We start from the raw sequence: 56,648 nt of genomic DNA, 5'->3' as shown, positions 1-56,648 counted from the left end.
TGCCGCCGCCGCCTGCTCCACCAGGGCCGCATTTTGCTGGGTGACGTCATCCATTTGCGTGACGGCCTGATTCACTTCCGTGATGCCCGACGCCTGCTCGGCGCTGGCCTGTTTCACGCGCTGGATGATCTCGTTGACTTGCTGCACCGAGGCGACGATGGCGCCCATGCTGTCGCCCGCCTGCTGCACGGCCACGCTGCCGCCATCGATGGTGGTCACGGAGGTGGCGATCAGGGTCTTGATTTCCTTGGCGGCCTGCGCCGAGCGCTGCGCCAGGGTGCGCACTTCGGACGCCACCACGGCAAAGCCGCGGCCCTGTTCTCCCGCGCGCGCCGCTTCCACCGCCGCGTTCAGCGCGAGGATGTTGGTCTGGAAGGAAATACCGTCGATCACGCCGATAATATCCACGATCTGGCGCGAATTGGCGCGTATGGTCGCCATCGTCGTCACCGCCTGCTGCATCGACACGCCCCCTTGCACGGCCAGGGTCGAGGCTTGCCCCGCCAGTTCGCAGGCCAGCTGGGCGTTGTCGGCGTTGTCATTGACGGCTTGCGTCAGCGCTTCCATGGCGCTCGACGTTTCTTCCAGCGAACTGGCTTGCATTTCCGTGCGCGCCGATAAATCCAGATTGCCGGTGGCTATTTCGTGCGAGGCCGTGTCGATCGATTGCACGGCGCCCATGATGGTGCGCAAGGTCTGGTTCAGATGGGCAATGGTCTGGTCCAGCACGCGCGACGTGGCGGCGATCTCGTCGTTGCCCTGCTTGGGCGCGCCGGCCATCAGCTTGCCCGCTGCCAAGTCTTGCACGGCGTCGGCGATGCCGCGGATTTCCACCAGCATGGCGCGCCGCACCAGCATGGTCACCACGATGGAAACGAGGATCGATAGCAGCACCGTCAGCAACAGGCTCCAGCCCAGGCGGCGAAATTCGGCGCTGGCCGTCGCATGGGCCTGGCTGCTGAGCGTCGTCTCCAGCGCGGACAGTTGCGCCAGTTGCGTATTGAACTGGCCGAATTGCGTTTCCGCCTTGAGCATGGAATTGGTGGCGATCGACTGGTCCATCTGCGCCATTTCCATGGTTTCCAGCACCGCCTTGCGATAGCCGGCCAGTGCCGTGATGGCTGCATCGACCAGGCTGCGCTCGGCGCCCGTGGCCGTGGAACGCAAGGTGGCCAGCTGGCTGCCGATGGCCGCGTGGCGTGCCTTGATCTGTTGTTCCAGTGCGTCGAGGCGGGCCTTGGCGAAGCTGCCATTCGTCCACGACAGCAACTGGTACATATTGCCATGCACTTGCCTGGCCTCGCCCAGTACGTCGGCGGCTGCCTTCAGATGCGTGATGCGCACCCGCACCATGTTTTCCAGCGAGGCATTTTGCCGCACCATGCCATACCAGGCACCGCTCGAGCTGAGTATCAGCAGCAGCAAGACCAGGGTGGGCGCCAGCAATAATTTTGGTCCGATGCGTAATTGATTGAGCATGCTTGACTCCCGGCGATGGCTGTTCCAAGCGCAGGCGGCGCGTCGCGTGCGCGCGCCGCCCCTGGCTTATTTTTTGTAGATCCCCGCTTCCAGCACCACATCGTTGACGCGCAGGATGTAGGTGGTCTTCGGCTCGATCTTGCCGCTGGTGGGGTTCTTGTACTGATAGTCGACCCAACCCTTGCCCTGCTTTTGCGCCAATTCAATGATTTCACGGCGATATTTCTTGCCATTCGCATCGGGCACATCCGTCAAATCCTTGCCCACGATGGAAGGATTGATGGGGTGGGCCAGCACGATGCCCGTCTTGATGTCGCGCATGTCCACATACAGCGAGCCCTGCACGAAGTCCGGGTCTTTCGCCGTAATCCTCTTCATCATTTCTTCTTTGCCATGCGCCTTCATGAAGGCGGCGCCCCGTTCGGCCATGGCAATGGCGTCTTTTTCCGTTGGTTCGACCGCGGCATTGACGCTGCCGCCGACAAATGCCAGGCACAGCAGGCTACCCGTGAATAAGCGTTTCATGAAAGCTCCTTGTGATATCGAGGGATATGTTGCCAAGTCGTAATTTACGTCGCCGGCGCTTTCCTCAAATTGCGATGGCACAAACTAAGGTGTTGCTTGTAGGCAGCGTGCAACGTATCGACGGCTTGTTGATATGTAGCAATTTGGTTCTGAATGGCAAGAACTATGATGACTTTCACAGCATGCCGAGGCGATGTGGCATGGGGGAGGAAGAGGCTGGAATTGGCTGGTATAGGGCTTATTTCATGAAAGTTATCGCTATTTACAGGCAAGGAGCCGATCGTGTCCGCACTCATTACCGAGCCGTCTTCACCCAAGTTCAAGCCGTACACGCGGCAAACGATTCAACAGGCGCGGCAGTGGGAATGGTTGCCGGAAGAGCAGCGCGAAGCCGTGCAAGTGGTCTCGCATGTCTTGCCGTTTCGTACCAATGCCTATGTGCTCGATCAGTTGATCGACTGGAGCAACATCCCCGACGATCCCATCTATCGCCTCGTCTTTCCCCACCGCGACATGCTGCCGCCCGAGCAGTACGCGCACCTGCGCGAGCTGGTGCTGGTGCAGCGCGATAAGGCCGCCATCGACGCCTATGTGCATGGCTTGCGGCTGGGCATGAATCCCCATCCGGCCGGCCAGATGACGCACAACGTGCCCCGGGTCAACGACGCGCCCGTGCGCGGCCTGCAGCATAAATATGCGCAGACGGTGCTGTTTTTTCCCAGCGCGGGCCAGACGTGCCACGCGTATTGCACCTTCTGTTTCCGCTGGCCCCAGTTCGTCGGCATGGATGACATGAAGTTCGATGCGCACGAGTCGCATGAGCTGGTCGCCTACCTGAAACTGCATCCGGAAGTGACGGACGTACTGATCACGGGCGGCGACCCGATGATCATGAATACGCGGCAACTGGCCGGCTACCTGGAGCCGCTGCTGGCGCCGGGCCTGGAGCACATCCAGAACATTCGCATCGGCACCAAGGCGGTGGCATATTGGCCGCAGCGCTTCGTGTCGGACCGCGGTGCGGATGACTTGATGCGGCTGTTCGAGCGCATCGTCAAGGCGGGCAAGAACCTGGCCGTGATGGGACATTACAGCCATGCCGTCGAGTTGCGCCAGGACATCGCCCAGCAAGCCGTGAAACGCATCGTCTCCACGGGCGCCACCTTGCGCATACAGGGGCCGCTGATTCGCCACATCAACGAAGATCCGGCAAGCTGGGCGGAACTGTGGCAGACGGGCACGCGCCTGGGAGCGATTCCGTACTACATGTTTGTCGAACGGGACACAGGGCCGCGTGGCTATTTCCAGTTGTCCCTGGCGAAGGCGCACGAGATTTTTCAGGCTGCCTACCAGATGGTGTCAGGCCTGTCGCGGACGGTGCGCGGCCCCTCCATGAGCGCTTTTCCCGGCAAGATCGTCATCGACGGCATCGTCACCATCAATGGCGAAAAACTGTTTGCCCTGCAATTTTTGCAGGCGCGCAACCCGGACTGGGTGCGCCGGCCGTTTTATGCGAAATTCGATGCGGAAGCGACGTGGATGGACGATTTGAAGCCGGCCTTCGGCCACGACAAGTTTTTCTTTGAAATGGATGACCCTGTGCCGCAGGTGCCGCACAAAATCATCCGCCTGGCAAAGGCCGCCTGAGCATGCCCGCCGCCGGTGCGCCTGCCCGTTCCGGCGTGGCCGTGTTTTGCCTGGTGTTCCTGCCGTTCGCGCTCGGACATTACCTGTCGTGCCTGCTGCGTGGCGTGAATGCCGTGCTGACAGCCGAATTGCTGGGCGCCATCGCCCTGACACCGGCCCAGCTGGGCCTGCTGACCAGCGCCTTTTTTCTCGCCTTTGCGCTGGTGCAATTGCCGGTTGGCATGGCGCTCGACCGCTACGGCCCCCGCACGGTGCAACTGTGGCTGCTGGCGCTGGCAGCGCTGGGCGTGTGGCTGTTCAGCCGGGGCCACAGCTTTGCCGAGCTGATGTGGGCGCGCGCCTTGATGGGGGCGGGCCTGGGCGGCTGCTTCATGGCCGCCGTGAAAGCGATCTCGTGCGCCATCGCGCCATCGCGCCTGCCTTCCGTGCATGGCTACCTGATCGCCGTGGGTGGCCTGGGCGCGGCCACGGCCACCATGCCCGTCAAGCTGGCCCTGCACTACACGGACTGGCGCGGCGTCTTCCTGGGTCTGGCGCTGGCGGCGCTGGCCATCGGCTTGCTGATCCGCCTGCTGTCGCCGGCCATGCCGGCCCCTGCCGCCGGCATGCGCAAGGTGAGCAAGGTCAGCGTCTGGAGCGTGTACCGCGATCCCGGGTTTCGCCGCACCATCGCGCTGATCTTGCTGCCGCACGCGGTGTTCTTTGGCGTGCAGGGCTTGTGGGTGGGACGCTGGCTGGCCGACGTGGGCGGCTTGTCCGACGATAGTGTGGCGTATCTGTTGTACCTGGGCATGGCGGCCGTCATCTTCGGCGCCATCGGCATGGGCATGCTGACGGAGTGGGCCGGACGGCGTGGTATTGCACCCATGCAAGTGGCGGGCGCCGGCATCGTCCTGTTTGTTGCCGTGCAAGTGGCGATGGCGTGCAATGTGGTGCCCAGCCTGCCTTTGCTGTCCGTGCTGTTTACCTTGCTGGGCACGGTGACGGGCCTCGACTATGCGATCGTCGCGCAAAGCATGCCGGCCAGCTTGACGGGCAGGGCGGCCACCTGTTTGAATTTGCTCATCTTCACGGGCGCCTTCCTGGTGCAGGCGGGCTTTGGCCTGATCCTCGGCTGCTGGCCCCTGAACGGCCTGCAGCAGTATCCGCCGCAGGCGTACCAGGCGGCGTTTGGCGTGCTGGCGGCCTTGCAACTGCCGGGACTTGCGATGTTTTTCATCCGCCGCTGCAGGCGTGCCGGGCCATCCGGTAAAATGGCGGCCTGCACAGCGGCAATGATCAACTCCAAGGAAGACTATGAAACTCGTTCGTTATGGACGTCCAGGCAAGGAAAAACCGGGCCTGATCGATGAAGAAGGCAAACTGCGCGACCTGTCCGGCGTGCTTGCCGATATTGACGGCGCACAACTGTCCGACAAGGCCCTGCGCAAGCTGGCCAAGCTCGACGAAAAGACCTTGCCCCTGGTGCGCGGCAATCCACGCTTTGGCGTGCCGCTGGCGAAAGTCGGCAAGTTCATCGGCATCGGCCTGAACTATGCAGACCATGCGGCCGAGTCCGGCATGCCGATCCCGGCCGAACCCATCGTCTTCATGAAGGCCATCACTTGCCTGAATGGCCCGGACGACAATGTCGTGTTGCCCAAAGGTTCCAAGAAGACGGACTGGGAAGTGGAGCTGGGCGTGGTCATCGGCACGCGCGCGCAATACGTGAGCGAAGAGGACGCCCTGAAATACGTGGCCGGTTACTGCGTCGTCAACGACATTTCCGAGCGCGCGTTCCAGCTGGAGCGGGGCGGCCAGTGGGACAAGGGCAAGGGCTGCGACACCTTCGGCCCCATCGGCCCGTGGCTGGTGACGCGCGATGAAGTCATCGATGAGCAGGATCTGGATCTGTATCTGGAAGTCAATGGCAAGCGCATGCAGACCGGCAATACGCAAACCATGATTTTTACTGTCGCGCAGATCGTCAGCTACCTGTCGCAATTCATGACCCTGGAACCGGGCGACGTCATCGCCACGGGCACGCCGCCGGGCGTGGGCCAGGGCCGCAAGCCGCAACGTTTCCTGAAAAAGGGCGACAGCATGCGCCTGGGCATCGCCGGCCTCGGTGAACAGCAGCAGGACGTGGTCGCCTGGACTGCCTGATGGCCGGTAGCGATATCGACCGTTTGCCCGCGTTGCCGCTGGACCAGCTGGACACCCAGCAGCGGGCGGCCGCGCAAGCCATCATCGACGGTCCGCGCGGGGCGCTGTACGGGCCCTTCGTGCCGCTGATCCGCAGCCCCGAGCTGATGGAAACGGCGCAGCGCATGGGTGAGTACTTGCGCTACCGCAGCGCCATCGGCACGCGACTGTCGGAACTGGCCATCCTGGTGACGGCGCGCCAGTGGGACCAGCAAGTCGAGTGGGCCATCCACGCGCCGCTGGCCGTGCAGAACGGCATCGCGCAAGCGGCCGTGGATGCCATCGCCGCGCGGCGCATGCCGCTTGTCCTGAAAGAAGACGAGCAAGCCGTGCACGACTTCTGCCTCGAGCTGCAGCAGAACAAGCGCGTCAGCGACGCCACGTATGCGCGTGCGCTGGCGCTGTTCGGCGAACACGGCGTGGTCGACTTGATGGGCATCAATGGCTACTACACTTTCCTGGCCATGGTGATGAACGGGGCGCAGACGGCGCCGCCGCGGACGGGCGTGCCGCCGCTGCCAGCCTGAGTGGTGTCAGGCGCGGCAGGACGGCAAGGCGTGGCGCGGGCCGCGCCTTTTTTCTTTATGCGAGGACTTTCTTCAGCCACGCGCCGATGGCGTCGATCTCTTCCTGGCACAGCGAGTGCTGCATCATGTACTCGTGCCATTCCACCTTGTAACCCATGCCGGTGAGCAAATCGCGCGATTGCTGCGCGCGGCCGATCGGCACCACGGGGTCGGCCGTGCCGTGCGCCATGAAGATCGGCGTCTGCAGGCTCGCTGGCGTGCGCTCAAGGGCCGTCTTGTCGGCCAGCGGCAGGTAGCCGGACAGGCACATCAGGCCGGCCAACGGTTCCGCGTGGCGCAAGCCCGTTTGCAGGGTCATGGCGCAGCCTTGCGAGAAGCCGGCCAGGATGATGCGGCTGGCGGGAATGCCGCGCGCCTTTTCGCGGGCGATCAGCGCTTCGACCTGCGCCTGCGAGGCGCGCAAGCCGTTCTCGTCTTCGCGGCGCACGAGGTCGTTCACGAGGATGTCGTACCAGGCGCGCATCACATAGCCGTTGTTGATGGTGACGGGCATGGTGCCGGCGCTGGGGAAAATGAAGCGGATGGCGGGGCAGCCGCGCAAATCGAGTTCCTTGACCAGGGGAACGAAGTCGTTGCCGTCGGCGCCCAGGCCGTGCATCCAGATGATGGAGACGGTGGGATTCGGTGCGCTGTCGAGTTCTATGGTTTCCAGCAAGGTGCTCATGTATTTTCCTCAGGTAAAGGTTGCGCCGGACGCAGCGCCGATTTGGGACGGAAGGCCTTGCAGATGGCCGGGTCGGTTTCCATGTAGGGACCTTTGATCAGGTCGATGCAATATGGTACGGCGGCAAAGATGCCGTTCACCAATTGATTTCCGTCAGCGTCTTTCAATCCCTCCAATGTTTCCTTGATGGCTTTCGGCTGACCCGGCAAGTTCATGATCAGGGCGGCGCGCTCGGGCGTTTCGCGGATCACGGCCACCTGGCGCGACAGGATCGCCGTCGGCACGAATTGCAGGCTGATCTGGCGCATCTGTTCGCCGAAACCGGGCATTTCCTTGGTCCCCACGGACAAGGTCGCATCCGGCGTCACGTCGCGCCGCGCCGGACCCGTGCCGCCCGTCGTCAGGATCAGATGGCAGTGGTTCAGGTCGACCATGTCGATCAGGGTGTTTTCAATCTGCGAGCGCTCGTCGGGGATCAAACGCTTTTCCAGGCGGAATGGCGTGCGGATGGCGGCGGACAGCCAGCTTTCCAGGGCGGGGATCCCCAGGTCTTCATATACGCCGCCGCTGGCGCGGTCCGAGATCGACACGAGGCCGATAATCAATTCGTCTTCGAGAGTGGTGGACATCGGTCACCTATAAAAAGTCTGGAGTGGCTTAAAAACAATAAAACCGGGATTATCCCGGTTTTTAGCTCATTTCGGGGTCAGACCCGCCGGGTCTGACCCCAGTTGTTTATTCGTCGTCTTCCGGCGCAACGCCATCTTCATCCGCCTCATCCTTGCCGCCATTCTGCTTCTTGGCGATCTGTTTCAGGATCTGGAAGATTTCACGGTAGGCTTTTGGCGGCTTGTTCTCGGCTTGCTCCTTGCGGGCATTGCGGATCAGGGTGCGCAGGTGCTGCACGTCCAGTTCCGGGTTTTCCGACAGCAAGACGGTCAGGGCCTTGTCGTCCGTCAAGAGTTTGTCGCGGCGGCGTTCCATCGCGTGCATGGCGGCCGTGTCGGCTTTCGACAAGCCTTTCCAGCTATCGATGGTGCGTTGGATAGCTGCAACTTCTTCCTCGTCCAGGGTGCGCATCTTCTTGCCCACGTATTGCAACTGGCGGCGGCGGCCTTCGTGATCCTTGATCAGCTGGCATTCGAGAATGGCGTCGCGCACGTCTTCCGGCATCGGTACGCGCTTGACGCGGTCGCGTGCTTCATTGACGAGTTCTTCGCCCAGCTTTTGCAGGACGGTCATCTGGCGCTTGAGTTCCGATTTCGACGGACGTTCATATTCCTGTTCGAATTCGGACGATTGGAAGCCGCAAGCTCCCCGGTTTGGATTTGGCATGATATATAAGGCGGGAGAGGACTTGTGGACCGCTCCTGTAAACTGTAAACGACTGCTATGATAACCTTTTTAGCGGCTTTCCGAAGAAAACAGCGCATGAACGACTCCGTATTTACCCATAGTCAAGAGCAATTGCAGCAACTAGCCCGTGATGTGTTGTCTTTTGCACGGGAAGCGGGCGGCACCGACGCAGCCGTCGAAGTCAGCGAAGGCGGCGGCTTGTCCGTTTCTGTACGAAAAGGCAAGATCGAGACGATCGAGCAAAACAAGGACAAGGGCATGGGCGTGACCGTGTTTGTCGGCAAGAAGCGCGGCAATGCCAGCACGTCCGACTTTTCGCCGTCGGCCCTGCGCGCCACGGTGGACGCCGCCTACAACATCGCCCGTTTCACGGCCGAGGACGATTGCGCCGGCCTGGCCGACGCCGACATGCTGGAAATGTCCCCCCGCGACTTGCAACTGTTCTATCCCTGGCTCATTTCCGCCGAGGAAGCCGTCGTGCTGGCCCAGCGGGCCGAGGCGGCAGCGTTTGCCGTCGACCCGCGCATCACGAACAGCGAAGGCGCCAGCGTGCATGTGCAGCAATCGCATTTCGTTTCCGCCAATTCGCGCGGTTTCATCGGCGGCTATCCGTTTTCGCGTCACACCCTGTCCGTGGCGCCCATCGCCGGCAAGGGCGCGAAGATGCAGCGCGACGACTGGTATTCGTCCGTGCGCGACGCTTCCAAAATGTCGAGCCCGGAAGCCATCGGCCGCTACGCCGCCGAGCGCGCCCTGTCGCGCCTGAACGCGCGCAAGCTGGGCACGCGCACCTGCCCCGTGCTGTTCGAGGCGCCGCTGGCGGCCGGTTTGCTGGGTACCTATGTGCAAGCGACCTCGGGCGGCGCCCTGTACCGCAAGTCCACATTCCTGAACGATTCCCTGGGTACGCAAGTGCTGCCGTCGCACGTGCAGATCTTCGAAGACCCGCACGTGATCGGCGGCGTCGGTTCCGCGCCGTTCGATGAAGAGGGCGTGAAAACCGTCAGCCGCGACGTCGTCAAGGATGGCGTGGTGCAAGGCTATTTCCTGTCGACTTACACGGCCCGCAAGCTGGGCATGCAGACGACGGGCAACGCGGGCGGTTCGCACAATCTGTACCTGACCTCGACGCAGACGGCCGCCGGCGACGATTTTAATGCCATGCTGAAAAAGCTGGGCACGGGCCTGCTGGTGACGGAACTGATGGGACAAGGAACCAATTACGTGACGGGCGACTATTCGCGCGGCGCGGCCGGTTTCTGGGTGGAAAATGGCGTGATTCAATATCCGGTGGAGGAAATCACCATTGCCGGCAACATGAAGGACATGCTGCGCAACATCGTTGCCGTGGGCGCCGACGTCTTGCGCCGCGGCACCAAGCAGACGGGCTCCATCCTCATCGAGAGCATGGTAGTGGCCGGCGGTTGAACACTGCCCGGATACGCCCCAGCCAGCGGCATCGCTGCCGGCAGGCTGGGGCGCTACTAGTTTGCTCGCTTACTTCGATTGGACGTTGACGCAGGTCCACGAAATATTCGTGGCGTCCCATGTCGCTTTCCAGTTAATCGTCGTCTGGTCCCTGCATGCCTGCTCGGACGCAAACTTGGTATCCTGGTAGCGCTGGTAGATATAGCCGTCCTGAGGACGCCATACGGCGCCATACCAATAATTGTTGGCATCGACGGCGGTACCCAGCTGTTCAAGCGGTTTATTCTGGGCCGTGTTCTTGTAATCGATCGCGGAACTGCCATCCGCCTTGAAGAGTCGAACCCATACGGAATTATTCTGCGTGCCGGCCCCATCGACTGGAATGCACATTCTCGTCTTGGCCGTGTACAAGCTGTCAGGCATTGTCAGGCAGAAATATGGACTTGGCGAACCTGCTGCAATCGACCATTCCACGTTGGCGCTTGCCGTGCCGCTTGGATCGCAGTAATTCGCGTATTTCCCCGCTTTGAAACCTTCCGTATAGGTCAGCGTTTGCACGCCTGAAAAATACGTCCCGGATGCATTGCTAAGGGTGGGCAACTCGTTGCGGCCCGTGACGGACATACATGCCTTGTAGCCGGCATCGGCATAGCCGACCGCCATGCCGATGGGCTGCATGTTCGCATTCAGGTGCAGTTTCCAGGTATTGCGGTATTGCAGTTTGCCACTGGCATTGCTACGCAGCAGTGAAATGACTTTGGCGGATGCCGCTTGTTGCGACACACCATTGGTAACGAAGGGGGCTGGCTGTCCCAGTTCCTGGCTGACGATCAATGTCGCCGTCCCAAGACTGCCATCATTGGATGCCAGGTTCGAGATGGTCAGGTCGCTGCTCAGGAATTTCTTTAATGCATCAGCGGCATTGATGGATGCCAGTACTGGTGCCGGTGGAACCACCGGTTTGAGATCCGGGCTGCTGCCATTCCCGCTACCACCGTCACCGCCGCTGCCACCGCCGCAAGCGGCGAGCAAGCTGACGAGGGCGCACAATATGGTCTGTTTCTTCATCTTTACAACCTAATATAGCGACAAGAATGCGTGTCGTTGCGCCGCGGCATTATAGGGAGTGTTGATTGTAGGAAATCTATCGAATTGTCTCATCGCCCCCTCCATTTCTCCTCTGTATGCCGGTGCCATGCGCCTGCGTGCGTACGAGGCAAGCCAAGGTTGCCTGGCAGCCGCTGCTGCACCGTGCATGCGGTGATTTGCCAGCAGTGATCAGCGCGTCATACGGATGAAACATTGCCTTCGTATGATGTCGCCATCTGACGTTATCTGCGTAATTTAAATGCTTTTAATGTAAGTAAGCCGAACTTCGTGATATTTCATGCAAGATGCGAGTCTTGCCGTGACGCGTAGTTGTTGATCCAACCTGCATAGTGACTCTCTCCATGACCTGTTCCCGTACCCGCATCGCCCGCGCGGCGGCCCTGCTGTGCGCCATGAGTGCCGTGTTCGCCAACCAGGCGCAAGCCCATGGCGCTGCGTCCGCTGCCCCAGCCTTCGCCAGTGATTCCCTCGATGCCCCGCAAGCCGTGATCGTCACCGGCACGCGCGGCAGCAAGCGCACGCAGTTCGACACCATGGCGCCCGTGGACGTGTTCAGCCGCGAAGATATCGGCGCCGTCGAATCGTCGGACTTGAACGACGTGCTGGCGCAATTGCTTCCCTCGTATGTGGTGCAGCGCTTGCCGATGGCCGATGGGCAAGTCTTCGTGCGTCCCGCTACCTTGCGCGGCCTGTCGCCGGACCAGACCCTGGTGCTGATCAACGGCAAGCGTTTCCACCGCAGCGCCCTGCTCGGCGCGCGCGGCGCCCAGGCGCCCGACCTGGCGCAGATTCCCGTGTCCGCCATCAAGCGCATCGAAGTGCTGCGCGACGGCGCCTCGGCCCAGTACGGTTCCGACGCGATCGCCGGCGTGATCAACATCATTCTCGACGATACGGCGGGCACGGAGCTTTCCGTGCACCACTCGCAGTATTCGGAAGGCGATGGCAAGGGTAATGAGCTCAACCTGAAGACGGGTTTCAATTTTGGCGAAACGGGCAAGGCGACGATTTTCGGCGCGCTGGCCCAGTCCGACCCCACCTCGCGCACGCGCCAGCGGGCCGACGCCATTGCTTTCCAGAATGCCCATCCGGAACTGAAGGTGCCCAATCCCGTGCAGCGCTGGGGACAGCCTGAGCTCGACAGCAAGCGCATCGGTTTCAACGCCAGCATGGCCCTGTCCGAGACGACGGAACTGTACGGCTTCGGCTTGTTCAGCCGCAGCGACGGCACCTCGGATTTCAATTGGAGGAATCCCGACACCAGCACGGGCGCGTATAAAACCGGCAGCCTGTTCCCCGGCTGGGACTTGCGCAGCATCTATCCGCTCGGCTTCAGCCCCAGCTATTCGAACGACCAGGACGACTTGCAGGTGGTGACGGGCGTGCGCGGCCGCTACAATGACCGCTTCGGCTGGGATGTGAGTGCTTCCTACGGCCGCAACCGCATCGACTACAAGCTGGCCAATTCCATCAATGCGTCGATGGGGCCGAGCAGCCCGACGTCGTTCTACCTGGGGCAGTTGTCGCAGGTGGAAAAAATCCTCAACGCCAACTTTAATTATGAATTGCCCGTGGCATCGCTGCCGCAACCGCTGAACATCGCGTTTGGCGCGGAAGCGCGCAACGAAACCTATGGCGTGAAGGCGGGCGATGTGGCGTCCTGGACGGTGGGGCCGGGCGCGGCCATCGGCCTCGACGCGAATGCGAACGGCGCACCGGGCTTCAGCGACCGCCAGGCGGGCAGTTGGGGCCAGGACAGTTATGCGGCCTACCTGGACGTGGAAGTACCCGTCAGCAAGGCCCTGAGCCTGGGCGGCGCGGCCCGCTACGAACATTTCTCGGAATTTGGCAGCACCGTTAACGGCAAGTTGTCGGCCCGTTACGCCTTGAGTGATGACATGGCCCTGCGCGGCTCCTATTCGACGGGTTTCCGCGCGCCAACGCCCGGCCAGTCGAACACCAACAGCACGAATCAGGGACTCGACACCAAGACCTTGCTGTTGTTTACCAGCGGCCGCCTGGCCAACAACGACCCGCTGGCCATCCTGCTCGGTGCGCAGGCGCTGAAGCCGGAAAAATCGAAAAACCTGTCCCTGGGCTTTACGTGGAAGACGCCGGCCGGGTTCTCCGGTTCCGTCGACGTGTATGACATCAAGGTCAGCGACCGCTTCAGCACGTCCGCCTCGTTTGCCGTGCCGGCCGGCGTGGCCAATCCGCTGCGCTACACCTCCGTCAGCTATTTCACCAACGACTTCGACACCACCACGCGCGGCATCGATATCGTGGGCAGCCACCTGAGCCGCGTCGGCGACGGCAAGCTGAACCTGACCCTGGCCTACAACTACAACACCACCAAGGTCGATGGCGGCAAGTCCAGCCTGGCGACCAATCCGGCCCAGCGGCAAGTCTTCGAAGAGCGCCTGCCGCGCCAGAAAGCCACCATCAGCGGCAACTATGACCTGGGCAACTGGAATACCCTGGCCCGCGTGCGCTACTACGGTGCCTGGACGGACAATTCCGGCAATGCCACGGGCGATATCTTCCAGCGCTTCGGTGCCATGCAATTTCTCGACCTGGCGGCCAGCTACAAGATCAGCGACAAGCAGTCCGTGCGCGTGGGCATCGACAACGTGCTGGACAAGTATCCTGACGAGGCAACCTTCCAGGCCAGCCGCGGTCTGATCTATTCGCGCAATGCGCCGTACGACACGGACGGGCGCAACCTGTACGTCGAGTACAGCATGAAATTTTAAGGGGATCGCTTGAACATGAATCCACAACGCCGCGCCCTGTTGCGCGCGGGGTCGCTGGCGGCGGCGCTACCGTTCGCGGCCGGCCCCGCCGATGCCGCGCTGGCACCACCTGTGCCGTCGGTGCCGGCCGGCGCCACGCCGGACGCCTTGGCCGGCAACCAGGCGTACTGGCAAGCCGTGGCCGCGCAATACGACACGACCGATGCCATCGTGCAACTCGACAATGCCTACTGGGGTTCGATGGCCAGGCCCGTGTTGCGTCATTACGAGCAGCAACTGGCCATGGTCAACCGCGACAATGCCTGGTATGCGCGCATGCGCTTTCCCGCCGACTTCGAGGCGGCCCGCGCCGCGGCCGCCAGGGCGCTGGGCGTGGGCACCGATGAAATCGTGCTCACGCGGGGCGCCACGGAAGCGCTGCAAGTCTTGATCGCTGGCTATAACCGCCTGCAGGCCGGTGACGCGGTACTGTACGCGGACATCGATTACGACAATATGATCACCGTCACGCGCTGGCTGCAGCAGCGGCGCGGCGCCCGGGTGGTCCATATCGCCATGCCGGAACCGTTTACGCATGACAACGTCGTTGCCGCCTACGCTGCCGCCATGGAACATCATCCGACCTTGAAACTGATGCTGCTCACGCATGTCAATCACCGCAACGGCATGGTCTTGCCCGTGGCCGAAATCAGCCGCCTGGCGCGCGCGCGGGGCATCGATGTCATCGTCGATACGGCGCACGGTTTTGGCCAGCTGGACATGACGATACCCGACCTGCAGGCCGACTTTGCCGGCATCAACCTGCACAAATGGATAGGTGCGCCTGTCGGCGTGGGCGCTGCCTACATCAAGCGCGGCAGGGTAGCCGATATCGACCCGTACATGGGGGAACCGCGGGGCGACAAGGCGGGCGACGATATCCGCACCCGCGTGCACACGGGCACGGTCAATTTCGCTGCCTACCTGAGCCTGCCGAAGGCGCTGGACTTGCATGCGCAGATCGGCGTTGCCAACAAGCAGGCGCGGTTGCGGCTGCTGCGCAACCGCTGGGTGGAAGCGGCACGCGGCATCGACGGCATCGAGGTGCTGGCGTCGAGCGATGCGCGCCTGACGAGCGCCATCGCGTCGTTCCGGCTGACCGGCAAGACCAGCGTGGCCGACAGTTATGCCTTGTCGAAGAAGCTGGTGCAGGAATACGGCATCTTCGCCGTGCCGCGCGACGGTCTGGCCAGCGGCGCGTGCGTGCGCGTCACGCCGGGCATCTTTACGCCCGAGTCGCACCTGGACCGGCTGGTGGATGCCTTGCGCAAGGTGGCGCGTACCTGAATTGCTGTAGGCTATGGGGGGCGCCGCGGCAACGGCGCGCCCCATTCCATCACTGCTGCACTTGATAGCCATCCGTCAGGGTGGCCAGGAATTTCACCATATCCTCGATCTCGCCCGCCGTCAGCGCGGGCGCCATGCCGCGCTTGCGGTCGAATGGCGCTTCGCTGACGTTCACGTTGGCGCGGTACTTGACCGGCACATCGTTGAACTTTTGCACTTTTCCTTTGTCATCGCGCGGATACCATTCTTGCGGGTGCGTATCGCGCCGCACGTAGAAACGCAGGGCATCCGTCAGGTTGTCGAACACGCCGTTATGAAAGAATACCTGGCGCGTGGCCACATTGCGCAGGCTGGGCACCTTGAAGGCGCCGCATAAGTCTCTTTTCGTCGCCAGGTCGGTGCGGTCGGGGCCGCACAAACCCAGGTCGAAATAGGCGGCATCGGCGGTGGCGGGTATGCGCGCATTGCGCGGCACGCCCAGGTTGTCGTAGCTGAAATCCGTGAACAGGGGCGGCGCGCCCCCTTCGCCCCGCGCGCTGGGGTGGCAGGCGGCGCAATTGCCCTTGCGTTCGTCATTGAACAGGGCCAGGCCCCGCAGTTCGGCCAGTTCCAGCGGAACCTGGTTGGCCAGGTAGAGGTCATACTTGGAATCGTAGCGGTGGAAGTCCGGCTCTTCCTGTTGGAATTGCTGCAAGGCGTAAGTGATGCGCTTGAATGCCTGTTGCGGTTGCGCAAAGATGGCGTCGCCAAAGACGCGGCGAAATTGCGCCGCATAATTACCGTTGCGCAGCCTTTCCACCACCGCGTCCGTGCTGGCATTGGCCATTTCATGCGGCGCCAGGAAGGGCCGCTCGGCCTGTTCCGCCAGGCTGGCGGCGCGGCCGTCGCGGTTGATGCCACCGTTGGGCGCGCCTTCCGCGTCGAAGTGGAACGGGGGCGTGTGCTCCAGGTAGCGCAGCGATGGCGTGGCGCGATAGCCGTGCGTCCGGCCATCGGCGCCGCCCAGTTGCACGGCCAGCTTGTTGCCGGGCGCGTAAGCGTGGGCAGGGTCGTGGCAACTGGCGCATGACTGCTTGCCCGAGGCCGACAGGCTGGCATCGTTGAAAATCTGCCGCCCCAGTTGCGCGGCAGGGCTGAGTTCAGCCGCCAGGCCGGCGGTCGCTGGCAAACTGGCAAACGCGGAAATGCACACGTGTGCAAATCGTGATCTGAAAAAGCGCGCCACGGCGCATGGCTGGTTTCTATTCGTCATAGGCAGGATCGCTTGTCGGCAGGGGGAAGGTAGAAATGCTGGGGCAAGTATAGGCAGCAATGGCCAGCATGGCAACGACTTGTGATGTTGCGCTGCGCCATGACGGGGCGGGAAAAAGGCCGGCGGCCGCTGATGCGCCGCCGGCCAGGCCCGTCATGGGCGATGCGCCGGTGTCTTGCGCGGATCAGGCGCGCAAGGTGGACAGGATAGGCTGCAGCACGGCCGCGCCCAGGGCGGCGCTGCGGGCGCCGCTCCAGCCCGTTTGCGGGTCGGGATCGTTGGCATTGTCCTTGAACGGCAATTCCAGCGTCAGCGCCAGGCAGCCGAAGGCGTGCGTGATGTGGGGCGAACCCATGGTCAGCACTTCCGGCGTGAACGGGCCGTCTTCATAGCCGTGCTCATCCTGGAAGTCGGGGCTGGCCACCTTGAAGTCGGCGATGAAGCGGTCTTGCTCGGCCTTCTGTGCTGGCGTGAAATTTTCCAGTGCGTCGCTGCCGGCCACGAAGACGTACGGCAAGCCTTCGTCGCCATGCACGTCGAGGAACAGGTCGCAGCCGATTTCATGCATTTTCTGTTTCACCAGGAACACTTCCGGGCTGCGCTCCATGGTCGGCGTCATCCATTCGCGGTTCAGGTTGGCGCCGGCCGCGTTGGTGCGCAGGTTGCCATGCACGGAACCATCCGGGTTCATGTTCGGCACCACGTAGAAGACGGCGTCTTGCAGGCACTGGCGGGCAAACGGATTGGCCTGGTCCAGCAACGCTTCGAGCATGCCTTCGACAAACCATTCGGCCATCGTCTCGCCCGGATGCTGGCGCGCGATGACCCAGACTTTTTTCTCGGCATCGGCGTCGCCGACCACCAGCAGATTCATGTCGCGCCCTTCCACGGTGCTGCCCAGGTCGACCAGGCGCACCAGCGGCGACGCTTGCGCGCTGTCGATCAGGGCCAGGTGGCGGTCCCATGGATACGGTTCGAAGTAGGCGTAGTACACGCTTTCTTCTTCCGGCGTGTGTGCTATGGTCATCACCGTGCCGTCAAAGCTGGTCGGCACGCGGAACCAGGTCTCGCGGTCGTAGCTGGCCACGGCCTGGTAGTCTTTCCAGCCGTCCGGGTAGGCCGACTTGCCGGCATTCATGAAGCGGATCGTGCACGCCTCGCCTTGCGCGCCTTGCAGGCGGAAGTAAAACCACTGCGTGATGTCGGCGTGGGAATCCTTGCGGATGTTCAGCTCGATGGATTGGGCATCGTCGGCGCGCAGCACCTCGATCGCGCCGGCGTCGAATTGCTGGCTGATTTTAATGGTCATGAGTGTTCCTGATAAAAACGTATGGGTTTTGCATCGTGTGCAATGGCGCGATGATACCTGTTTTGCGGTGGCCTTTGTGCTGGCGCAAACGAGGCAGGACATGCTTTGCTAACGTGGAAGCTCCGACACAGGGAGAGCATCATGGACGATAACGGCAAACACATACGCGAACTGGAAAAGAAAATCGGCGCCCTCAGCGACGCCCTGGCGCACCTGGGCAAGGGCACGACCTTGCAGGAATTGCTGCGCATCATACGTTTTCCCGGCTATACGACGCCGGCCGAATTCAGCTTCAACGTGGCCATCCTCGACACCATGCTGGTGCAGGCCAATGCGCTGGAAAAGCTGGGGCAGGATTTGCTGGCAGGGGCCAAGCAGGTCGTCGCCAAGCAGTGAACGCAGCAGTGAGCAAATCCTGAACGCCTGAAAAATGCCCAGGTACTGCAACGCCGCCATAGACGTTTTGTCAGGTGTTCAGGCCGCCAAAACGTTCAAAAAACCATGGCTCCACGTCCGGCGCCTGCTCATCCTCGCGCCGCAGGGTGGCCAGGATATGTTGCTCGGCCGCCGCGTAGGTAAGGCGGTAGAGGTCGCGCGCCAGCGCATAGGCTTGCGTGCCGGGCCACGGTTCGGGTAACAGTTCGACGGGCAATTGCGGGTCGTGCAATTGCACGCGGCGGTAGGCGTGCGTGAGCAGCGAGCGGATGACGAACGCTTGCTCGGCATCGAACACGGGCGCCTCTTGCAGCAGGGTCAGCAGCGGCTGGAAGCTGGCGATGAATTTTTCGTAGCCGGCCATCACTTCCGACAAGTCCCAGCAGTCGCCCACCATGTCGCGCAGGGGACGCGTGCTGACACCAGGCAACTCCGTGGTGTGGCAGACGTACAGCTTGCCCTGCACCTCGTTGCGCACGAGGATGTCTTCCAGCGCCTCCGCATTGCTGGCCGGGTGGCCAAAGATGCCGGGAGAGATCAAGCCATAACCGGCCCACAATAATTCCTTGCGCAGCGCGCCCCGCTCGGCGGCGCCGATGCTGCCGGCCGGCCCGATCACCAGGGTCCAACTGCCATCCCAGTGCACCACCAGCGGCGCATAGATGCGGCGATAGGCGCGTTCGAAGCGGGCCAGCGCCTCCGGGCGTATCGTATAGGCGCTGCGGCGGCCGTCGCGCTGCGAGCTGAGCCAGCCCTCCTGCGCCAGGCGGAACACGCTGGTGCGCAACAGGCGGTCATTCACGCCGAAGGGCGCCAGCAGTTCGATCAGGCTGCCCAGCCAGATGGCGCCGCCGCGCGGCACGATGGCGTCGCCAAAAATCGTCATCACCAGGGACTTCGAGCGCGGTGGGTCGCTTTCCAGGAAATCGGCTATCCATGCCGTGCAGCGGGTGTTCTTCATGTGGTTCCGGTCTGGCCGTGTTGCGGTCGGTTCAATAAAAGCAGCAGTTTACTTGGCTGCGCGGGTAGCGCGTCAATAATTTGCCGGAAGCGCTTGTGGCGCTCCTCAGTGTTTTCTCATAAGCAATATCATACGCACAAAAAAGCTGCACAAGATACGAATTTTTAAAATGATTCACATCAAGTGTATGCAAATCGTTTTTTGTATCGTATTATCTGTTCATCGCACCGCGTTGCTGCGCAAAATCAAAGACATGGGAGACAGATCATGTACGCACAAATGGTTGAAACCGGCCTCAAGAACGTCCGTTCCATCGACGACATGGGCCAGGAAGAGCGCGCTTTCCAGGCGCGCATCGACGAAGGCATCAAGATCGAGGCCAAGGACTGGATGCCGGACGCCTACCGCAAGACCCTGATCCGCCAGATTTCGCAGCACGCGCACTCGGAAATCGTCGGACAATTGCCGGAAGGTAACTGGGTCACGCGCGCACCCACCCTGAAACGCAAGTCCATTCTGCTGGCGAAGATCCAGGATGAAGCGGGCCACGGCCTGTATCTGTATAGCGCGGCGGAAACCCTGGGCGTGTCGCGCGACGACTTGCTGGCCGCCTTGCACTCGGGCAAAGCCAAATATTCCAGCATCTTCAACTATCCGACCCTGTCGTGGGCCGACATGGGCGCCATCGGCTGGCTGGTCGACGGCTCCGCCATCATCAACCAGATTCCCCTGTGCCGTTGTTCCTATGGCCCGTATGCGCGCGCCATGATCCGCGTCTGCAAGGAAGAATCGTTCCATGCGCGCCAGGGCTACGACATCATGATGTCGCTGTGCAAGGGCACGCCGGCGCAGAAAGCCATGGCGCAAGATGCCTTGAACCGCTGGTGGTGGCCGTCCTTGATGATGTTCGGCCCTTCCGACGCCGCTTCCGTCAACAGCGCCCAATCGGCGCAATGGCGCATCAAGCTGTTCTCGAACGACGAACTGCGCCAGCGCATGGTCGACCAGACCGTGCCGCAAATCGAATACCTGGGCCTGACCGTGCCCGATCCTGACTTGAAGTTCAATGCGGAAACGGGCCACTATGAATTCGGCGAGATCGACTGGGCCGAATTCAACAATGTCCTGAAGGGCAATGGCCCGTGCAACCGCGAACGCCTGCAAACGCGCGTGACAGCGTATGCGGACGGCGCATGGTTCCGCGATGCCCTGGTCGCCTATGCCGACAAGCAAGCTGCCAACAAAGCGGCAGCCTGAAAACATCAATAAGACAGATAGGGGATAGCAACATGAGCAAAGAATGGCCTTTGTGGGAAGTTTTCATCCGCAGCCAGCACGGCCTGGCGCACAAGCATGTGGGCAGCCTGCACGCTTCCGACGCCACCATGGCGGTCAACCATGCGCGCGACGTCTACACGCGCCGCAATGAAGGCGTGAGCATCTGGGTGGTGCGCGCGGCCGATATCGTCGCCAGCAGCCCCGGCGACAAGGGCGCCCTGTTCGAACCGTCGAACAGCAAGGTGTACCGCCATCCCACCTTCTTCCCGATGCCGGAAGAAGTCAAGAACCTGTGATGGGAGCGCCTGCAATGGATGACAAAGTTAACTACTTGCTGCGCCTGGGCGACAACGCCCTGATCCTCAGCCAGCAGCTGTCGCAGCTGTGCGGCAAGGGTCCCGCGCTGGAAGAAGACATGGCGCTGACCAACGTGGCGCTGGACTTGCTGGGCCAGACGCGTTTGTGGTTCAGCTATGCGGCCGAACTGGAAAACGCGGGCCGCGACGAGGACGACATCGCCTTCCTGCGCGACGCCCATGACTTCAAGAACTGCCTGCTGGTCGAACAGCCGAATGGCAATTACGCCGACACCATGATGCGCCAGTTCTTCTTCGACAGCTGGCACTATTTCCAGCTGCTGGAACTGACGAAATCGGCGGATGCGCGCATCGTCGAAGTGGCGCAAAAATCGATCAAGGAAGTCACGTATCACCTGCGCCGCAGCGGTGACCTGATCGTGCGCCTCGGTGACGGCACGGAAGAAAGCCACGCGAAAACGCAGGCCGCCGCCGACAAGCTGTGGATGTACACGGGCGAGATGTTCAAGTACGACGCCGTCGAGCAGGCCATGGTCGCCGCCGGCATCGCGCCGCCATCGGATATCTTGCGCCAGGCCTTCCTCGAACATGTGGCCGAGATCTTCGCCGAAGCGACGCTGGTCATGCCGGCGCCCGACGCCTGGATGCAAAAGGGCGGCAAGCAGGGCACGCACACGGAGCACCTGGGTTTCATCCTGGCCGAGATGCAGTTCCTGCAGCGCGCCTACCCCGGGGCGGAGTGGTAATGAACGCCGCCGCTGGTGCCGCAGCGCTGGACGCCGCCCAGGTCTGGGCCTGGCTGGGCGACGTGGCTGATCCGGAAATCCCCGTCATTTCGGTGGTGGACCTGGGCATCGTGCGCGCCGTCGAAGTCACCGGCGGCGACGCCTGCACCGTGACGATCACACCCACGTATTCGGGATGCCCGGCCATGCAGGTGATCGCCGACGCCGTCACGGATGCCCTGCGCAGCCATGGCGTGGCGAAGGTGACCCTGGTGAACCAGCTGGCGCCCGCCTGGACCACGGACTGGATGAGCGAAGCGGGCAAGGCCAAGCTGAAAGGCTATGGCATCGCCCCGCCGCAGCAGCAGGTGATCGACATCAGCGGTTTGCGTGGTGGCGTCAAGCGTCAGCCCATGCCGAAACTGGACGTGATCTGCCCGAACTGCGGTTCCACGCATACGCAGCTGACCAGCCAGTTCGGCTCCACGCCGTGCAAGGCCCTGTACAAATGCCTGGCTTGCCGCGAGCCGTTTGACTACTTCAAGTGCCATTAAAAAAATCAGGCACACGTTCCGAAGACACTGGAGATGAAGCATGAGTAAATTTTATCCGCTGCGCGTAGCGAACGTGCGCAACGAAACGCGCGACACCATCGCCGTCACGTTCGACGTGCCGTTTGACCTGCAGCAGCAGTTCCGCTTCCAGCAGGGCCAGCACCTGACCCTGCGCGCCAACATCAACGCGGAAGACGTGCGCCGCTCGTATTCCATCTGTTCGGCGGTGCAGGACGGCACGCTGCGCGTGGCCATCAAGCGCACGCCGGGCGGCGCCTTCTCCACCTGGGCGAACGACACGCTGAAAGCCGGTGCCACCATCGAGGTGATGCCGCCCATGGGCCACTTCAACGTGCCGCTCGACAGCGTCAACCGCAAGCACTACCTGGCGTTCGCGGCCGGCAGCGGCATCACGCCCATCCTCTCCATCATCAAGACCACCCTGCTGGCGGAACCCCTGAGCCGCTTCACCCTGTTCTACGGCAACCGCGCCTCCTCGTCCGTCATCTTCAAGGAAGAATTGACGGACCTGAAGGATGTGTACCTGGAGCGTTTGAACCTGGTCTACGTGATGAGCCGCGAGCAGCAGGACATCGAATTGTTCAACGGCCGCATCACGCAGGAAAAATGCGAGCAATTCCTGCAGCACTGGATCCGCGTGGAAGACTACGACAACGCCTTCATCTGCGGCCCGGAAGACATGATGCTGGGCGTTTCCGCCGCCCTGCAGGCGGCCGGCATGCCCAAGCAGAACATCAAGATCGAGCTGTTCGCCGCCAGCATCCCGAAAAACGCCCACAAACCGCGCGCCCAGTTCGACGCGGGCGTCGTGCAGGAAACGGAAGTGACCGTCATCATGGATGGCAACCACACCACCTTCACGATGGACAAGGACAAGGAATCCATCCTCGACGCGGGCCTGCGAGCGGGGCTGGACATGCGCTACTCGTGCAAGGGCGGCGTGTGCTCGACCTGCCGCTGCAAGATCCTCGATGGCAAGGTCGAAATGGACGTCAATTACGCGCTGGAAGACTATGAAGTGGCGCGCGGCTTCGTCCTCAGTTGCCAGAGTTTTCCATTGACCGACAAGGTCGTGGTCGATTTCGACCAGGCAGAATAAAGCCGGCGCAGGGCTGACGCCCTGCCGTATCCATTACAAAAGCGAGACGCCATGACCTACCAAAACATCCTCTTCACCATCGAGCAGGGCATCGCCACGCTCACCCTGAACCGTCCCGACAAGCTCAATAGCTTTACGCAGGCCATGCACGAGGAAGTGCGCGACGCCATCGCCAAAGTCAACGCCGACAGCGCCGTGCGCGTGTTCGTGCTGACGGGCGCGGGCCGCGGTTTTTGCGCGGGCCAGGACTTGTCCGACCGCGCCGTGGAACCGGGCTCGAAGGGCGTGGACCTGGGCGAGTCGGTGGAAAAGAACTACGCGCCGCTGGTGCTGGCCTTGAAGGCCTTGCCGATGCCCGTGATCTGCGCCGTCAACGGCGTGGCCGCCGGCGCGGGCGCCAACCTGGCGCTGGCGTGCGACATCGTCATCGCCGGCAAGTCGGCCAGCTTCGTCGAGGTGTTCTGCAAACTGGGCCTGATTCCGGACACGGGCGGCACCTTTTTCCTGCCACGCCTGATCGGCTCCGCGCGCGCCATGGGCCTGGCCATGCTCGGCGAAAAACTGACGGCGGAAAAAGCGGAAGACTGGGGCTTGATCTGGAAATGCGTGGACGACGCCGAACTGGCGCAGGAAACGCGCAAGCTGGCCGTGCACTTTTCCACCGCACCGACCAAGGGCCTGGCGTATACCAAGCAGGCGCTGGCCGCCAGCGGCGCCAATACCCTGCCGCAGCAGCTGGCGCTGGAAGCGCGCATGATGAGCGATCTCGGTAACAGCGACGATTATCGCGAAGGCGTCGCCGCCTTCATGGAAAAGCGCGCACCGCAATTCAAGGGACATTGACATGACCGCATTGGCAAACAACAGTATCGTCGCCGTCATCGGCAGCGGCGCCATGGGCGCCGGCATCGCGCAGGTGGCCGCGGCCGCCGGCTACCGTGTGAAACTGTACGACACGCGTGCGGAAGCCGTCAGCAAGGCGCTGGCCGACATCGCGAAAATGTATGCGAAGCTGGCCGAGAAGGGCCGCATGACGGCCGGCGAAGCGGCCGCCGCCACGGCGCGCCTGCAGGCGGCCGGCAGCCTGGCCGATGTGAGCGACTCTGCCCTGGTGGTGGAAGCCATCGTGGAAAACCTCGACGTCAAGCGCGGCCTGTTCGCCGAGCTGGAAGCCTTGGTCGGCGACGACTGCATCCTGGCGACGAACACCTCGTCGATTTCCGTCACGGCCATCGCCGCCAAGCTGCGCCGCCCGGAACGCCTGGTCGGCATGCATTTCTTTAATCCCGTACCCCTGATGGCGCTGGTCGAAGTGGTCGAAGGCCTGGCCACCAGCGAACAGGTGGCCGCCACCGTCTACGACACGGCTATCGCCTGGGGCAAGAGCCCCGTGCATGCGAAATCGACGCCCGGCTTCATCGTCAACCGCGTCGCCCGTCCGTTTTACGCGGAAGGCTGGCGCCTCTTGAACGAACAGGCGGGCGACGCCGCCACCATCGATGCCGTGCTGCGCGAAGCGGGCGGCTTCCGCATGGGGCCATTCGAACTGATGGACTTGATTGGCCACGACGTGAATTTCTCCGTCACGCAGTCCGTGTTCGGCGCCTACTTCAACGACCCGCGCTTCACGCCGTCCGTGCTGCAGCAGGAAATGGTCAACGCCGGTTTCCTCGGCCGCAAGGCAGGCCGCGGCTTTTACCTGTACGGCGAAGGCGCAGTTGCCCCCGTGGCGCAGGCGGAAGGCCCGCAAGCGACCCCGGAATTCGTCGCCCTGTCGGCCGCCGTCGGCGGCGATGGCCGTGGCCACAGCGGCATCATTCGCAGCCTGGTGCAGCGCCTGGAACAGGCCGGCATCACGGTCAGCCGCCGCGTCACGCAGGAAGGCCAGGCGCACGACGAGGCGCCCGCCCTGCATTGCCATGGCGCCGCGATCTATCTGACGGACGGGCGCAGCGCCACCCAGCGCGCGCACGACAACCAGCATCCGGACACGGTGCTGTTCGACCTGGCGCTCGATTACGCGGGGGCCAGGCGCATCGCCGTGGCCCGTGCCGACCAGTGCAGCGACGCCGCCTATGCGGCCGTCGTCGGCCTGTTCCAGGCGGCCGGTTTCATCGTCACGCGCCTGGACGACGTGCCGGGCATGGCCGTCATGCGCACCGTCGCCATGCTGGCCAACGAGGCGGCCGACGCCGTCAACCAGGGCGTGTGCACGGTGGCCGCCGTCGATATCGCCATGCAGAAGGGCGTCAATTACCCGCGCGGACCGCTGGCCTGGGCCGATGCCGTCGGCGTCCAGCACATCGTCGCCGTGCTGCACCACCTGGCGCTGGGCTATGGCGAAGACCGCTACCGCGTCTCGCCGCTGCTGCGCCGCAAACTCGCCAATGGAGCACCGTTTCATGCATAAGGAAGACCCTATCCACGCCGCCCAGGCCCTGGCCGAAGCTGCCGCCGCCTCCATGCTGTCGCGCGACAACGCCACCGCCGCCATGGGCATCGCCCTGGCCGAAGTGGGGCCAGGCCATGCGCGCATGACGATGACGGTGCGCGCCGACATGCTCAATGGCCACCAGACCTGCCATGGCGGTTTTATCTTTGCCCTGGCCGACAGCGCCTTCGCATTTGCCTGCAACAGCTACAACATGAACACGGTGGGCGCCGGCTGCACCATCGATTACCTGGCGCCGGGCCGCGAGGGCGACGTGCTGACGGCGCATGCCGTCGAACAGGCGCTGGCGGGAAAAAGCGGCGTCTACGACGTCAAGGTCAGCAACCAGGACGGCCGCGCCATCGCGCTATTCCGCGGCAAATCGATCCGCGTGGCGGGTACAGTCATTAGTGATTGAAGGTACAAGAGCAGGCTTGAACTGCCGTTGCAGCTTTAAATAGTTAAAGAACCGATTAGGAGACAGAGATGGTCCAACGAATTCCCGCCCCGAATGACCTCGAGCCGATCGAGCGCGCCAGCAAGGATGAACTGCAGGCGCTGCAGCTCGAACGCATGCAATGGACGCTCAAGCACGCGTATGACAACGTGCCCCATTACCGCGCCGCTTTTGACGCCGCAGGCGTGCATCCGGACGACCTCAAATCCTTGTCCGACCTGGCGAAATTCCCGTTCACCGATAAAAAGGTCTTGCGCGACAATTACCCGTTCGGCCTGTTCGCCGTGCCGCGCGAGCAAGTGGTGCGCATCCACGCCTCGAGCGGCACCACGGGCAAGGCCACGGTGGTCGGCTATACGCAGAACGACATCGATACCTGGGCCAACGTGGTGGCGCGCTCGATCCGCGCCGGCGGCGGCCGCGCGGGCGACATGGTGCATATCTCCTACGGCTATGGCCTGTTCACGGGCGGCCTGGGCGCGCATTACGGCGCCGAACGTCTGGGCTGCACGGTCATCCCGATGTCCGGCGGGCAGACGGAAAAGCAGGTGCAATTGATCCAGGATTTCAAGCCGTCCATCATCATGGTCACGCCGTCGTACATGCTCAACATCATCGAGGAATTCACGCGCCAGGGTCTGGATCCGGCCGAATCGTCGCTGAAAGTGGGCATCTTCGGCGCCGAGCCGTGGACGGACGCCATGCGCTCGGAAATCGAGGCGCGCGCCGGCATCGACGCCGTGGACATCTACGGCTTGTCCGAAGTGATGGGGCCTGGCGTGGCGTCCGAATGCATCGAAAGCAAGGATGGTCCCGTCATCTGGGAAGACCATTTTTACCCGGAGATCATCGACCCGGAAACGGGCGAAGTGCTGCCGGACGGCGCGGAGGGCGAGCTGGTGTTTACCTCGCTGTCGAAGGAAGCGCTGCCCATCATCCGCTACCGCACGCGCGACCTGACCCGTTTGCTGCCGCCGACCTCGCGCTCGATGCGCCGCATCGGCAAGATCACGGGCCGTTCGGACGACATGCTGATCATCCGCGGTGTGAACGTCTTCCCCACGCAGATCGAAGAGCTGATCCTCAAAATGCCGAAGCTGGCGCCGCAATACCAGCTGGTGGTCACGCGCGACGGCCACCTCGACAAGCTCGAAGTGATCGCCGAGCTGCGCATCGACCTGACCGCCACCATCTCGGCCAGCGAGACGGACGCCCTGGCGCGCGAGCTGGAGCACCGCATCAAGACGCACGTGGGCGTGAGCACGCGCGTGCGCCTGGTGGCCGCTGCCGGCATCGAACGCACGCTGACGGGCAAGGCCCGCCGCGTGGTCGACCAGCGCCCGAAGATTTTCTCCTGATAGCCCGAACAAGGAAGCCAACATGAACGAAGCCTTTATCTGTGACGCCGTGCGCACGCCTTTCGGCCGCTATGGCGGCGCGCTGTCCAGCGTGCGCGCCGACGACCTGGGTGCGCTGCCGATCGCCGCGCTGATCACCCGCAACCCGTCCGTCGACTGGTCCGCCATCGACGACGTGTTCTACGGCTGCGCCAACCAGGCGGGCGAAGACAACCGCAACGTGGGCCGCATGGCCGCGCTGCTGGCCGGCTTGCCGGCGGCGGTGCCGGGCAACACCATCAACCGCCTGTGCGGCTCCAGCCTGGACGCCGTGGGTCTCGCCGCCCGCTCCATCAAGGCGGGCGAGGCGGAACTGATCATCGCCGGCGGCGTGGAAAGCATGACGCGCGCGCCTTTCGTGATGGGCAAGGCCGACAGCGCTTTTTCGCGCGCGGCGAAAATCGAGGACACGACCCTGGGCTGGCGCTTCGTGAACGGCAAGATGAAAACCCAGTACGGCATCGACACCATGCCGGAAACGGCGGAAAACGTGGCCGTGGAATTTGGCATCAGCCGCGCCGACCAGGATGCTCTGGCCTTGCGCAGCCAGCAGCGCTGGGCGGCAGCCCACGCGGCCGGCGTGTTCGAGCGTGAAATCGTGCCCGTCGCCGTGCCGCAAAAGAAGGGCGATCCGAAAATGGTGACGACGGATGAACATCCGCGCCCGGACACCTCGATCGAGATGCTGGCGAAACTGAAAGGCGTGGTCAAGGCTGACGGCACGGTCACGGCCGGCAATGCCTCGGGCTTGAACGACGGCGCCTGCGCCATCCTGCTGGCGTCCGCCGCCGCCGTCGACAAATACAAGTTGACGCCGCGCGCAAAAGTGCTGGGCATGGCCACGGCCGGCCTGGCGCCGCGCATCATGGGCTTTGGCCCGTCGCCGGCGTCGCGCAAGGTGCTGGCGCAAACAGGATTGACCATCGAGCAGATGGACGTGATCGAACTCAATGAAGCGTTCGCCGCGCAGGCCCTGGCCGTGACGCGCGACCTGGGCCTGGCGGACGATGCGGCCCACGTGAATCCGAATGGCGGGGCGATCGCCATCGGCCACCCGCTGGGCGCCTCGGGCGCGCGCCTGGTGATGGCCGCATTGAACCAGCTGGAACGCACGGGCGGGCGCTATGCGCTGTGCACCATGTGCATCGGCGTGGGGCAGGGTATTGCCGTAGTAATTGAACGCGTATGAACGCGTATGAACGCGTAAAAACAAAGTAAAAACAAAGTAAAAACAAAAAAGGCGCAGGCTGGTAAAAAAGCGCCGACCATATATTGACCGTAGTGCCAACCTGGTGGAGACCACAATGATTGCCAATATCTTCAAGAAAACCCTGATCGCCGGCGTGCTGGCCATGTCCGCCGCGGGCGCGTATGCGGCCGACAACATCAAGATCGGTTCCGTGCTGTCCGTCACGGGACCGGCCGCCTTCCTGGGCGACCCGGAACTGAAAACCCTGCAGCTGTATATCGAAAAGATCAACGCGGCCGGCGGCGTCCTGGGGCGCAAGCTGGAACTGGTGCACTATGATGACGGCAGCGATGCGGCCAAGGCCAACGGTTTTACCAAGCGCCTGATCGAGTCGGACAAGGTCGACGTGCTGATCGGCGGCACCACCACCGGCGCGACGATGGCGATGGCGCCGCTGGTGGAGCGCGCCAGCATGCCGTTCATCTCGCTGGCGGGCGCCGTGGTCATCATCGATCCGGTCAAGAAATGGGTCTTCAAGACGCCGCACACGGACCGCATGGCGGCCGAGAAGGTGTTCGAGGACATGAAGAAGCGCGGCATCAGCAAGGTGGGCCTGCTGTCGGAAACGAGCGGCTTCGGCGCCTCGGGCCGCAAGGAGTCGCAGATCGTCGCGTCCAAATATGGCATCACGCTGGTGGCCGATGAAACCTACGGTCCGAAAGACACGGACATCACGGCGCAGCTCACGCGCATCAAGAACACCGCTGGCGTGCAAGCCGTCTTCGTCTTCGGCCTGGGCCAGGGCCCGGCCGTCGTCACCAAGAACTACGGCCAGCTGGGCATGGCCGCGCTGCCGCTGTACCAGTCGCACGGCGTGGCGTCGGACGAATACCTGAAATTGTCGGGCAAGGCCGCCGAAGGCGTGCGCCTGCCGACGCCGGCCCTGCTGATCGGCGCCATGCTGCCCGACAGCGACGCGCAGAAGGCCGTCGTCGTCGGCTACGACAAGACGTATAAAGACCGCTACAAGATCGATCCGTCGACCTTTGGTGGCTATGCGCTCGACGCCCTGAACCTGTCGGTCGACGCCATCAAGCGCGCCGGCGGCACGGACCGCGAAAAAGTGCGCACGGCGCTGGAAACGACCAAGGGTTTTGTCGGTACCACCGGTGTCTTCAACATGTCGGCGAAAGACCACATGGGCCTGGACCTGTCGGCTTTCCGCATGGTCGAAGTGAAGAACGGCGAATGGCAATTGTCGAAGTGATGTAAGCCAGAGTACCTGCGCGAGGCCGCCCTCGAAGGCGGCCCGCGCATAGCCGAACATAATGGAGACACCATGGAAGTCGCTCAATTTCTACAATTTCTGTATTCCGGGATGACGGTCGGTTCCGCCTACGCGCTGGCGGCGCTGGGCTTTACCATCATCTACAACACCAGCGGCGTGATCAACTTCGCCCAGGGCGAATTCATCATGCTGGGCGGGATGCTGGCTGCCGTGATGTCGGCCGCCGGCGTGCCGCTGCCGCTCGCCATCATCCTGGCCGTCATCGCCACCGGCATCGTCGGCCTGCTGATGGAAAAAACCGTGATCGAGCCGGCGCAGAACGCGCAGGTCATCACCCTGTTGATCATCACGATCGGCGCCTCGCTGGTGCTGCGCGGCCTCGTGCAAATCTGGCTGGGCAAGGATACGCACTCGCTGCCGGCCTTTTCCGGCGATGCGCCGATCGAATTTCTGGGCGCCAGCCTGCTGCCGCAAAGCCTGTGGGTGTTGGGCGTGACGGTCGTCATCGTGCTGGTGCTGGGCTGGTTCTTCGGCCGTACCCTGATGGGCAAGGCCATGCTGGCCACTTCGCACAACAAGCTGGCCGCGCAACTGGTGGGCATCAATACGCGCAAGGTGCTGCTGTTCTCGTTCGGCCTGTCGGCGCTCCTGGGCGCGGCGGGCGGCATCCTTGTCGCACCGATCACGTATACCTCGTATGACGCGGGCATCATGCTGGGCCTGAAAGGCTTTGTCGCCGCCGTGTTGGGTGGCCTCGGTGGCGGCGCGGGCGCGATTGCCGGTGGCCTGATCCTGGGCATCGCCGAAGCCATGACGGCCGGCTACATCTCCTCGGCCTACAAGGACGCCGTGCCTTTCGTGCTGATTTTATTGATCCTGTTCTTCCTGCCGCAAGGCTTGTTTGGCGCTAAAAATTCGGAGCGTGTATGACCAACTTTCTTACACGCTCGCGCCACGGCGGCTTGCTGGTGCTGGCTCTGGTGCTGGCCATCCTGCCGCTGTTTCTCAGCAATGCGTTCTACTATGACGTGGCGATCCGCATCGCCCTGAACGCCATCGTCGTCATCGGCCTGAACCTGCTGATGGGCTATACGGGCCAGATCAGCCTGGGCCATGCGGGTTTCTATGGCCTGGGCGCGTATGCGTCGGCCGTGCTGACCACGCACTACGGCTGGCCGCCGCTGGCCGCGCTGGCGGCGGGCGCCGTCGCCACGGGGCTGCTGGCGCTGCTGCTGGCGCGTCCCGTCCTGAAGCTCAAGGGGCATACCCTGGCCATGGCGACCCTGGGCCTGGGCATCATCATTTCCATCGTCATCAACAACGAGACGCAGTGGACGGGCGGCCCGGACGGCATCGGCGTGTCCGCCTTCAGTGTCGCCGGCCTGGAAATCGCCGGTGAAAAATCGTGGTACCTGGTGTGCGCCGTGCTGCTGTTGCTGGTCACGTGGCTGGCCCTAAACCTGATCGATTCGCCCGTCGGGCGCGCGCTGCAGGCCATCCACGGCTCGGAAGTGGCGGCCCGCGTGGTCGGCGTCGACACGACCCGCTTCAAGGTGCGCGTGTTCGTGCTGTCGGCGGTGATCGCCAGCATCGCGGGCAGCATCAGCGCCCACTACATCGGCTTCATCACGCCCAACCTGGCCGGCTTCTTCCACTCGATCGAGCTGGTGACGATGGTGGTGGTGGGCGGCATGGCGTCGATCTTCGGTTCCATCATCGGCGCGGCCCTGCTGACGGTCCTGCCGCAGCTGCTGTCCAGTTTTGAAGGCTGGGAAACGGTGGTGTTCGGCGTGATCCTGATGGCCACCATGATCTTCATGCCGAAAGGCCTGGTACCGAGCCTGGCCAGCCGTTCGCGCAAGCGGGCAGGGGGGCCAACCGCGCCCAAGGCGCCCGTCAAATCCGCGCAGGAGGTGTGACATGCTGACGATTAAGAATCTGAGCAAGAGCTTCGGCGGCGTGCACGCGGTGCAGGATGTGAGCTTTACCGTCAAGGAAGGCAATATCCATTCCGTGATCGGGCCGAACGGCGCCGGCAAGACGACGCTGTTCAACCTGATCACGGGCGTGTACACGCCGAGCAAGGGCGAGATTTTGCTCAATGGCGAGAACGTGGCCGCCATGCCGCCCGATGCGCTGGCGCGGCGCGGCATGAGCCGCACCTTCCAGAATCTGCAGGTGTGCATGAACATGACGGCCATCGACAACGTGATGGTAGGCGCGCATTTGCGCCTGAACCAGAACCTGTTCGCCTCCATGCTGCGCCTGCCGTCCGTGCGCCGCGCGGATGCGGCTTGCCGCGACGAGGCGGCCAGCCTGATGGAATTCGTCGGCGTCGGTCGCCATGTGGACGACGAGGCGGGGCAGATGTCGTATGGCGCCTTGAAGCGCCTGGAGATCGCGCGCGCGCTGGCGGCCAAGCCGAAAGTGCTGTTGCTCGATGAACCGGCGGCTGGCCTGAACCACACGGAGACGGGCGAGATCGAAGCCTTGATCCGCAAGGTGGCGCAATCGGGCGTGACGGTGGTGCTGGTCGAGCATGACATGAAACTGGTGATGAATCTGTCGGACCATATCCTGGTGCTCGACTATGGCAAGAAGCTGGCCGAAGGGACCGCCGCCGAAGTGCGCGCGAACCCCGACGTGGTGGCGGCATATCTGGGAGTGGCTGCATGACGATGGAAAAACCTCAATCACCGCTGGTGCTCGATATCAAAGGGTTGACCAGCCATTACGGCCGCATCCAGGCCTTGCACGGCATCGACCTGCAGGTGCGCCAGGGCCAGCTGGTGGCGCTGGTGGGCGCGAATGGCGCCGGCAAGACGACCTTGTTGCGGGCGATTTCCGGCGTGCAGCCGATCAGCGCCGGCAGCATCGTCTTCGCCGGCCAGGACGTCAGCCGCATGAGCGCCGACAGGCGCGTGCGCGCCGGCATCTGCCAGGTGCCGGAAGGGCGGCAAGTGTTCGGCCCCATGACGGTGGAAGACAATCTGCGCCTGGGTGCCTTCACGCGCCCGGCGCAGGACGTGGCGGGCGACATGGAGCGCATGTACGGCCTGTTCCCGATCCTGAAGGAAAAGCGCCTGCTGCTGGCCGGGACCTTATCGGGCGGACAGCAGCAGATGCTGGCCATGGCGCGCGCGCTGATGGGCCGCCCGCAACTGCTGCTGCTCGACGAACCGAGCATGGGCCTGGCGCCGCTCCTGATCGCGGAAATCTTCCGCATCGTGGCCGAATTGCGCGACCAGGGCATCACCATCTTCCTCGTCGAGCAGAACGCGCACGCCGCCCTGTCGATCGCCGACGTGGGCTACGTGATCGAGACGGGCGCCATCACATTGTCCGGTCCCGGCCCTGAATTGCTGCATAACGAGCAGGTACAAAGCGCCTATCTGGGCATGTAAGGAGTCTGTATGGTCAAGGTATATGAAATCAACGGCGTCATCCCCGTCGTCCACCCCAGCGCCTATGTGCACCCGTCGGCCGTGCTGATCGGCGACGTGATCGTCGGCCCGCGCTGCTACATCGGTCCGCTGGCCTCGATCCGCGGCGACTTCGGCCGATTGATCCTGGAAGAGGGGGCCAATCTGCAGGACACCTGCGTCATGCACGGTTTTCCCGGCTGCGACACGGTGGTCGAAGTCGACGGCCATATCGGCCATGGCGCCGTGCTGCATGGCTGCCGCATCGGCCGCAACGCGCTCGTCGGCATGAACGCGGTGGTGATGGATAACGCCATCATCGGCGAGGAATCCATCGTCGCGGCCATGAGTTTCGTCAAGGCGGGCATGCTCGTCGCGCCGCGCAGCATGGTGGTGGGCACGCCCGCGAAGGTACTGCGCTCATTGACCGACGATGAAATCAAATGGAAAAGCTCGGGCACGGGCCAGTACCACGAACTGGCCGTGCGCTCGATGCAGACGATGCGCGAAGTGGAAGCCCTGACGCAAGTCGAGGCGAACCGCCAGCGCCTCAATTTCGAATCCGCCTTGCCGCTGCATTTGCACAAGAACGCAGCCGCGCAGTAAGCACGCAGTAAACCAACATAGGAGTAAACCACATGGCTCACATATCCACCTTGCAAAGCCTGATCGCCGGCCGCTGGCTGGGCGAAAGCGCCGCCGTGCCGTTGCACAGTGCCCTGAACAACCGTGTCATCTATCACACGCACGCGGAGAAGATCGACTTCGACGAAGCCGTCACGTATGCGCGCAAGACGGGCGTGCCGGGCCTGATGGCGCTCGACTTCCAGCAGCGCGCCGCGCGCCTGAAGGCGCTGGCCCTGTACCTGGTCGAGCGCAAGGAAGAACTGTATGCGATCTCGCACCTGTCGGGCGCCACGCGCGCCGACAGCTGGGTTGACATCGAAGGCGGCACGGGCACCCTGTTCGCCTACGCCAGCATGGGCAGCAACGAGCTGCCGTCGTCGAACGTGCTGCACGAAGGCCCGGCCATCGCGCTGGGCAAGAAGGGCGGTTTCGCCGGCACGCACATCCTGGTGCCGCGCGGCGGCCTGGCCGTGCACATCAACGCCTTCAACTTCCCCATCTGGGGCTTGCTGGAAAAATTCGCGCCCAGCTTCCTGGCGGCCATGCCCTGCATCGCCAAGCCGGCCACGGCGACGAGTTATTTGACGCAGGCCGTCGTGCGCATGATGCATGAATCGGGCTTGCTGCCGGCCGGCAGTCTGCAGCTGGTGATCGGCTCCACGGGCGACTTGCTGGACCGCCTGAACGGCCAGGACTTCGTCACCTTTACGGGATCGGCCGCGACTGCCGCCAAGCTGCGCACGAATCCGAACCTGATCGCCCAGTCCGTGCCCTTCAACGGCGAAGCCGATTCGCTCAACTGCGCCATCCTGGCGCCGGACGTCACGCCAGACGACGTGGAATTCGATCTGTTCGTCAAGGAAGTCGTGCGCGAAATGACGGGCAAGTCGGGCCAGAAGTGCACGGCCATTCGCCGCATCATCGTGCCCGAACACCTGATGGACGCCGTCGGCACGCGCCTGCGCGAACGCCTGGCCAAGGTGGTGGTGGGCGACCCGTCCATCGAAGGCGTGCGCATGGGCGCGCTGGCCTCGAAAGAGCAGCAGAACGACGTGGCCGAACGAGTCGCCACCCTGTCGCAGGGCAACGAGGTGGTGTTCGGCGCGGCCGATGGCTTCAATCCCCTGGGCGATGGGGCCACGGACGGCAGCTTCTTCTCGCCGACCTTGCTGCTGTGCCGCGACGCTTTCGGCAACGACGCCGTGCATGACGTGGAAGCGTTCGGCCCCGTCAGCACCATGATGGGCTACCACGATATCGATGAAGCGCTGGCCCTGGCCGCGCGCGGCAAGGGTAGCCTGGTGAGCACCCTGGTGACGCGCGATCCGAAGATCGCCGCGCGCGTGGTGCCGCAAGTGGCGGCCACGCATGGCCGCGTGCACGTGCTCGAGCGCGTGGCCTCCGTCGATTCGACCGGTCATGGTTCGCCCTTGCCGCAATTGAAGCACGGCGGCCCTGGCCGCGCGGGCGGCGGCGAGGAACTGGGCGGCGTGCGCGCCGTGCGCCACTACCTGCAACGGGCGGCCGTGCAAGGTTCGCCGACCATGCTGGCGGCCATCACGGGCGAATACGTGCGTGGCGCGGACGTCAATGAAAGCCCGATCCACCCGTTCCGCAAGCACTTCGAAGACTTGAAGACGGGCGACTCGTTGCTCACGCACCGCCGCACCGTCAGCGAAGCGGACATCGTCGCCTTCGGCGGCATCTCGGGCGACTTCTTCTACATGCACTTCGACGAAATCGCGGCCAGGGAATCGCAGTTCGGCAAGCGCATCGCCCATGGCTACTTCGTGCTGTCGGCCGCCGCCGGCCTGTTCGTCTCGCCTGGCGTCGGCCCCGTGCTGGCCAACTACGGCCTGGATAATTTGCGCTTCGTCGCCCCCGTCGCCATCGGCGACACCATCCGCGCGCGCCTGACCTGCAAGCGCAAGGTCGACCGCAACCGCAAGGACGTCTTTGGCGTGGGCCAGGGCGTGGTCGCATGGGACGTGCAGGTGACCAACCAGAACGAGGAACTGGTGGCCAGCTACGACATCCTGACCCTCGTTTCCAAGCGCGAGTAAGGCAACCTGGAAGGACGGATATGACCGGCGCCGCCTGCGATGTTTGCGTGGGCGGCGCCTTTTTTTTGGAGAGATGCAATGCGCAAGGAAGAGAACCAAGCCTCCATCGCCGTGCAGGCGCAACTGGCCCTGAGCGCCAGCGATGCCGTGGCGGCCATCGCCAACGGCAGCCTGGGTGCGGCCGATTACATGACCACCCTGCTGGCGCAGGCGCGCGCGCAGGCCGGCTTGAACAGCCTGATCGCGCTCAATGCGGATGCCGCGCTGGCCGCCGCCGCGCGTGTCGATGCGGCGCGCTCGGCGGGCCAGCCCTTGCCGCCGCTGGCGGGCTTGCCCATCGTTGTGAAGGACAATATCGATACGCGCGGCATGCCGACGACGGCCGGCACGCCGGCCTTGCGCGATTGGTATCCAGCCGCGAATGCACCCGGTGTGCAGCGGCTGCTGGACGCGGGCGCCATTGTGCTGGGCAAGGCCAACATGCATGAGCTGGCGTTTGGCGCCACTAGCACGAATTTTTCCAGCTTCGCGGGGCATGTCAAGAATCCGTATGACGGCGCGCGCATTCCGGGTGGTTCTTCCGGCGGCACGGCGGCAGCCATCGCCGCGCGCATCGCGCCGGCCGGCCTGGGCACGGATACGGGCGGCTCCGCGCGCGTGCCGGCCGCCCTGTGCGGTATCGCGGGTTTGCGTCCGTCGGTCGGCGATGGCGGCGCCGAGCGCCGCTACGATTCCGGCGGCACGGTCCCCATCAGCCACACGCGCGATACGCTGGGGCCGATGGCGCGCACGGTGGCCGACCTGGCCCTGCTCGACAGCGTGCTGTCCGGCCGGATGTCGCCATCGCCGGAACCGCTGGCGGGCTTGCGTTTCGGCGTGCCCGCCGCTTTCTGGCAGCCGCTGGATGCCGATGTGGCGGCCGTGATGGCGCAGGCCCGCGAGACCCTGGCGCAGGCGGGCGTCGTGCTGGTCGATATCGGCATGCAAGACGTGATGGAAGTGAACGGCAAGGTATCGTTCCCGCTGGCGTTGCACGAGCCGCGCCAGGCGATTCCCGCCTACCTGGCCGCCAGCGGCGCGCCGCTCACGCTGGACGATATCGCCGCGCAGGTGGCCAGCCCCGACGTGCGGCATGCGTTTGGCGCCATCACCGCCGATGCGTTTGGCGCCGCGTATCCCGACGCCTTGCAGGTGCAGCGGCCCCGCCTGCAGGCGCTGTACCGCGACTATTTCGCGCGGCACCGGCTGGATGCGATCTTTTTCCCCACCACGCCCGTGTGCGCCGTGCCCATCGACGGCGTGCATGGCTCGTCGACGATCGCGGTGGCCGGCGGCGCGGCCGGCGACGCGTTCACCACCCTGATCCGCAATACGGACCCGGCCAGCAACGCGGGCATTCCCGGCTTGTCGCTGCCGGCGGGGATCACGGCTGCCGGTTTGCCGGTGGGGATGGAGATCGACGGGCCGCTGGGCAGCGACAGCCGGCTGCTGGCCATCGGCCTGTCGCTCGAGGGGTTGTTCGGCGCCTTGCCGGCGCCGTCGGCGCGCACTTGACGCGATAAGGATCGCACTGGCGCGCCAGGCAGGGCGCCAGCGCTTCCTGCCCGCTGAATTCTCCACAAATGCATGAAAAATATCGCTCAAGTGTGGTTTTGCGCGGCGTGCTATTTAGATAAACCCCTCTAGAATGCGTGCTTTTTCCTTCAAAATCGGCGAAATCGCGCCTTACCTCAAGAAAACTTTCCAAAGTAAAACCTTTTCTCTGTAGCATGGTTTTACTCACTGGTCACGCCGCCAGGCGCGCTCCACGCCGCGCTGGCGGCGCGAAAAAAACGGACCCGGTCTTTTACGGCCGGTGAGCCAACGACCTCGAGCCCACTCCACGTTCACCGCTACGGGTATTTAATTACTATGAATAAACACGTCCTGATTTTCCTTCTGGCCATGCCCCTGGCCATCAGCCACGCTTATGCCGAAGAGGTCGATGGCCCTGCGGTCAAGATCAGCGGTTACGGCACGGCCGCCCTGACCATGGCCGATACCGACAACGCGCAGTTCGCGCGTCCGAACCAGGCCGCCGGCGCCGGCCGCACCGCACGCACGGGTGTCGATTCCAACCTGGGACTGCAAGCCAATGTCACCGTCAACCCATGGCTGTCGGCCACCGTGCAGGGACTGGCGCGCAAGGATGGCGAGGATGATTTCGGCGCGGAGCTGGCCTGGGCCTTCGCCAAGGCCAAGGTGTCGGACAGCTTCAGCGTGCGCATCGGCCGCATGGGCCTGCCCGTTTTCATGATTTCCGATTACCGCAACGTGGGCTATGCCAACACCATGCTGCGCCCGCCCGGCGAGATGTACTCGCAGGTGCCCCTGAACAGCATCGACGGCATCGACGGCGCTTACCAGTTCAGCGCGGGCGACACCAGCATCACCGCGCAACTGGCGCTGGGCCGCACCAAGGCCGCCCTGGCCACGGGTCCCGCTTCGACCGTGCATGTGGAAGGCAAGTCCATCGTCGCCCTCAACGTGGTGGCCGAACATGGTCCCGTCACCGTGCGCTTCGGCCGTGCCGAGACCAGGCTGACGATCGACGATTCGCCCAGCCTGAATACCTTGATGGGCAGCTTGCGCGCGGCCGGCAGCGGCTACCGGATCGCCCAGCTGGGCGCCCTGGCCGATGCGCTGGAAGTCAGGGACAAGAAAGCGTCGTTCACGTCCGTGGGCCTGGCCCTGGACTGGAACAAGGTGCTGCTGCAGTCCGAATATGCGAAGCGCAAGACGGACAGCTATGTCAGCGACAGTACCTCGTGGTACGTGATGGGCGGCTACCGCGTCGGCGCCTTCCTGCCCTACTACAGCCATGCCAGCCTGAAGGCCGATGGCCGCGTGAACAACACCGTGCCGGCTGCCTGCCCTGCCGGCTATCCGGCGGCCTGCACGCCGACCCTGCGCGCGCTGTCGGCCGGCGTCGACACCCTGGCCAGCATGCGCAACCAGCTGGAACAATCGACGGACAGCATCGGCGTGCGCTGGGACTTCCACCGTTCGGCCGCGCTGAAACTGCAGATCGACCGCATCAAGCCGAAGAATGGCCCGGGCCTGTTCGTGCAAGCCAAGCCAGGCTTCCATGGTCCCGTCACGGTGGCCGCCGCCGCCATCGATTTCGTTTTCTGAGGAGCGCCGCATGAAACCATTGATCTTGAATGTGGCTGCCTTGCTGGCGCTGTCGAGCGCCGTTCCCGCCATGGCCGAAGTGGTCGTGGTGGTCAGTCCGAAGAGCGCCGCCGGCGCCATGACGAACGAACAGGTGGCGCAATTCTTCCTCGGAAAATCGACGGCCATGACGCCGATCGACCAGCCGGAAAGCGCTCCCGTGCGTGCCGAGTTCTACAAGAAGGTGACGGACAAGGAGCCGTCGCAGGCCAAGGCCCTGTGGTCCAAGCTGGTCTTCACGGGCAAGGCGACCTTGCCGAAGGAAGTGGCCAATAGCGCCGACGTGAAGAAGGCCGTGGCGGCCGATCCGAAAGCCATCGGCTACATCGAAAAGAGTGCCGTCGACGGCACCGTCAAAGTGGTGCTGACGGCGCCATAAAGCCGGCTCGGGCCGCGTGCCATGCTGCGGCCCGATACACATACCATCAGGAGACAGCAATGAGCATCAAACGCAAGATATGGGCGCTGCCCGTCGTCTCGGCCGTGATTTTCGCACTCGGCCTGGCCGTCAGCGCCTATCTGTCGACGGCCGCGCTCAATTCCATCCACGCCACGGAAGGCGCCGACTATCCCGCGCTCGACATGGCCAAATCGCTGACCCTGGACGTGGCCGGCGTCGGCGACGCCTTGCGCGATGCCGTCAGCGAAGGCGACAAGGAGCGTATCGGCCAGGTCGATGGCCAGGCCGCCAAGCTGCGCGAAAAACTGGCCGCCTTCGCGGCCATTCCCGGCCAGCGCGGGCAGGGCGCGCGCCTGGCCAGGGAATTCGACGCCTACTATGCGCCGGCCCTGAGCGCGGCGCGCATCATGCTGGAAATGGAAGAGGGCGACCCGCAAGCGACCGTGGCGCGCATGCAGGGCGCGCTGGCGGTGCTCAACACGGACCTGGCAAAGACGAATGAGCAGGCGCAGACGCAATTCAGGCAGGGCATCGAACGCAGCGCGGCCAATGTGCGCAATGCGCTCAATACCAGCATCGCCGTGGCGCTGGTCATCATCGTCTGCCTGGTGGCCGTGTCGCACTTCGTCGTGCGCGCCATCTGGCAGCAACTGGGCGGCGAACCCGAATATGCGCGCCAGATCGCGCGCGCCGTGGCCGATGGCGACCTCTCCATGCAGATCGCCACCGAGGCGGGCGACCAGGCCAGCCTGCTGGCGGCGCTGAAGGACATGCGTGGCAGGCTGGCCAGCATGGTGGCCGGCATCAAGGCTTCTGCCGAGACCATCCAGGTGGCCAGCGCGGAAATCGCCCAGGGCAATGCGGACCTGGCCGCGCGCACGGAATCGCAGGCGGGCAGCCTGGACCTGACGGCGCGCAGCATGGATAGCCTGACCTCCACCGTGCGCGACAACGCCGCCAATGCGGGCCAGGCGCACGAGCTGGTGCTGTCGGCATCGTCGGTTGCCGTGAAGGGCGGGCAAGTGGTCAGCCGGGTGGTCACCACCATGGGCGAGATCAACGATTCGTCCAGACGCATCGTCGACATCATCGGCGTCATCGACGGCATCGCCTTCCAGACGAACATCCTGGCCTTGAATGCGGCCGTGGAAGCGGCGCGCGCGGGAGAACAGGGGCGCGGCTTTGCCGTGGTGGCCGCCGAAGTGCGCAACCTGGCGCAGCGCAGCGCGGCAGCGGCGCGCGAAATCAAGCAATTGATCGGCGATTCGGTGGCCAGGGTCAACGTGGGGTCGAAGCTGGTCGACGAGGCGGGGCTGACCATGGGCCAGATCGTCGATTCCGTGAAAAAGGTGGCCGATATCATGGCCGAGATCAGCGCCGCCAGCCAGGCGCAAAGCGCCGGCATCGGCGACATCGGCGTGGCCATCGGCAGCATGGATCAAATGACGCAGCAAAACTCGGCGCTGGTGGAAGAAGCGTCGGCGGCGGCCGAATCGCTGCAGGAACAGGCGGTGCAGCTGGGCACGGCGCTGGCCGTATTCAAGCTGGCGCAGGGCAGTCCGGCGCCTGTTGCCGCCGTGCCGGCGGCACGGCGGCTGGCGTTGGCGAAAGCGGCTTAGGCCTGCAGCCCGAACGGATCGTCGATGCTGTGCGCCGGCTGTGTAAACCAGCGCGGACCGTCTTGCGTCATGTAGAAATGGTCTTCGTGGCGGATGCCGAATTCGCCGGGGATGCAGATCATCGGCTCGTTCGAGAAGCACATGCCCACGTCCAGCGGCGTCGTGTCGTTGCCCACCAGGTAAGGCCATTCGTGGATATCGAGGCCGATGCCGTGGCCCGTGCGGTGCGGCAGGCCGGGCAGCTTGTAGCCGGGGCCGTAGCCGTCCGCTTCCAGGGATACGCGCGCGGCGCGGTCCACGTCGCCGCAGGGCACGCCCAGCCGCGCGGCGGCGAAGGCGGCTGCCTGCGCGGCCTTTTCGCTGTTCCACACGCTGCGCTGGCGTTCGCTGATGGCGCCAAACACATAGGTGCGCGTGATGTCGGAGATATAGTTCATCACCTGGCAACCCGTGTCGATCAGCACCATGTCGCCCGCCTTCAGGGTTTGCACGTAATTGACGCCATGCGGGTAGGCCGTCGCTTCGCCGAACAGCACGATGCAAAAATACGAGCGGGGCGCGCCCACCTTGCGGTGCGCGCGCTGGATGAATTCCTCCACTTCCACCGTCGTGATGCCTTCATACAGCATACTGGCCGTGGCCACATGCACGGCCAGGGTCATGTCCATCACGCGCTGCATCAGGGCGATTTCCGCCTTTGATTTTCTGCTGCGGCAGTACGCGGTGACGGCGCGCGCATTTTCCAGCGCGTAGCCGGCGGCCAGCGGCCGGATGCCGTCGTAGATGAAGAAGGAGGCGCTTTCGCAGATGCCCACGCGCGGCGGCTGATGCGCGTCCTGCGCCACGCCCATGCGCGCCAGCACGTCGACGAACAGCTGGTACGGGCTCTCATGCTCTTCCCAGCAATTGACGCGGCCTTCGACGAGCATGAAGCCTTGCAGGGTGCTTTCCTCGAAAGCGGGCGCGATGTATTCGATGTCGCCGCTGGCCGGCAGGATGGCGCCCACCATGCGTTCGCTGGCATACCATTTGGTGCCCGTGAAATAGGTGAGGTTGGCGCCCGCGTTCAGGTAGATGGCGGCGATGCCTTGCTCGCGCATGAACGCCTGCGCCTTGGCGATGCGTTGCGCATGTTCGTCCTTGCCGATGGCGGCCATGCCGCCCGTCATGTCCGACAGCGATGCCAATGCCTGTTCGATGGAAGTGCCACCTATGCTCATGCCTGCTCCTTTGCTCGATGCTGAATATGGAATGCCGGCATGATATCAGTTCGCGCCTTTCGGCTTGAGCCCGGGCGCGCCGCCGGCGGCATCGGGCGGGGCCAGCACCAGGTCGTGCGGGTAGGTGAAGTGCCAGTCCGCGTAGCGCTGCTTGCGGCGCAGGCTGGCGTCTTCGTCGAGAAAATTATCCTGCTTGATGGGGAGCTGCGGCGACAGCGAGTGGATGCCGACGATGCGTCCTTCCTGCCGCAGCAGGCCCCACTGCGCCTTGCCCGTGACGGGGTCCGCATACAGGCGGCGCAAGTGCCGCCGGGCGTTGGCAAAGCGCGGGTCGCGCAGCAGTTCCTGCAAGGTCAGGGGATAGCGGGGCCGCCCGTCGCCCGGCGTGCTGTCGTAGTAGCGGCCCAGGGCATTGCGGAATTCATGGCCGATGAACAGCAGCTCGCGCTCTTTTTCGCGCCGCGCGGCCGTGGCAAGCAGCTCGCTGGCCAGCACCAGGCCCACGCCCATGAAGGCCACCAGCATCAGGGTCCAGATATACGCGAAACCCCGCGCGCGGCGTTGAAAATCAGAGCTGCTCAAACGGGATGCCCTCGCGCGTCTTGCCCTTGGCGCCGCTGCGCACGTCGGCCACGCCGCTAATTTCGCCATTGGGCGAAGGGATCAGCTGCCAGGTGGCGGACGACTCCGTGACGGGATCCAGCGGCACGCTGCGGAAGTAGTGGTGGGTGACCAGGTCGGCCAGCGCGGCCGGATACTCCCCCTTGTCGGCATAGTATTTATCCAGGCCGCTCCTGAGCACCTGCAGGTTTTCCTTCAGGGCGACTTCCTTCGACTTTTCCACGGAACCGAAATAGCGGGGAATGGCGATCGTCAGCAGTAGCGAGATGATGGCCAGCACCACCAGCAGTTCGACCAGGGTAAAGCCGCGCCGCGGGCCAGTTCTCTGCATGGCGATCACCATTGATTGAGCGGCACGCCGTTCAGGCCCGCCTTGGTCGAGCGCGAGGCGACGTCGAACACGTCTTCGCCTTCGCTGGGATTGTCGGGCGGCGAAGCGTAGGCGCGCTTGCTCCAGCTGTCGGCCGCGCTGCCTTCTTCCCTGGGCTGGAACGGGTCGCGCGGCAGGCGGCGCAAGAAATAGATGTTCTGCTTCGAGGGGCTGCGCTGGTCGGGCACGCCCTCGACCAGTTCCTCGAGCTTCTTCGGATAGCCGGATACGCCCAGCGACAGCTTGATGCGGCCATTGTCCGAGGCCCGCTTGTAGGCGTCGATCGCTTCGCGCATTTCGATCAGGGCGCTGCGCAATTGCTGTTCCTTCGCCCGTTGCAAGGCCACCTGCGCCATCGGCACGGCCACCGTGGCCAGGGTCGCCATGATGGCCAGGGTGATCATCAGTTCGATGAAGGTAAAGCCTTGTCGCTTCATTGGCCACCTTTGCCGGACTTGTCGCCGGCCGCCGGCGCCTCGTCGCCGCCCGTCATGGGCGAGCCGCTGCGCGGCGCGGCTTGCTCGGGCGCGGCGATGGCCTCAGGGCTGCCGCCGACGCTGGCGCGGCCGCCCACGGACGCCTCGGTGCCGGAATTGAATTCGGCCGTCATCAGATCCGGGCGGCGGATGCTGCGCAGCAGGCGCGGCGTGATCGACAGCACGATTTCGCTGCGCATGGCGTCGTCCTTCTGGCTGCCGAACAGGCGGTTCAGCACGGGCAGTTCGCCCACGCCGGGTACCTTGTTGGCCGTGCCCCTGTCCTCGTCGCTGATCAGGCCCGCCAGCACCTGCGTCTCGCCATCTTTCAATCGCAGCACGGTGGAGGCGCTGCGCGTGCCGATCTGGTATGCCTGCGTGCCCGTCTTGCTGATCACTTCCTTGACCACGTTCGACACTTCCAGGTTGACCTTGATGGCCACCTCGTCGTCCAGGTAGACGTTCGGTTCGACGTCGAGCTTCAGGCCCACGTCGATGTAGTTGACGCTGTCGGAGCTGACGCCGTTGTTCGTCGTGACGGTAATCACCGGCACGCGGTCGCCGATCAGTATCTTGGCCTTTTCCTTGTTGCGCACGCGGATGCGCGGGTTGGCGAGGATATTGCTGTCGCTGTCGGTCTTGTTGGCGTTCAGGGTGACGCCGCCGATGCCCAGGTTGATGTTGTCGCCATTGATGCGGCGCAGGTCGGCCACCTTCAGGCCGCCCAGGCCATTGGCGGCGCCGCCGGCCAGGGTCAGGCTGGCCTGGTCGGGCCAGCGGATGCCCAGTTCCATCAGGCGCGTGCGCTTGACTTCCAGCACCTCGACTTCCAGCATCACTTCCGGGTCGGCCAGGTCCTGCACGTTGATGATGCGCTCGGCCATGCGCACCATTTCCGGCGTATCGCGCAGCATGATGATGCCCAGGCGCTCGTCGGTGACGACGTCCTTGGCCTTGAGCAGGGTCTTGATGGAAAACGCCACCGTCTTGACGTCCGCATTGGCGAGGAAGAAGGTGCGCACCACGAGCTGCTGGTAATCCTTCACCTTTTGCGGCGTGTTCGGGTAGATGGTGATCGATTTGTCGCTGGTGACGCTTTGCTCGAGCTGGTTGGCGCCCAGCAGCATGGCGATCGCCTCTTCGATGCTGGTGTCGCGCACGGAAATGGTGGCGCGCAGGGCCGGATCGACTTCCTTGTCGAAGACGAAGTTCAGGCCCGACACCTTGCTGATGAAGTCGAACACGGAGCGCAGCGGCGCGTCGCGGAACTCCAGGGTGACGGGTTTGCGGTAGGCGGCGGCCAGCTTGCCGCCGGCCGGCCGGGCGCTGGCCTGCGCGTCGCCGATGCGGCTTTTCAGGGCCAGCGCCTCGCGCTGCGCGGGGCGCTCCTGCAGCACCTGGCGCAAGGTTTCCTGCGCCTGCGCCACGTTCGCTTCGCCGCCGCGCTGGTAGCTGGCCTGCGCTTCCTGCATCAGCTTGCGGTGGCGCTCATCCTGCGCCACGCCGGCCAGGCCCCGCTGCGCCACGTCGTCGCTGGCATCGATGGCCAGCGCCTGCCGGTACAGCGCTTGCGCTTCGGGCAGCTTGCCTTGCTGGCGCAGCGCTTCCGCAGCGCCATTCAGCTTGTTCAGCGCGCGCATCCTGCCATTGGTGACGGCGATGCGATACTTGGCGTTGGTCGGCTCGGCTTGCGCCGCCTGTTCCAGCAGGGCCAGGCCCTGTTCCGTGCGGCCGGCGCCCAGCAAGGCCTGGCCATCGTTGTAGGCCTGGTTGCCGGCGCAGGCGGCCAGCAGGGACAGCATGGGCAGCAGGGCGATGACAGTGCGTGACATACGTGCGGCGCGTCGTTTCAATTGAGATCCCCTACGGCGAGTGTCTGTTTCAGGTTGAGCGGCAGATAGGTAAATTGCAGGGCGCCCTGCACCACGCCGTCGAAGCGGTAGCGTTCTTCGAGCGTGTCGCCGGGCCGCGCCACCACGTTGCGTTCGCCCGCCTGCAGGAAGTAGGCCGCCTTGCCTTCGTCGACGAAACGGCCGAGGAATTGAAACGGCAGCGGTGGCGGCGCGTTCGCATCGACGACGGCGACGGTGCGGGTGGCCTGGGCCGCCTGCTGGTCGAGCATGATCTTTTTCGGCGTCTCCGGCTGCCAGCTTTGCTTGGCGAACAGGGTGGCCGCTTCCTCGTCGTCGATTCCCCGGCGCGGTTCGATGGCCAGCGCGCGATGGGCTGGCGCAGCGGCAGTGACTGCAGCGAGGGGCGCGACCGCCACCCGCTCCACCTGGCGCGTGGTGGCCGTGGCCGGCCCTACGATGCTGCCTTCGTCCTCGGGGGCGAAGAAGGCGGCCAGCAAGGTCGCCGCGGCGGCGCCTCCCAGTACGGCTTTTTTCATCGGCGCACCTCGGCCTTCTTCACCAGCAGGATGAACTGGATGCGCGCGTCGATCTCGCCCGCCTCGATCTGTTCGCGCTTGAAGAGCACGGAGTCGAGCGTCAGGGTGGGCAGCGCCTGCAGGGCGTCGACGATAAAGGCTTGCAGCTGCGCGTATTCGGCCTTCACGGGCAGGGTGATCTGGTAGCGCAAAAAGGCCGTGTTGCCGTCTTCCTGCGGTTTGTAGTCGGCCCTGGCCAGGGTGACGCCGCTCTTTTGCGCCACTTCCAGCAATGCCTTCAACTGGTCGGGAATGCTGTCGTGCGCGGGCAGGTAGGCGTGAAAGGAGGCCAGGGCGTCGGCATCGGCATCGAGGGTGATGGGGGCCGGCGGCAGCGCCGACTGTCTGGCCGCGGCGGCCAGTTGCGCCGCCAGTTGCTGCTGGCGTGCGGCCAGCGCATCGCCCTGCCGCAGGGCGATGGCTGCCAGCGCCAGGCAGGCCGCACCGATGGCGCAAGGCCAGCCCAGGGTACGCCATAGCCGTTGCGCTTCCCACCGCAGGCGCGGCGGCATGCGCAGCTGCAGGCGTGGATGGGCTACGGGCGCACCGGCTTTGAACACGGGTTTTATTGCCGCCATTGCGCCTCCAGCTGAAAACGGTACGGGTGTTCGGGCGCGTTGGCGTTCATCTCGTGCTTGAGCAGATACACGGAGCCGAACATGGGCTGCTGGTTCAGGAAGGCCAGGTAGTTGAGCATGTCCTGCGGCGTTTCCGCTTCGGCGGCGATCTTCAGGACGCTGGCGCCATCCTGTCCCTGCTGCGCATTCAGGTCCAGCCCCAGCAAGGCGATGCGCACGTCGCGCGGCGGTTGCACCGTCCTGACCAGGCGGGTGACGGGCAAGTTAAGCTGGCGCACGGCGGCGGCCACCTGTTTCAGTTCGAGGTCGCGTTCGCGCTGCTGGCTTGCCGAAAGGGGGGCGCGCACGGGGCGCGCGGGCTGCAGTTGCGCCAGTTGCGCTTCCAGGCGCCGCGTTTCCTGCGCCTGCACCAGCCAGTACCCGGCGGCCGGCAGCAGCATCGAACCGCCCGCCAGGCACAGGGCGAGGCGCCAGCCCTTGAAGGTTTGCGCCGCGCCGGGAGTCACGAAGTCGATGCGGCTCAGGCCCATGCGGCCTCCCGCATCAGGTGGGCGGCGCCGGCCACAGGAAGGGGCTGGAAGCGTCCGGGCAGGTCCTCCTGCGACACGCCGCTCAAGTCGAGCAGCGCCACGTGTTCGATGGCGTCGAGCTGCGGCGCGCGCAAGTTCCAGCGCCGCCACGCCCGATCCAGTTCGTCGCCCCAGGCGGCGCCGCAGGACTGGCTGTGCAGGGCCGAAATGCGCCCGCCGCTCGTCGTTGCCAGCAGCAGCCGGCCCGCTTCCACCAGGGCGAAGGCGGCAGGCTTGCCACCGGCGATGCTGCGCCAGGCCGGCCCGACTATGGGTTCGATGGACAGGATGCGCCGGCCCTGCGCGGCCGCCGCCTGCTGCACGCCTTGCAGCAGGGCCGCATCGATGCCGCAGGCCAGGCGCGGCCTGCCATACGGCGCATCGTCGGCAGCCAGGCGCCAGGCGCGCGCACCATCGCCATACACGGCGGCGAACTGGCTATGCAGGAAGCGCTGTGCGCTGTTCCGCTCGAGCAGGGCGCCGCTCCACGGCACCATCAGCATGGCGCACCAGCGGCTGGCCAGGCTGACGGCCAGCGGCAGTTTTTTGCCGCGATCCTGTTCGAGCCAGCCGCGCAAGCTGGCCAGCGCCACGTCCCAGCTGCCGTCGGGATTGTTGATCGGCAGGTGGAAGGCGCTGTCGGCCACGGGACGGCCGCTGCGGCGCAGCACGCCGTCCAATCCGTGCGGCGCCAGGTGCAGGCACAGGGTGGCGCGGCTGACGCGTTCAATAAGTGACACGATTGAGCTCCGCTAAAGTGGTTTCGCCGCGCCGCACCAGGTCCAGGCCCGCTTCGCGCGCCAGGCGAAAACCGTTGCGCGCCGCTTCTTCCTTCATCTGGCTCAGGGGCGCGCGCGTGCAGATCATCTCGCGCATGGCGTCGCTGAGCATCAGCACCTCGGCGACGGCCTTGCGGCCCTTGTAGCCGGTGCCGCGGCAATGGCCGCAGCCCTTGCCGGCCATGAATTGCCAGTCCTGCACCTGGTGCAGGGCCAGGCCGCTGTCGCGCAGCTGCTGCGCATCGGCCAGCACCTCGGCGCTGGCGTCGACGGCGCAGTGGGCGCAATTGAGGCGCAGCAGGCGCTGCGCCACGATGCCGTTCAGGGCGGCCGCAAAGCTGTAGGCATCGACGCCCATGTGCAGGAAGCGGCCGACGACGTCGAAGACGTTGTTCGCGTGCACGGTGGTAAACACCAGGTGGCCCGTGAGCGCCGCCTGCACGGCGATCTGCGCCGTTTCATCGTCGCGGATTTCGCCGATCATGATCTTGTCGGGATCGTGGCGCAGGATGGAGCGCAGGCCGCGCGCGAACGTCAGTCCCTTCTTTTCGTTGACGGGGATCTGCAGCACGCGCGGCAGGCGGTACTCGACGGGGTCTTCGATGGTGACGATCTTGTCGCGTCCCGTGTTGATCTCCGTGATGGCCGCGTACAGGGTGGTGGTCTTGCCGGAACCGGTGGGGCCCGTCACCAGCAGCATGCCGTGCGGCTTGGCGGCCAGGCGGCGGATCTGTTCGATGGCGTCCTCGTTCAGGCCCAGGCTTTCCAGGCGCAGCGCCTGCGCCGCCTCCGTCAGCGCGCGCCGGTCCAGCAGGCGCAGTACGGCGTCCTCGCCAAAGATATTCGGCATGATGGAGACGCGGAAATCGATCTCCGCCCCTTTCACGCGCACCTTGAAGCGGCCGTCCTGCGGGATGCGGCGCTCGGCGATATCGAGGTCGGCCATCACCTTGATGCGCGAGATGATCTGTTCCGCCATCGCCAGCCCCTGCACCTGGCCCGCCTGCACCAGCACGCCGTCGACGCGGTATTTGATGACCAGGCTGGCCACGTCGCATTCGAGGTGGATGTCGCTGGCCTGGAATTTCAGGGCGTCGTAGATGGTGGAGTTCACCAGTTTGACCACCGGGCTGCTGTCTTCGCTGATGCGGATCAGCGAAATGTCCTCGATGCTCTGGTCGAGTCCCGCTACGTCGCTGTCGTCATCGCCATGCTGCATTTCCTGCATCGCCTGCTGCACGCTTTCCTGCTGCAGCAGATAGGCGGCCAGGTCGTCCGGGTGCGCCAGCGCCACCGTGAAGCGTGTGGAGAGGGCGAAGTCGGCCCATTGCAGCAAGTCTTCGGCAAACGGGTTGCCGACGACGAGCACGGGCGGCGCGCCAGGAGTATCCGGCTGCAGCAGCACGCAGTCGCGCTGGGCGCAATCCGTGTAGGGCAGCAGCGCAAAGGCGGGCAAGGCGGCCTGCAGCTCGGCCATCGTCCAGGCCGGATAGCGGAACAGGGCGGCCAGCTGACGCAAAAAGACTTCGGGCGGCAGGGCCGCCGTTTCCTGCAGCACGGCCATCTGCGGACGGCCCTGTTCCAGCGCGCTGGCGTGGGCCCGGCGCAGCATGGCCGCATCGAGGACGGTGCGTTCTTCGTCGCGCGCGTTCATGACATGAACTTCAAGATAAGCTCCCGGCCAGTTCAAAGATCGGCATGTACATCAGCACCACCACGCCGCCGATGACGACGCCGATGATGGTCATCAGGAGCGGCTCGAGCAGGCGCGACGCCCAGTCCACCCAGCGGGCGAATTCCTCGTCGTGGAACTTGGCCGAGCGTTCCAGCATGTCGCCCAGGCGGCCCGTGTTCTCGCCCACCTTCAGCAGCGATTGCGCCACCGGCGTGGCCATGCCGGCCTGTTCCAGCGCGGTGGAAAACGGCATGCCCTCCTGCACCGCGCGGCGCGCCTGCGCCAGCTGCTCCTGCTGCGCCGGCAGCAGCATGGGCGCCACCATGGCCAGCGCCTTGTGCAGCGGGATGCCGGCATGCAGCAGCAGGCTGAGAGCCCGGTAGAAGCGGGCCAGGCGGAATTCCGCCGCCTTCCCGGCCAGCACGGGCAGGCGCAAGAGGCGCAAGACCAGGGCCTGGCGCGCGCCGGCGTTGGCGGCGCCGAAGAGCACGGCGCCGACGGCGGCGGCCAGCGCCGTGGCGCACAGCAGCGGATGTGCCGCCAGGGTCTGGCCAAAGCCGAGCAGCATTTGCGACATCCAGGGAATCTCGCGGCCCGAGCTTTCGTAGACGACGCTGAACTTCGGCACCACGTAGCCGAGCAGGAACAGCGTCACCAGGCCGCCGACGACGAGCAGCATGCACGGGTAGATGGCGGCGGAAATGAGTTTTTTGCGGATGGCGTCGAATTGCAGCTGGTAGCCGACGAAGCGCGCCAGCGCCTCGGGCAGGTTGCCCGAGCGTTCGGCCGCATGCACGGTGGCGATGTAAATGTCGGGGAAGATGTCGGGGAAACCGGCCAGGGTGTCGGAAAAGCTCTGTCCTTGCTGCAGGGTGAGCACGATGGCGGCCAAGGTGGCCTTGGCGCCCGGGCGCGTTTCCTTGTTGTGCAGGGTGGCCATGGCCTCGCCCAGGTTCAGGCCCGCCTCGAGCAGGGCCAGCAGCTCCTGGCTGAATTGCAGCAGGGGCAGGCCCTGCTTGCCCGGGCGCGGCGCGGCGCCCGCCTCCTGCGCGGCGCCAGCGTCGACGGCCAGCACGCGCCAGCCGCCGCGCACGGCCGCGCGGATCGCCTCGGCCTCGCTGGCGGCGTCGATGGCCAGCGCCTGGCTGCCCGCCGGGCCCTGCACCTGGAGGTGGAACTGCATGGCCGCGTCAGGCGAGCATGGTGGCAGGCGTAAGAATGGACAGGCTGGAATGGGGGAATGCGCGTGCGGACAAGGTCGAAGTAGGCATCGGTCAGGAACAATCCAAAAAAGTTCAATTCGTCGCGGGTACCGGCAGCAGGCAAGATGCAATCACAGCATCAGGGTAGACTGGAATTGCCAGGAAATCAATCGTGCTGTGCGGGCAAGCCGTGAATCGATGGCTTGCCCGCAGGTTCAAGCGCTTACTGGGTGATCAGGCTGACCTTGTCGATCACGAACGAGGTCTGCAGCGAGGCGTCCTCGGTGGCGGCAAACGAGATCTGCACGGTCTGGCCCTTGTAGGCGATCAGGTCGAAGGTGCGGATCTGGTAGCCGGCCGCCTTGTTCACGTTCGAGTACGTGGCCAGGGTGCCCAGCACCGTGCCGGCGCTGTTCTTCACGGTGACGACCAGCTTGTCGTACACGGTATTGCCCGTTTCCGCCGTGTCGATATGCAGCGCAAAGGTCAGGCTGGCCGACGTGGCATTGGCCGGAATGGCCACGCTTTGCGTCAGCGATTCGCTGGCCGTGGTGCCATTGCCGCCCAGCCAGGCGTACTGCGTGCCTTCGTACGCGGTCTGCCCCGTGAAGGTGCCGATGGCGCCCGTGGTGCCGCTCCAGCCCGTGGCGCCGGCTTCAAAACCGCCGTTGGTCACGCGTTCGGTGGCCGAGGTGGTGCCGACGGTGAGGGTGGCGTTGTTCGACGTGGCCGTCACGGCGGGCGAGGAGGCATCCGTCACCGTGGCCTTGAAGACGGCGCCGTTGTCGGCCGCCACCGTGGTGAAACTGTAGGCGGGCGACGTGGCGCCGCTGATCACGGCGCCGTTGCGGTACCACTTGTAGGTGTACGGCGCCGTGCCGCCGCCCGCGCCCACGGCGAACGAGGCGGTGGCGCCCGGCGCGACGGTGATGCTGGCCGGCTGGCTGGTGATGGTCACCGCGCCGCCCGTGGTCGATTCATCGACGTCGGCGCCCACGTTGATGGCCGCGTACGCGCGCTTGACGGCGATAGCCTCGGCGCTGCCCACGCCATACAGTTCCTCGGCGGCCTGCAGCACCTTGTTGCGCGCGTCGGCGTAGTTGGTCGACGAGGTGAACTTGGTGGTGGCGGCCTTGAACCAGATGCGGTAAGCCTTGTCGCTGCCGATACCCGTCATGGCCAGCGGGCTCTTGTTCAGGTAGGAGCTGTAGTAGTCGCTGCTGGACGTGGAATTCGAGCCTTGCGACAGGAAGTAGAACATGCGGTTGTTCGGGCCGCTGCTGTAGTGGACGTCGAGGTTCTTGATGGTGCTGCTCCACGCATTCGGGCTGCTGCCGTCCTTGCTCGGCTTGTACAGCCAGCGCAGCGGCTGGCCATTCTTGGCGATTTCCTTGCCCGTCATCCAATCGTTGCCCGTGTTGGGGATGCTGGTGCCCGTGCCGCCGGCGCGCGCATACGCTTCCACCATTTCGCCGGCGATGTCCGAGCTCGATTCGTTCAAGCCGCCCGACTCCTGCGAGTAGATCAGGCCCGAGGTGGCGTCCGTGATGCCGTGGCCCATTTCATGGCCGATCACGTCGATGGAGCCGAGGTTGTTGAACGAGCTGCCGCCGTCGCCGATGTACATGCACTTGCAGCTGCTGTCGTAATAGGCGTTGTCGTAGGCCGTGTTGACGTGGGCGGCGATGTGGGTGGCCGTGTTGTTGCCGTCCAGGCTGGACCAGCCCAGCACATTCTTGTGCGTGTCGTAGGTGTTCATCAGGCCCCACATCGCGTTCACGGCCGCCGTCTGGCCGTTGGCGTTGGTGGTGCTGCCGCCGTTGATGTATTGCTGGCCGTCGCCCCAGGTATTGCTGGTGCTGCTGTACACGCTGCCCGAGGTGGTGCCGTGGTTGGCGTTCGTGATGGCCATGCCGCCGAAGCTGCCGCCCGTGCCGCGGCTGGGGTCCTTCATGGTGTAGGTGCTGCCCGTGAGCGTGGTGTTGAGCGGTACCTGGCCGTTGTACTGGCTGTTGCCGATGCCGGCGACGGTTTTCAGGGCTTTCCACTGGCGCAGGATGCGGCCATCCTTGGCGCTGACGACGGTGTCATAGTAGACCGGCTTGCTGCCGCTGATCATGCGCGTCTGCACCAGGTAGGCCAGCTCGTAGTGGTCGACCACGTCCTGCACGTCGAGGGCGTTCAGCGCGGCTTCCGACTTGTTCTCGGCGCCGGCCACGCGCACCGTTTTCATGACCGGGTAGATCAGCAGCTGCGCATGCGGCGGCACGTGGTCGACGGCCGGCACGCCGATGCTTTTCACGGCGGCGGCGATGGCGGCGGCGGCGCTGACGGCCGGCGTGGTGTCGATATCGGTGGTGGCGCTGCGGGTGACGGCATTGACGCCGCCGCTACCGAGGCCGGACGCGCGGTCCGACACGGATTCGCTGACGATGTCGCCGGCGCCGTTGCTGACCACTACCGTCTCCGAACCGAAGACGGGCAGGCCCTTGTAGGTGTGCTGTACGCGGCTCACGCGCGTGCCGCTGACGCCCGGATGCTGGGCGCCGACGGCAAAGCCATGTTCGGTATTCAGTCCGCGGCTGCGCGCCTGCGCAGCCAGCTTGTTGACCAGGCTGGCGTTCTCTTGTGGAGATGCCAGGGTGACCGGGGCCGCCATCAAGGTCTGTGGCAGCGGCGTTGCGGCGTCTGCCGTGGTGGCCATCAGCGGCAGGGCGGCGATGGATGCGGCAACTATCGTCAAACGTAAATTCATTTCTGCTCCATGGTATCGGTTAAGGAAATGGTGAATGAGCTGGCCGCGATGCCTGATGGCCACCCCGGCGTGCCTGGCGGGCGGATAGCCTGCCGTTTTGTGGTGGCATGACGCCGGGTAGGGGGACACTAAACTTGTCGAGATCGCCATGTCAAAAAATTCAAGAAATGGGTCACAAGGCGAATTTTTTGTTAAGAATTGAACATTTATCGGCGCCGCATCATTGGAAAGTTTGATCTATCACAAGCTGTAACTTTTGTTTTGGACTAGTTCTTCAAATGGCGTGTTCTGTTGGAAAAACACTGTTGCCTTTCCTGAATGTTGCGATCTACACTAGCTCTTCGCGTTGTCCCCAGCGGACCACGCGCAGACAAAAAAAGCGCACGCGGCAATGACCGCGTCCAGATACAGCGCATCGGGAAAAAAATCGGGAGTTTCACATGACGTCAGTTCTGTTTTCTGCTGTTGGTTTCAGCCACTTTCCCTCTGGAGCGGCCTTTATGCTGCATCCGCCTTCCTAGTCGCCGCGACCCGGCCCTTCCCCCGCGAGGGGATACTTTTCAGTGAGTTCGACCGCGCCGCCTGGCGCGGCCGATGGCGCAGTGCATCCTTTTTTCAGGAAGGGTTGCCGGCTCCTGGTGCGTGCACCGGAATCACCGGCCCGACGAACTATGCTTTCGATAGCGACCAAAGTGGAACAGATCGTGATGGAATCGGCCTTTCTCAGCGAGGGATTGGGCCGGGGCTTGCTGAACTTGTCGGAACTGGCGCGCCAGCTGCAGCCGCAATTGCAGACCGACTTGTGGAAGCCGGTGGGGCAGGCCGCCGTGGTGATGGCGCTGCGCCGCCTGGCCGAGCGGATGCCGCAGCAGAAAAGCGGCGAGATCGTGCTGGCGCACCGCGCGGGCGAACTGTCCACGCGCAGCGAACTGATGATCTTTACCTACCGCTATTCCGACCAGACGTATGCCTGCCAGCGCCAGTTGCTGGCGCTGGCCGCACCCCAGCGCGGCACCTTCATTACCGTGACGCGCGGCGTCAACGAGGTGATGGTGATCTGCAGCCGTTCGCTGCATGCGCTGGTGGAAGAGGTTTTCGGCGAAGAGCAGGAACTGGCGCGCCTGGAGCGGGTGACGGCCGTGACCTTGCACCTGGCGCCCGAAACCTGCTATACGCCGGGCGTGTATCACGCCATCCTCAAGCGCCTGGCCTGGGAGCGTATCAACCTGATCAACATCATCTGCACGCGTACGGAGCTGACCCTGCTGCTGGAGGCGTCGCAGACGGGCGCCGCGTTTTCCGTGCTGTCGAAAATCGGCGCGCAATGAAAAACGCCCCGCTGCATCGCTGCAGCGGGGCGCTGGCGCGCGCAAGCGCGCTTTATTTTTCCAGCTGCGTGCGCACGCGGGCGATCGCGGCGCGTACCTGGCGCGGTGCGGTGCCGCCCACGTGGTCGCGCGCGGCAACCGAGCCTTCCAGGGTCAGCACCTCGAACACGTCCTCACCCGTCAACGGGGAAAACGCGCGCAATTGCTCCAGCGACAGGTCGGCCAGGTCGCAGCCGGCGTCGACGCAGGCGCGCACGGCCAGGGCCACCGCTTCATGGGCGTCGCGGAACGGCAAGCCCTTCTTGACCAGGTAGTCGGCCAGGTCGGTCGCCGTGGCATACCCCTGCAGGGCGGCCGCGCGCATCGCTTCCGGTTTGACCGTGATGCCGCCGGCCATGTCGGCGAAGATGCGCAGGGTATCGATGACGGTGTCGACGGTGTCGAACAGCGGTTCCTTGTCTTCCTGGTTGTCCTTGTTGTAGGCCAGCGGCTGGCCTTTCATCAGGGTCAACAGGCCAGTCAGGTGGCCATACACGCGGCCCGTCTTGCCGCGCGCCAGTTCCGGCACGTCCGGGTTTTTCTTTTGCGGCATGATCGACGAGCCGGTGCAGAAGCGGTCGGCGATGTCGATGAAGCCGATGCGCGGGCTCATCCAGATCACCAGTTCCTCGGCCATGCGCGACACGTGCATCATCAGCACGGCGGAGGCGGCGCAAAATTCGATGGCGAAGTCGCGGTCCGAGACGGCGTCGAGCGAGTTGTGGCACACGTCGTCGAAGCCCAGGGTCTTGGCTACGCGCAGGCGGTCGATGGGGAAGGTGGTGCCGGCCAGCGCGGCGGCGCCCAGCGGCAGGCGGTTGACGCGCTTGCGGCAGTCGGCCATGCGCTCGGCGTCGCGGCCGAACATTTCGACATACGCCAGCATGTGGTGGCCGAAGGTGATCGGCTGGGCCACCTGCATGTGGGTAAAGCCCGGCATGATGGTGTCGGCATGCTGCTCGGCCAGATCCGTCAGCGCACTGCGCAAGGTCGCCAGCAGCGTGGTGATGTCGTCGATGGCGGAGCGCACGTACAGGCGGATATCGGTGGCCACCTGGTCGTTGCGCGAACGGCCCGTGTGCAGGCGCTTGCCCGCATCGCCGACCAGTTCGGTCAGGCGTTTTTCGATATTCAGGTGGACGTCTTCCAGGTCGAGCAGCCATTCGAACTGGCCGGCGGCGATTTCCTGCGAGATTTGCGCCATGCCGCGCTGGATTTCCGCGTAGTCGGCCGGGCTGATGATGGCTTGCGCATGCAGCATTTCCGCATGGGCCAGCGAACCTTCGATGTCGAACAGCGCCAGGCGCTTGTCAAAAAATACAGAAGCTGTGTAGCGCTTGACGAGGTCCGAGACCGGTTCGGAAAACCGGGCCGACCAGGCTTCGCCCTTTTTGGAGAATTGATCAGTCATGAAAGAAGTCCTTTAGTGTACGGCGATTATAAACAAGGTTGGCCGGCGGTAGGGCTTTTAGGGGCTGGCAGGGCGCTGAAA

At 64.3% G+C, this 56,648-nt stretch carries 52 protein-coding genes (1 of these 52 only partly in view); 30 read left to right on the top strand and 22 right to left on the bottom strand.

The features are described from left to right. A protein-coding gene (locus J0O65_RS00475; protein ID WP_215403072.1) for a methyl-accepting chemotaxis protein crosses the window boundary here: on the bottom strand, positions 1-1,479 show its 5' portion. The gene continues 228 nt to the left of window position 1, outside the view; the window shows 1,479 of its 1,707 coding nt (coding positions 1-1,479); it begins with the start codon at positions 1,477-1,479; its stop codon lies beyond the left edge, outside the window. 66 nt (positions 1,480-1,545) lie between these two features. Further along, entirely contained in the window at positions 1,546-2,004 is a 459-nt protein-coding gene (locus J0O65_RS00470) for a cache domain-containing protein (protein WP_215403070.1), read from the bottom strand. A 282-nt stretch (positions 2,005-2,286) separates the two neighbouring features. Between J0O65_RS00470 and J0O65_RS00465 the strand changes: the two genes are divergently transcribed. The 4 genes from J0O65_RS00465 to J0O65_RS00450 are packed head-to-tail and all read left to right on the top strand — an operon-like array spanning position 2,287 to position 6,362. Continuing rightward, positions 2,287-3,651, top strand: a complete 1,365-nt coding sequence (locus J0O65_RS00465) for a KamA family radical SAM protein (protein ID WP_215403068.1) — start codon at positions 2,287-2,289, stop codon at positions 3,649-3,651. A gap of 2 nt (positions 3,652-3,653) precedes the next feature. After that, complete coding sequence (locus J0O65_RS00460; RefSeq protein WP_215403066.1) at positions 3,654-5,003, top strand: MFS transporter; 1,350 nt, start codon at positions 3,654-3,656, stop codon at positions 5,001-5,003. After that, positions 4,948-5,796 carry a fumarylacetoacetate hydrolase family protein gene (locus tag J0O65_RS00455; protein WP_215403064.1) on the top strand — a complete coding sequence of 283 codons (849 nt, stop codon included), beginning with the start codon at positions 4,948-4,950 and terminating at the stop codon, positions 5,794-5,796. The genes J0O65_RS00460 and J0O65_RS00455 overlap by 56 nt, the downstream gene beginning before the upstream one ends. After that, entirely contained in the window at positions 5,796-6,362 is a 567-nt protein-coding gene (locus tag J0O65_RS00450) for a carboxymuconolactone decarboxylase family protein (protein WP_215403062.1), read from the top strand. Before J0O65_RS00455 ends, J0O65_RS00450 begins: the two co-directional genes overlap by 1 nt. A 55-nt stretch (positions 6,363-6,417) precedes the next feature. On the opposite strand, the gene J0O65_RS00445 is transcribed toward J0O65_RS00450, so the two are convergent. The 3 genes from J0O65_RS00445 to yjgA form a co-directional block, all read right to left on the bottom strand. Next, positions 6,418-7,086, bottom strand: a complete 669-nt coding sequence (locus J0O65_RS00445) for an alpha/beta hydrolase (protein WP_215403059.1) — start codon at positions 7,084-7,086, stop codon at positions 6,418-6,420. Then, positions 7,083-7,715 (bottom strand): molybdopterin adenylyltransferase, encoded by a 633-nt coding sequence (gene mog / locus J0O65_RS00440; protein ID WP_215403057.1) that lies wholly within the window; start codon positions 7,713-7,715, stop codon positions 7,083-7,085. Before mog ends, J0O65_RS00445 begins: the two co-directional genes overlap by 4 nt. Positions 7,716-7,821: 106 nt before the next feature. Next, positions 7,822-8,421: a ribosome biogenesis factor YjgA gene (gene yjgA, locus J0O65_RS00435; protein ID WP_215403055.1), complete on the bottom strand. Its 600-nt coding sequence runs from the start codon at positions 8,419-8,421 to the stop codon at positions 7,822-7,824. Positions 8,422-8,517: 96 nt separating this feature from the next. Here yjgA and pmbA point away from each other — a divergent pair, with 96 nt between their 5' ends. After that, positions 8,518-9,870: a metalloprotease PmbA gene (gene pmbA, locus J0O65_RS00430; protein ID WP_215403053.1), complete on the top strand. Its 1,353-nt coding sequence runs from the start codon at positions 8,518-8,520 to the stop codon at positions 9,868-9,870. Between the two features lie 69 nt (positions 9,871-9,939). On the opposite strand, the gene J0O65_RS00425 is transcribed toward pmbA, so the two are convergent. Further along, the gene (locus J0O65_RS00425; protein WP_215403051.1) at positions 9,940-10,938 is read right to left on the bottom strand and encodes a hypothetical protein; all 999 of its coding nucleotides are present in this window, start codon (positions 10,936-10,938) and stop codon (positions 9,940-9,942) included. Between the two features lie 383 nt (positions 10,939-11,321). Between J0O65_RS00425 and J0O65_RS00420 the strand changes: the two genes are divergently transcribed. Together J0O65_RS00420 and J0O65_RS00415 are read left to right on the top strand one after the other, a co-directional pair. Then, a complete protein-coding gene (locus tag J0O65_RS00420) occupies positions 11,322-13,733 on the top strand; it encodes a TonB-dependent receptor plug domain-containing protein (protein ID WP_215403049.1) in 2,412 nt (803 codons plus the stop codon). 15 nt (positions 13,734-13,748) lie between these two features. Beyond that, the gene (locus tag J0O65_RS00415; protein WP_215403047.1) at positions 13,749-15,059 is read left to right on the top strand and encodes an aminotransferase class V-fold PLP-dependent enzyme; all 1,311 of its coding nucleotides are present in this window, start codon (positions 13,749-13,751) and stop codon (positions 15,057-15,059) included. Between the two features lie 49 nt (positions 15,060-15,108). Here the strand turns inward: J0O65_RS00415 and J0O65_RS00410 are convergent, their stop codons facing one another. Both J0O65_RS00410 and J0O65_RS00405 read right to left on the bottom strand, forming a co-directional pair. Then, entirely contained in the window at positions 15,109-16,251 is a 1,143-nt protein-coding gene (locus tag J0O65_RS00410; protein ID WP_353056136.1) for a cytochrome-c peroxidase, read from the bottom strand. Positions 16,252-16,495: 244 nt separating this feature from the next. Next, positions 16,496-17,620, bottom strand: a complete 1,125-nt coding sequence (locus J0O65_RS00405) for a M14 family metallopeptidase (RefSeq protein WP_215403043.1) — start codon at positions 17,618-17,620, stop codon at positions 16,496-16,498. A gap of 141 nt (positions 17,621-17,761) precedes the next feature. Here J0O65_RS00405 and J0O65_RS00400 point away from each other — a divergent pair, with 141 nt between their 5' ends. After that, positions 17,762-18,016, top strand: coding sequence for a hypothetical protein (locus tag J0O65_RS00400; RefSeq protein ID WP_215403041.1), 255 nt, complete (start codon positions 17,762-17,764; stop codon positions 18,014-18,016). Between the two features lie 70 nt (positions 18,017-18,086). Here J0O65_RS00400 and paaX read toward each other — a convergent pair whose 3' ends face one another. Further along, positions 18,087-19,016: a phenylacetic acid degradation operon negative regulatory protein PaaX gene (paaX, locus tag J0O65_RS00395; RefSeq protein ID WP_215403038.1), complete on the bottom strand. Its 930-nt coding sequence runs from the start codon at positions 19,014-19,016 to the stop codon at positions 18,087-18,089. A 267-nt stretch (positions 19,017-19,283) separates the two neighbouring features. On the opposite strand from paaX, the gene paaA reads away from it, so the two are divergent. The 21 genes from paaA (at position 19,284) to J0O65_RS00290 (ending at position 41,116) form a co-directional block, all read left to right on the top strand. Further along, positions 19,284-20,273 (top strand): 1,2-phenylacetyl-CoA epoxidase subunit PaaA, encoded by a 990-nt coding sequence (gene paaA, locus J0O65_RS00390; protein ID WP_215403036.1) that lies wholly within the window; start codon positions 19,284-19,286, stop codon positions 20,271-20,273. A 32-nt stretch (positions 20,274-20,305) separates the two neighbouring features. Further along, complete coding sequence (paaB, locus tag J0O65_RS00385) at positions 20,306-20,590, top strand: 1,2-phenylacetyl-CoA epoxidase subunit PaaB (protein WP_034746356.1); 285 nt, start codon at positions 20,306-20,308, stop codon at positions 20,588-20,590. A gap of 14 nt (positions 20,591-20,604) precedes the next feature. Beyond that, positions 20,605-21,357, top strand: a complete 753-nt coding sequence (gene paaC, locus J0O65_RS00380) for a 1,2-phenylacetyl-CoA epoxidase subunit PaaC (RefSeq protein WP_215403034.1) — start codon at positions 20,605-20,607, stop codon at positions 21,355-21,357. Continuing rightward, a complete protein-coding gene (paaD, locus tag J0O65_RS00375) occupies positions 21,357-21,890 on the top strand; it encodes a 1,2-phenylacetyl-CoA epoxidase subunit PaaD (RefSeq protein WP_215403032.1) in 534 nt (177 codons plus the stop codon). Before paaC ends, paaD begins: the two co-directional genes overlap by 1 nt. A gap of 40 nt (positions 21,891-21,930) precedes the next feature. Further along, on the top strand, positions 21,931-23,010 hold the full coding sequence (gene paaE / locus J0O65_RS00370) for a 1,2-phenylacetyl-CoA epoxidase subunit PaaE (RefSeq protein ID WP_215403030.1): 1,080 nt from the start codon (positions 21,931-21,933) through the stop codon (positions 23,008-23,010). Positions 23,011-23,061: 51 nt separating this feature from the next. Next, positions 23,062-23,853 carry a 2-(1,2-epoxy-1,2-dihydrophenyl)acetyl-CoA isomerase PaaG gene (paaG, locus tag J0O65_RS00365; RefSeq protein WP_215403028.1) on the top strand — a complete coding sequence of 264 codons (792 nt, stop codon included), beginning with the start codon at positions 23,062-23,064 and terminating at the stop codon, positions 23,851-23,853. A 1-nt stretch (position 23,854) separates the two neighbouring features. Then, positions 23,855-25,420 carry a 3-hydroxyacyl-CoA dehydrogenase PaaH gene (paaH, locus tag J0O65_RS00360; RefSeq protein ID WP_215403026.1) on the top strand — a complete coding sequence of 522 codons (1,566 nt, stop codon included), beginning with the start codon at positions 23,855-23,857 and terminating at the stop codon, positions 25,418-25,420. Continuing rightward, positions 25,413-25,859, top strand: coding sequence for a hydroxyphenylacetyl-CoA thioesterase PaaI (gene paaI, locus J0O65_RS00355; protein ID WP_215403024.1), 447 nt, complete (start codon positions 25,413-25,415; stop codon positions 25,857-25,859). Before paaH ends, paaI begins: the two co-directional genes overlap by 8 nt. Positions 25,860-25,927: 68 nt before the next feature. After that, positions 25,928-27,256, top strand: coding sequence for a phenylacetate--CoA ligase PaaK (gene paaK, locus J0O65_RS00350; RefSeq protein ID WP_215403022.1), 1,329 nt, complete (start codon positions 25,928-25,930; stop codon positions 27,254-27,256). A 22-nt stretch (positions 27,257-27,278) separates the two neighbouring features. Further along, on the top strand, positions 27,279-28,484 hold the full coding sequence (gene pcaF, locus J0O65_RS00345; protein WP_215403020.1) for a 3-oxoadipyl-CoA thiolase: 1,206 nt from the start codon (positions 27,279-27,281) through the stop codon (positions 28,482-28,484). Between the two features lie 115 nt (positions 28,485-28,599). Continuing rightward, positions 28,600-29,751: an ABC transporter substrate-binding protein gene (locus tag J0O65_RS00340; protein WP_215403018.1), complete on the top strand. Its 1,152-nt coding sequence runs from the start codon at positions 28,600-28,602 to the stop codon at positions 29,749-29,751. Between the two features lie 72 nt (positions 29,752-29,823). Beyond that, positions 29,824-30,702, top strand: a complete 879-nt coding sequence (locus J0O65_RS00335) for a branched-chain amino acid ABC transporter permease (RefSeq protein ID WP_034780386.1) — start codon at positions 29,824-29,826, stop codon at positions 30,700-30,702. Continuing rightward, positions 30,699-31,691, top strand: coding sequence for a branched-chain amino acid ABC transporter permease (locus J0O65_RS00330; protein WP_215403017.1), 993 nt, complete (start codon positions 30,699-30,701; stop codon positions 31,689-31,691). Before J0O65_RS00335 ends, J0O65_RS00330 begins: the two co-directional genes overlap by 4 nt. A 1-nt stretch (position 31,692) precedes the next feature. After that, the gene (locus J0O65_RS00325; RefSeq protein WP_215403015.1) at positions 31,693-32,448 is read left to right on the top strand and encodes an ABC transporter ATP-binding protein; all 756 of its coding nucleotides are present in this window, start codon (positions 31,693-31,695) and stop codon (positions 32,446-32,448) included. Next, on the top strand, positions 32,445-33,176 hold the full coding sequence (locus J0O65_RS00320) for an ABC transporter ATP-binding protein (RefSeq protein WP_152250863.1): 732 nt from the start codon (positions 32,445-32,447) through the stop codon (positions 33,174-33,176). Before J0O65_RS00325 ends, J0O65_RS00320 begins: the two co-directional genes overlap by 4 nt. Before the next feature lie 9 nt (positions 33,177-33,185). Next, a complete protein-coding gene (paaY, locus tag J0O65_RS00315; protein WP_215403013.1) occupies positions 33,186-33,800 on the top strand; it encodes a phenylacetic acid degradation protein PaaY in 615 nt (204 codons plus the stop codon). Between the two features lie 32 nt (positions 33,801-33,832). Next, positions 33,833-35,884: a phenylacetic acid degradation bifunctional protein PaaZ gene (gene paaZ, locus J0O65_RS00310; RefSeq protein WP_215403011.1), complete on the top strand. Its 2,052-nt coding sequence runs from the start codon at positions 33,833-33,835 to the stop codon at positions 35,882-35,884. A 78-nt stretch (positions 35,885-35,962) separates the two neighbouring features. After that, positions 35,963-37,438, top strand: a complete 1,476-nt coding sequence (gene iaaH / locus J0O65_RS00305) for an indoleacetamide hydrolase (RefSeq protein WP_215403009.1) — start codon at positions 35,963-35,965, stop codon at positions 37,436-37,438. Between the two features lie 357 nt (positions 37,439-37,795). Beyond that, a complete protein-coding gene (locus tag J0O65_RS00300; RefSeq protein WP_215403007.1) occupies positions 37,796-39,058 on the top strand; it encodes a hypothetical protein in 1,263 nt (420 codons plus the stop codon). Positions 39,059-39,068: 10 nt separating this feature from the next. Then, complete coding sequence (locus tag J0O65_RS00295; RefSeq protein ID WP_215403005.1) at positions 39,069-39,476, top strand: type 2 periplasmic-binding domain-containing protein; 408 nt, start codon at positions 39,069-39,071, stop codon at positions 39,474-39,476. A gap of 59 nt (positions 39,477-39,535) precedes the next feature. Further along, positions 39,536-41,116, top strand: a complete 1,581-nt coding sequence (locus J0O65_RS00290) for a methyl-accepting chemotaxis protein (protein WP_215403003.1) — start codon at positions 39,536-39,538, stop codon at positions 41,114-41,116. Here J0O65_RS00290 and J0O65_RS00285 read toward each other — a convergent pair. The 12 genes from J0O65_RS00285 to J0O65_RS00230 all read right to left on the bottom strand — a co-directional run bounded on the left by J0O65_RS00285 (position 41,113) and on the right by J0O65_RS00230 (position 53,789). Continuing rightward, positions 41,113-42,336, bottom strand: a complete 1,224-nt coding sequence (locus tag J0O65_RS00285; protein ID WP_215403001.1) for a M24 family metallopeptidase — start codon at positions 42,334-42,336, stop codon at positions 41,113-41,115. The genes J0O65_RS00290 and J0O65_RS00285 overlap by 4 nt on opposite strands. 45 nt (positions 42,337-42,381) lie before the next feature. After that, complete coding sequence (locus J0O65_RS00280) at positions 42,382-42,918, bottom strand: type II secretion system protein (protein WP_251373202.1); 537 nt, start codon at positions 42,916-42,918, stop codon at positions 42,382-42,384. Then, a complete protein-coding gene (locus J0O65_RS00275) occupies positions 42,905-43,288 on the bottom strand; it encodes a type IV pilin protein (RefSeq protein ID WP_215402999.1) in 384 nt (127 codons plus the stop codon). The genes J0O65_RS00280 and J0O65_RS00275 overlap by 14 nt, the downstream gene beginning before the upstream one ends. Before the next feature lie 5 nt (positions 43,289-43,293). Continuing rightward, positions 43,294-43,764 carry a type II secretion system protein gene (locus J0O65_RS00270; RefSeq protein WP_215402997.1) on the bottom strand — a complete coding sequence of 157 codons (471 nt, stop codon included), beginning with the start codon at positions 43,762-43,764 and terminating at the stop codon, positions 43,294-43,296. Next, positions 43,761-45,635, bottom strand: coding sequence for a secretin GspD/PilQ domain-containing protein (locus J0O65_RS00265; protein ID WP_215402996.1), 1,875 nt, complete (start codon positions 45,633-45,635; stop codon positions 43,761-43,763). Before J0O65_RS00265 ends, J0O65_RS00270 begins: the two co-directional genes overlap by 4 nt. 17 nt (positions 45,636-45,652) lie before the next feature. Then, the gene (locus J0O65_RS00260) at positions 45,653-46,192 is read right to left on the bottom strand and encodes a hypothetical protein (RefSeq protein ID WP_215402994.1); all 540 of its coding nucleotides are present in this window, start codon (positions 46,190-46,192) and stop codon (positions 45,653-45,655) included. Continuing rightward, positions 46,189-46,809 carry a type 4a pilus biogenesis protein PilO gene (locus J0O65_RS00255; protein WP_215402992.1) on the bottom strand — a complete coding sequence of 207 codons (621 nt, stop codon included), beginning with the start codon at positions 46,807-46,809 and terminating at the stop codon, positions 46,189-46,191. The genes J0O65_RS00260 and J0O65_RS00255 overlap by 4 nt, the downstream gene beginning before the upstream one ends. Continuing rightward, on the bottom strand, positions 46,797-47,339 hold the full coding sequence (locus J0O65_RS00250) for a hypothetical protein (RefSeq protein ID WP_215402991.1): 543 nt from the start codon (positions 47,337-47,339) through the stop codon (positions 46,797-46,799). The genes J0O65_RS00255 and J0O65_RS00250 overlap by 13 nt, the downstream gene beginning before the upstream one ends. After that, positions 47,330-48,118 (bottom strand): hypothetical protein, encoded by a 789-nt coding sequence (locus J0O65_RS00245; protein ID WP_215402990.1) that lies wholly within the window; start codon positions 48,116-48,118, stop codon positions 47,330-47,332. Before J0O65_RS00245 ends, J0O65_RS00250 begins: the two co-directional genes overlap by 10 nt. After that, positions 48,105-49,811 carry a GspE/PulE family protein gene (locus J0O65_RS00240; RefSeq protein ID WP_215402989.1) on the bottom strand — a complete coding sequence of 569 codons (1,707 nt, stop codon included), beginning with the start codon at positions 49,809-49,811 and terminating at the stop codon, positions 48,105-48,107. Before J0O65_RS00240 ends, J0O65_RS00245 begins: the two co-directional genes overlap by 14 nt. Before the next feature lie 10 nt (positions 49,812-49,821). Continuing rightward, positions 49,822-51,015 (bottom strand): type II secretion system F family protein, encoded by a 1,194-nt coding sequence (locus J0O65_RS00235; protein ID WP_215402988.1) that lies wholly within the window; start codon positions 51,013-51,015, stop codon positions 49,822-49,824. Positions 51,016-51,257: 242 nt separating this feature from the next. After that, positions 51,258-53,789 carry a M4 family metallopeptidase gene (locus J0O65_RS00230; protein WP_215402987.1) on the bottom strand — a complete coding sequence of 844 codons (2,532 nt, stop codon included), beginning with the start codon at positions 53,787-53,789 and terminating at the stop codon, positions 51,258-51,260. Between the two features lie 707 nt (positions 53,790-54,496). Between J0O65_RS00230 and J0O65_RS00225 the strand changes: the two genes are divergently transcribed. Further along, positions 54,497-55,117: a hypothetical protein gene (locus J0O65_RS00225; RefSeq protein ID WP_251373244.1), complete on the top strand. Its 621-nt coding sequence runs from the start codon at positions 54,497-54,499 to the stop codon at positions 55,115-55,117. A gap of 52 nt (positions 55,118-55,169) precedes the next feature. Here the strand turns inward: J0O65_RS00225 and argH are convergent, their stop codons facing one another. After that, positions 55,170-56,567: an argininosuccinate lyase gene (argH, locus tag J0O65_RS00220; protein ID WP_215402983.1), complete on the bottom strand. Its 1,398-nt coding sequence runs from the start codon at positions 56,565-56,567 to the stop codon at positions 55,170-55,172. Between the last annotated feature and the right edge of the window lie 81 nt (positions 56,568-56,648).

The organism is Janthinobacterium sp. JC611 (assembly GCF_018682595.1).
GTDB lineage: Bacteria > Pseudomonadota > Gammaproteobacteria > Burkholderiales > Burkholderiaceae_D > Janthinobacterium.
Note: the sequence above shows the minus strand (reverse complement) of the source record. Positions and strands in the feature narration are given on the sequence as shown.

Excerpts from the sequence above, each read along its gene's own strand:
- J0O65_RS00470 (WP_215403070.1), bottom strand. The coding sequence starts at position 2,004 with ATGAAACGCTTATTCACGGGTAGCCTGCTGTGCCTGGCATTTGTCGGC.
- J0O65_RS00460 (WP_215403066.1), top strand. The coding sequence starts at position 3,654 with ATGCCCGCCGCCGGTGCGCCTGCCCGTTCCGGCGTGGCCGTGTTTTGC.
- J0O65_RS00455 (WP_215403064.1), top strand. The coding sequence starts at position 4,948 with ATGAAACTCGTTCGTTATGGACGTCCAGGCAAGGAAAAACCGGGCCTG.
- J0O65_RS00450 (WP_215403062.1), top strand. The coding sequence starts at position 5,796 with ATGGCCGGTAGCGATATCGACCGTTTGCCCGCGTTGCCGCTGGACCAG.
- J0O65_RS00445 (WP_215403059.1), bottom strand. The coding sequence starts at position 7,086 with ATGAGCACCTTGCTGGAAACCATAGAACTCGACAGCGCACCGAATCCC.
- mog (WP_215403057.1), bottom strand. The coding sequence starts at position 7,715 with ATGTCCACCACTCTCGAAGACGAATTGATTATCGGCCTCGTGTCGATC.
- yjgA (WP_215403055.1), bottom strand. The coding sequence starts at position 8,421 with ATGCCAAATCCAAACCGGGGAGCTTGCGGCTTCCAATCGTCCGAATTC.
- pmbA (WP_215403053.1), top strand. The coding sequence starts at position 8,518 with ATGAACGACTCCGTATTTACCCATAGTCAAGAGCAATTGCAGCAACTA.
- J0O65_RS00425 (WP_215403051.1), bottom strand. The coding sequence starts at position 10,938 with ATGAAGAAACAGACCATATTGTGCGCCCTCGTCAGCTTGCTCGCCGCT.
- J0O65_RS00420 (WP_215403049.1), top strand. The coding sequence starts at position 11,322 with ATGACCTGTTCCCGTACCCGCATCGCCCGCGCGGCGGCCCTGCTGTGC.
- J0O65_RS00415 (WP_215403047.1), top strand. The coding sequence starts at position 13,749 with ATGAATCCACAACGCCGCGCCCTGTTGCGCGCGGGGTCGCTGGCGGCG.
- J0O65_RS00405 (WP_215403043.1), bottom strand. The coding sequence starts at position 17,620 with ATGACCATTAAAATCAGCCAGCAATTCGACGCCGGCGCGATCGAGGTG.
- J0O65_RS00400 (WP_215403041.1), top strand. The coding sequence starts at position 17,762 with ATGGACGATAACGGCAAACACATACGCGAACTGGAAAAGAAAATCGGC.
- paaX (WP_215403038.1), bottom strand. The coding sequence starts at position 19,016 with ATGAAGAACACCCGCTGCACGGCATGGATAGCCGATTTCCTGGAAAGC.
- paaA (WP_215403036.1), top strand. The coding sequence starts at position 19,284 with ATGTACGCACAAATGGTTGAAACCGGCCTCAAGAACGTCCGTTCCATC.
- paaB (WP_034746356.1), top strand. The coding sequence starts at position 20,306 with ATGAGCAAAGAATGGCCTTTGTGGGAAGTTTTCATCCGCAGCCAGCAC.
- paaC (WP_215403034.1), top strand. The coding sequence starts at position 20,605 with ATGGATGACAAAGTTAACTACTTGCTGCGCCTGGGCGACAACGCCCTG.
- paaD (WP_215403032.1), top strand. The coding sequence starts at position 21,357 with ATGAACGCCGCCGCTGGTGCCGCAGCGCTGGACGCCGCCCAGGTCTGG.
- paaE (WP_215403030.1), top strand. The coding sequence starts at position 21,931 with ATGAGTAAATTTTATCCGCTGCGCGTAGCGAACGTGCGCAACGAAACG.
- paaG (WP_215403028.1), top strand. The coding sequence starts at position 23,062 with ATGACCTACCAAAACATCCTCTTCACCATCGAGCAGGGCATCGCCACG.
- paaH (WP_215403026.1), top strand. The coding sequence starts at position 23,855 with ATGACCGCATTGGCAAACAACAGTATCGTCGCCGTCATCGGCAGCGGC.
- paaI (WP_215403024.1), top strand. The coding sequence starts at position 25,413 with ATGCATAAGGAAGACCCTATCCACGCCGCCCAGGCCCTGGCCGAAGCT.
- paaK (WP_215403022.1), top strand. The coding sequence starts at position 25,928 with ATGGTCCAACGAATTCCCGCCCCGAATGACCTCGAGCCGATCGAGCGC.
- pcaF (WP_215403020.1), top strand. The coding sequence starts at position 27,279 with ATGAACGAAGCCTTTATCTGTGACGCCGTGCGCACGCCTTTCGGCCGC.
- J0O65_RS00340 (WP_215403018.1), top strand. The coding sequence starts at position 28,600 with ATGATTGCCAATATCTTCAAGAAAACCCTGATCGCCGGCGTGCTGGCC.
- J0O65_RS00335 (WP_034780386.1), top strand. The coding sequence starts at position 29,824 with ATGGAAGTCGCTCAATTTCTACAATTTCTGTATTCCGGGATGACGGTC.
- J0O65_RS00330 (WP_215403017.1), top strand. The coding sequence starts at position 30,699 with ATGACCAACTTTCTTACACGCTCGCGCCACGGCGGCTTGCTGGTGCTG.
- J0O65_RS00325 (WP_215403015.1), top strand. The coding sequence starts at position 31,693 with ATGCTGACGATTAAGAATCTGAGCAAGAGCTTCGGCGGCGTGCACGCG.
- J0O65_RS00320 (WP_152250863.1), top strand. The coding sequence starts at position 32,445 with ATGACGATGGAAAAACCTCAATCACCGCTGGTGCTCGATATCAAAGGG.
- paaY (WP_215403013.1), top strand. The coding sequence starts at position 33,186 with ATGGTCAAGGTATATGAAATCAACGGCGTCATCCCCGTCGTCCACCCC.
- paaZ (WP_215403011.1), top strand. The coding sequence starts at position 33,833 with ATGGCTCACATATCCACCTTGCAAAGCCTGATCGCCGGCCGCTGGCTG.
- iaaH (WP_215403009.1), top strand. The coding sequence starts at position 35,963 with ATGCGCAAGGAAGAGAACCAAGCCTCCATCGCCGTGCAGGCGCAACTG.
- J0O65_RS00300 (WP_215403007.1), top strand. The coding sequence starts at position 37,796 with ATGAATAAACACGTCCTGATTTTCCTTCTGGCCATGCCCCTGGCCATC.
- J0O65_RS00295 (WP_215403005.1), top strand. The coding sequence starts at position 39,069 with ATGAAACCATTGATCTTGAATGTGGCTGCCTTGCTGGCGCTGTCGAGC.
- J0O65_RS00290 (WP_215403003.1), top strand. The coding sequence starts at position 39,536 with ATGAGCATCAAACGCAAGATATGGGCGCTGCCCGTCGTCTCGGCCGTG.
- J0O65_RS00285 (WP_215403001.1), bottom strand. The coding sequence starts at position 42,336 with ATGAGCATAGGTGGCACTTCCATCGAACAGGCATTGGCATCGCTGTCG.
- J0O65_RS00275 (WP_215402999.1), bottom strand. The coding sequence starts at position 43,288 with ATGCAGAGAACTGGCCCGCGGCGCGGCTTTACCCTGGTCGAACTGCTG.
- J0O65_RS00270 (WP_215402997.1), bottom strand. The coding sequence starts at position 43,764 with ATGAAGCGACAAGGCTTTACCTTCATCGAACTGATGATCACCCTGGCC.
- J0O65_RS00265 (WP_215402996.1), bottom strand. The coding sequence starts at position 45,635 with ATGTCACGCACTGTCATCGCCCTGCTGCCCATGCTGTCCCTGCTGGCC.
- J0O65_RS00260 (WP_215402994.1), bottom strand. The coding sequence starts at position 46,192 with ATGAAAAAAGCCGTACTGGGAGGCGCCGCCGCGGCGACCTTGCTGGCC.
- J0O65_RS00255 (WP_215402992.1), bottom strand. The coding sequence starts at position 46,809 with ATGGCGGCAATAAAACCCGTGTTCAAAGCCGGTGCGCCCGTAGCCCAT.
- J0O65_RS00250 (WP_215402991.1), bottom strand. The coding sequence starts at position 47,339 with ATGGGCCTGAGCCGCATCGACTTCGTGACTCCCGGCGCGGCGCAAACC.
- J0O65_RS00240 (WP_215402989.1), bottom strand. The coding sequence starts at position 49,811 with ATGAACGCGCGCGACGAAGAACGCACCGTCCTCGATGCGGCCATGCTG.
- J0O65_RS00235 (WP_215402988.1), bottom strand. The coding sequence starts at position 51,015 with ATGCAGTTCCACCTCCAGGTGCAGGGCCCGGCGGGCAGCCAGGCGCTG.
- J0O65_RS00230 (WP_215402987.1), bottom strand. The coding sequence starts at position 53,789 with ATGAATTTACGTTTGACGATAGTTGCCGCATCCATCGCCGCCCTGCCG.
- J0O65_RS00225 (WP_251373244.1), top strand. The coding sequence starts at position 54,497 with ATGGAATCGGCCTTTCTCAGCGAGGGATTGGGCCGGGGCTTGCTGAAC.
- argH (WP_215402983.1), bottom strand. The coding sequence starts at position 56,567 with ATGACTGATCAATTCTCCAAAAAGGGCGAAGCCTGGTCGGCCCGGTTT.